The following is a 57,671-nucleotide window of genomic DNA, read 5'->3' on the forward strand; positions in this document are numbered from 1 at the left end:
ACTGCAGCATATTCTTTATCTTCAAATAATAAAACATCCGAAAGGCGCGTGAATCTACGGCCGATCAACATGACCATCACACCCGTAGCAAAGGGATCCAAAGTGCCTGCATGACCGATTTTTTTCACACCGATCAATTTTGTGAGAGTACGAATGAGACTAAACGAGGTCCTTCCTTGAGGCTTATCTATTAGAAGAATACCTTCTTTAAGTTCTGTAGCAAGTTCCATAATGATGTCGTCAATGTTTAGATCTTTCTAGCGGATGGTATTAATTTTTATCTTGTTCTCGTATTTTCCAGAGCAAGTTTTCTATATGATCCTGCGGAGAAAAAATATCCTCGAGATAAAAATTTATCTCGGGAAAATACTTAAGTACGACGCCTTTAGAAGCCTTATAAGCAATGTACCTTGCGGATGCCTTTAACGCTTCTAAAGTTTCTGTTGATGTATTTTCATGTGGCATAATTGAAACATAGACACGAGCAGAATGTAAATCTTTAGACAAACATACCCTAGTAACCGTAATCCAACGATTGGAAATTTTAGGATGCTTCACATCTTTTAAAATTACATTCGCAATTGCTTCGCGCAATAATGAATTAACCTTTTTTATGCGTCTATTTTCAGTCATAATATTCTAAAGCTTTTGTGGATGATATATCACTTCGTAACATTGTAGAATATCACCTACCTGAGCATTCTGATATCCTTCTAATAAAATACCGCATTCAAGCCCTTTTTTAACTTCTTTAACGTCTTCTTTAATACGTTTTAATGAAGATAAGTTACCTTTCCAAAGAACTTCATTATTGCGTACAACACGTACTTTTTGATTTCTAGTCATTACACCTTCGGAAACCAAGCAACCATAAATTGTACCTAATTGTGATGACTTGAAGGTTTCTTTGATTTCAGCAGAACCAAGGTTTCTCTCTTCAGCAATAGGATCAAGCAATGCTGTCATCATTTCTTTAACAGCATCTACAGCATGGTAGATAATGTTAAACAAATGTACTTTGACTCCTAAGTTTTTGATCAGAGATTCGGCGTGGCTTTCTATACCCGTATGGAAACCAATAATTACGGCTTTAGATGCTGCCGCCAAACGAATATCGGACTCAGAAATTTCTCCAACGCTACTCGAAAGAATTTCGGCACTTACTTTATCAGAAACAATTTTTAAGACAGAACTGGACAAAGCTTCAATAGATCCTTGAACATCCGCTTTGATAATAAGTTTAAGGATCTTTTTATTTTGCAGCATAGCGTCAAAATTAGGACGTTTCTTTTGCAAAGCAAATTTCTGTTGGCCAGCAATTCTAGCATTAACAATTTCCTTAGCTGTTTTTTCGTTTTTAACGACAACAAAAGGATCACCTGCCTTGGGCATACTAGATAGCCCTGTGATTAAAGCTGGGACAGAAGGACTGGCCGATGTCATTAGCTGGTTATGTTCGTTATGCATTGTTTTAACTTTGCCATAACAATCATTGAAAACTAATGCTTCACCAAGATGTAGGGTACCGTTTTGCACTAAAATCGTTGCTACTGCACCTAAACCTTTGTGTAGCTCAGATTCGATAACAATTCCACGAGCACGAGCCTCTGGATTCGCTTTTAACTCTAAAACTTCTGCTTGTAGAGCAAGCATTTCTAAAAGCTCAGATAAACCTTCGCCAGTTTTTGCAGAGGTATTAATTGTTACCGTTGTACCTCCCCATGCCTCTGGCAATAGGTTGATTTCAGAAAGTTGTCTGTAAACAGTATCTGCATTGAAATTGGGTTTATCACACTTATTGATTGCTACAACAATAGTGATATTTGCTGCACGAGCGTGTTTGACGGCTTCCAAAGTTTGTTCTTTGATTCCTTCATCCCCGGCAACTACAAGTACAACGATATCGCAAACTTCCGCACCTCGAGCTCTCATAGCAGAAAAGGCTTCGTGGCCAGGAGTATCCAAGATAGTAATATTTCCAACAGGTGTAGAACAACAGAAGGCTCCCATATGCTGTGTAATAGCCCCAGCTTCTACTGCTGCCACATTACTTTTTCTTAGCGAGTCAATTAAAGTAGTTTTTCCATGATCCACGTGGCCCATAAAAGCTACGATAGGAGGACGAATGATTAATTGACTTGGATCTGTTTCTTGTATTTCTTCTTTAACAGTATTACTTTCGATACAGAGCTTATCTTGTTCTGATGAATCGATATCGATAGTACAGCCAAACTCTAATCCAATAAATTGTACCGTTGTTTCATTATCTAATACGTCATTGACAACGTACGTCATACCATGAATAAACATTTTTTGGATCAGTTCAGAAGCTTTAAGCTTCATTTCTGCAGCAAGATCCTTAATCGTAATAGGCAGAGGCACTTTAATGTGAGTGGGGCGCTGTACTGAGTGTTCGTCATAGTGTTTCTTAGTTTTTTGAACACGTTTTTTCCTCCACTTATCGTCATCGCTACTGTCGTTTAATCCATAGCGATCTCTACCTGTAAATGCCTTAGGACTGTCATCTTTTTTCGAACGATCTCTAAAATCAGATCCAGGTCTCTTTGACGTATCCCTACGATAAAAAGGTTGAGACTGTCGATTGTTTGAAGAATGTTGTTTATCACTAGGAACTTCAGAAGATTGTTGAGGCTTTGTTTGAACTGTTCCTGTGCGTTCTTTAGGCGCAGGCTTATCTTCTTTTTTAGGAGCTTTAAAAGTCTTCGCTAACAAGTGATTAATATGTTTTCCGGTAGGCCCGAAATTCGACTTGATAGAAACAACATTTTTAGGAGGTTCCTTTTTAACTACTAATTCGGCTTCTTTCTTTGGAGGAGGGGGCTCCTGAATAGTTGTTTCAGGTTCGTCTACTATAGAAGCGGGAGTGGGCTCTACAATTTCCGGCTCAGCGGACTCCAGGGGAGAAACCACTTCTTCCACAACAGGAGGGGAGAACGCAGTAGACTCGGTATCTACGGAAACAGGAGAAGGAATGGTTGAATCTTCAGACGCAAAAGATGAACGATTTTTAGCTCGAATTCTGCGTGGAGAAGTTTCAGTAGAAACATGCTCAGCCATCGTAGGTACGCTAGAATCTAGAACACTCTTTTTCTTCACGACTTTTTCTTTAGCAACTTTTTCAGGAACCTTAGTCGTAGGCTTTTCTGAAGAGCTTTTTGTGTCTGAAGATCCTGCCTGAGCTAATTTTTGCTTTAATTTATCTAATCCAGCAGCTTTCGTTAATTGAGCGTTTTTAATCTTCAATTTTAGGTTTTTCGTCAACTTTGCCTTCTCCATATTTGCTGACTTGCTCAAGGATCTTATAAGCAAGTTCTAAACTGATTCCAGGAACAGAAGCAAGATCATTAGCACTGGCTAATAATACCTTTCTGATCGTGTCGTATCCTGCGTGTACAAGATTCTGGACAACCAACTTACTAATGCCTTCCATCTCTAGCGGCTCATCTAATAGAGGGCTATCAAATTCCGCTAACTGTAGGCGTTGAATTTCTAATAGTTTATTGTATTCGCTCATACGTTGAACTTCGAGTTCATAGTCTAAGATTTGACTAATCAAACGAGCATTGATTCCTCGCTGACCAATTACGGTTGCGTAATCAGCATCCTGAACGACTATAGCAATAACTTTGTCATCTTCTAAAACTGCAATCTTTTGAATTTCTATGGGGCAAAGCAAATTTTGCAACAATTCTGTAGTCACAGGAGAATAGTTTACAATATCTATTTTTTCGTCATTTAATTCTCGAATGATATTTTTCACTCGAGAACCTCTCATTCCAACAAAAGCGCCCACAGGATCTGTTTTTGGATCGGATGAACTTACAGCTATTTTAGTTCTGTAGCCTGCTTCACGAGCAATTTTAACAATTTCTACAGAGCCTTCTTCTAGTTCTGGAACTTCTTGCAAGAAAAGTTGCTTCACAAATTCAGGATGGCTACGGCTGAGGATAACTTCAGCACCCCCATTTTCTGACTCCTGCACCTCGTACAACAGAGCATAAATCTTATCACCAACTTTATGCTTTTCTGTTTTAGGGTAACAACGAGCTGGTAGGAGACCTTCCACCTTCCCTAAATCTATGATTAAGTTGGATCCTTTTGCAAATCGCTTAACAACTCCAGAAAGGATTTCATTGACCCTATGACGATACTCTTCATAGATCACATCTCTTTCTGCATGGCGTAATTTCTGGCCGATGATTTGTCGGGCAGCGTGAGCAGCAATTCTGCCAAAATGTTCAGAAACAAAGGGAACGTCCATGTACTGCCCAATTTCGCATTCAGGATCGTATTCTCTAGCTTTGTCTAAAGGAATCTCTTTACTGGGATTTTCACATACTTCTACGATTTCTTTCTCACAGAAAACTTCGATATCACCAGTCTTAGGATTAATATTTACAGAAACGTTAGCATCATCTCTTAGTGTTTTTTTCGCTGCAATTTTTAAGGCCGATTCAATAGCTCCTATGATAACAGGGCGTTGAATTCCTTTTTCCTTCTCCATGTAGTCAAAAATAGCTACAAGATCTTTATTCATTATACTCCTCTTATAAGTAAGGAAACAGACAGAGTGCTAAACCAAGGCAAGCTTATGTTATACAACATAAGCTCAACCTTTTAAGTAATATTATTTCCCTTTTTTCTTTTTATCTGAACTAACTAAATCTTCTAAGTCCAAATCATCTATATCAGTATCTGTTTGATCATGCTGTTTATCAGCTAAGTATTCTTTCACTGAAAGAGATACCTTTTTATGATCAGGATCCAGTTTGATAACTTTTGCAGATACTGAATCGCCTATTGAGATAATATCTTCAATTTTTGAAAAAGGCTTTTCAGAGAGCTCTGAAACGTGAATCAGACCTTCTATACCGTTTTGCAGTTCTACAAACGCTCCGAATGCTGTAATTTTAGTTACAACTCCAGAAATCACGCTTCCCGTGGGGAACATTTCTTCAATTTCATTCCAAGGATTTGAACTTAGCTGTTTGACTCCTAGAGTGATTTTTTTACTTTCTTTATCTACTGAGAGGATAACAGCTTCAACAATACTACCTTTTTTGAAGAGTTCTGAAGGGTGGGATACCTTTTTAATCCAACTCATGTCAGAGATATGAATTAAGCCTTCAATACCAGGCTCTAATTCAACAAAGGCACCATAATTTGTAAGATTTTTAATTTCTGCACGTACGTGTAAACCAATGGGATATTTCTCTTCGATATTATCCCACGGATTGTGTTCTGTTTGTTTTAGACCTAAAGAAATTTTACCTTCATCTTTTTGAATAGATAAAACGATGGCTTCGACTTCATCACCTTTGTTGACTACTTCACTAGGATCGACAACATTTTTAACCCACGACATTTCAGAGACGTGAATTAAACCTTCAATACCTTCTTCAATTTCGATAAAGGCTCCGTAGGGGAGAAGCTTAACAATTTTACCAGTAATGCGTTTTCCTGGAGGATATTTCTTCTCAATGTCTTCCCATGGATTGTGTTCTTTTTGTTTAAGACCAAGGGCAACACGACCTTTTTCTTTATCAACGCTAAGAATCACAACTTCGAGTTCTTGATTGAGTTCTACCATTTCAGATGGATGACGAATGCGTTTCCATGTCATATCTGTAATATGGAGGAGACCATCGATACCATCTAGGTCTAAGAATACACCGAAATCTGTAATGTTTTTAACGATACCTTTACGGCGTTCGCCAATAGTGATTTGTTCAATAAGTTCTGCTTTTTTAGAAATTCGTTCAGCTTCTAGGAGTTCTCTTCTTGAAACAACAACATTTCTTCTATCAATGTTGATTTTCAAGATTTTGAATTCGCAGACCTTGCCTACATAATCATCTAAGTTCTTAATTTTCTTATTATCAATTTGGGAACCGGGGAGGAAAGCTTCCATCCCAATATCAACAATGAGACCACCTTTGACTTTGCGTATAATTTGTCCTTTGACAATGGAACCTTCTTCACAGTGAGCTAAAATGTGTTCCCATTGTCTTTGGCGAGTAGCTTTTTCTCTGGATAAAACAACCTTTCCTTCTTCATCTTCCGTTTGGTCTAAGTATACCTCTACTTCAGCACCAAGAACCAAGCCTTCAGAGGATTCGATGAATTCTGACATCGGAATCACCCCTTCGGATTTCAGTCCAACGTCAACGACTACGAAGTCCTTATTGATATCAACTACAGTACCTTTTAGGATGGCGCCAGGTTGTATCTCACTGGTAGGTTCCTCATCGCTTGAAGTAATTCCGTGTGTTGAGCAGAGAAGATCTTTGAATTCAACAACGTCTTCCGAGAGGCAATCTATAGTATCAAGAATTTTTTTGGATCCCCAAGTGTATTCGGATTGTTTTGGCATTTAATGTTATTCTCCTAAAAACTACAAAGTCAAAAAAGATAGTGTAAATATAAACCTTAAAAAAGGCAAGATCTCCCTTGCAGCAGTTTTTTTATGCTAATTTGTTGCTTTAAAATTTTTTATTTGTTTTAGATTTATTTCTAAAATTATTCGGTAGGGTAAAAATAAATGACTTACGCTAAAGTAATTATTATCGGCTCTGGCCCTGCAGGTTATACTGCAGCGATTTATGCTTCAAGAGCACTTTTAAGTCCTATTTTATTCGAGGGCTTTTTTTCCGGTGTTGCCGGTGGTCAATTAATGACTACTACTGAAGTAGAAAATTTCCCTGGATTCCCTGAAGGCATACTAGGTCCAAAATTAATGGAGAATATGAAATCCCAGTCTAGTCGTTTTGGAACTCAAATTCTTCCAAAAGATGTGACTTCAGTGGATTTCACTATACGTCCTTTTGTAGTAATGTCCAACGAAGAAAAATATACCTGTGACGCGTGTATTATAGCAACGGGAGCTTCTGCAAAGCGTTTAGAAATTCCCGGAGCCGCTGACAACGAATTCTGGCAAAAAGGCGTTACAGCTTGTGCTGTGTGTGACGGCGCCTCTCCTATTTTTAAAAATAAAGACTTGTATGTTATTGGCGGTGGAGATTCTGCTTTAGAAGAAGCAATTTTTCTGACTCGGTATGGAAAGCGTGTCTTTGTGGTACATAGAAGGGATACGTTAAGAGCTTCTAAAGCGATGATAAAAAAGGCAGAGTCGAATGAAAAGATCTCTTTCCTTTGGAATAGTTCAATAGTAAAAATTTCCGGAGATACCTTTGTTCGTTCTGTTGATATTTTAAACAATGTTTCTAAAGAGGTTTCTACTCGGGATGCAGGAGGCGTATTTTTTGCTATAGGACATAGGCCGAATACGGATTTCTTAGGTGGTCAGCTAGCTTTAGATGAACATGGTTATATCATTACTGAACCAGGTACTTGCAGAACCTCTATTCCAGGAGTATTTGCTGCTGGGGATGTTCAGGATAAACATTATCGACAAGCCATCATAGCTGCGGGCAGTGGGTGTATGGCTGCTTTAGAGGCCGAACGTTTCTTAAATTAATGCTATTGCCATAGCTGTGGCGTACTCACGACTATGGCTGATTGATAACAAGACTTTGGAGATTCCTAATTTTTGATACACCCTTTCTGGTAAAAAGACTTCGGGTTGTTTTGATATTTTCAGGATCTCTATATCTTTCCAACCGACAATCTTTCCTATTCCAGTTCCTAGGGCTTTAGCTACAGCTTCTTTCCCTGCAAACCTAGCGGCTAAAGAAGGACAAGGGTCTATGAGTCTTAAACAATATACCTGTTCCTTTTTTGTGAAGATTTTATTAAGCATTCTTTGATTGTGTGTCTTTATCGCTTTCCGAATTCGGGAAATTTCAATAATATCAGTTCCTATATGTGCAATCTGCATAATGGAAATCTATATTTAAAGGCTTTCTAATTGGTTTTTTGGGGACTTAGCGAAGTAGGTCAGAGCTGTTTTTATAAGAGTGTACCCTATCGTCGAACGGATGAAGAATAGAATGGCTGGATTATCAATGTATCTACGTAGTAGTAGAGATATAATCACCATGGCAGCCATAACTAAAAAGCGTTTAGAAAAAAACGACTTTCTTATGTAAACTTTTTTTGAAATCTCTCCCAAGAGTAATTGGTTAGATAGGTCATTTTGAGAGGATACGGATTTTGATAATAAAAATCGGTATTTTAAAGATGCAACCAACCATGCTCCCATAGCTAGGAGGACAAAGATTTTGAAGGAACAATCGGGTTGGTAAACAACCGTGGAGGCTTTTAAAAGCAATTTAATTCCTCCTGATAACCAGAGCATCCCGGGGAGATAAATAAGTAGGTGATTTTTGTTACGAGTCATGTGCTTTTGCTTGTTGCAATTTAACCATTCTATACGGATTTTATATTTTTTTCTATTTTTGGATTGAATAATGCGAATCTTCTTATCAGCGATATACTGGAATCATTCAAAATTTCTATGGAACTCAGAAAACTGGCCTCTCCGAGTGTCTTGGTATGGTCTATGTTTTTCTCTGGGGATTTTGCTTACCTTTATCTTGGGTATTTATCTCGCGCTATCTTCCTATACTGAAGAAGATAAAACCAAATTTTCTAAGAGACAACTTCGTGTAGCTTTGGAGGATTTCGCTTTATATTCTCTGTTATTTATCATTCCTGGATCACGTATAGCTTATATTTTATTTTATGGAGGCAATTTTTATTTCAATAATCCTCAAGAGATTTTCAAAGTATGGCATGGGGGATTAGCCAGCCACGGAGGTATGGTAGGCTTAATTCTATGGGCCATCCTATTCTCTCGGATATATAGAAAAAAACTTCCCATATTGACCTTTTTGTTTCTTTGTGATCTTTGTGCGTCCGTATTTGGTTGTGCGGCTTTTATGATTCGTATTGGAAATTTTATGAACCAAGAAATTGTAGGAAAACCAACCAACCTTCCTTGGGGGATTATTTTCTCATCTCCTACTCAAGGCGTATTGGGGGTGCCTACACACCCAGTACAGTTGTATGAAGGAGTGAGTTATTTATTGCTTTCTATCATCTTGTTCTTCTTAAGTTATAAACGTTATTTTCGTTTAGGCTCTGGGTGGGCCACAGCCTTGGGATTAGTGGGTATATCTTTGATTCGTTTTGTTGCTGAGTTTTTTAAAAGCCCTCAAGGTAAAGTGATAGAGCCTGATAGTTGGTTAACCATGGGTCAAATACTGTCCTTGCCTTTATTTGTACTCGGTCTATCTTTAGGAGTCGTATGCTTCCTTAAAAATAAGAAAGATAAGACTTCTATTTCATCAGCAAAATAGAAAGAATTTCATACGTATTTTAGGAATCTCTTATGGGAGATAAATAGATACTATGGTATTTTAGCTTTTTAGTTTAATTTTTCAGAGTTTAACAGATGAATAAACGTTCATTGTTGTTTGTTTCTTTAGTTGGCATGGCTTTTGTCGGATGCCAAATCTTTTTTGGTTATAATGATTTTCGCTCTTGCAAAGCTCTTACAGAGAAACAAAAAACAATTTCAGAACAAGTGCTTGCAGCAACTAAGTCTATGGGTCTAGGTGTTTCTCCCTGGACAACACACCCAGATGAAGAAGTAAATAAGAATCATTACGCAGTGTGTATTGGAGATAGACTTCTCCTATTGAATCAAGGGAATTCAGCAAGTTCAGTTTATTCTTCTGGATCTCGTTGGGATTTTATAGAAGAGACAACAGCTTGTGATAATATTCACGTTGCTTTGTACGGGGAAACAGGTAAATCGACAGTACCTTCACATACAGGAAAGGTATTTCTTCCTGTAACCAGCGAAGCTCTTCCTGTTTTAGTCGTGGAGTTTCGTAATAATCAAGAACCTATAGTTTTCTTAGGTCAATATAAGCAGGATGAAGGTAAGGTTTATAATAAAGACAGTCAAGTTTACGGAACGTCTTTAGTGTTCTGGAGGTCGGGTAATGAATACCTACCTTTAGGTATTTATAATTCTAAGGAAGAAAGATTAGAATCCTTAGATCTTCCAATGACTAAAGCTGCTATTTTTAGCAATTCTCGTGAAACAAATACAGACACCCATTCTGGCCAGTATTTTGTTCTGTCTAATGAATACATGCAATTAGTGATTTCTCAAGAGAGTGGTGCTATAGAAGGCATTAACCTTCCTTTCTCTTCAGAAGATAGCAAGAGTATAGTTAATGAAATTGGTTTTGATAGAGATTTGAAATCTCAAGTGCCTAGTGAGGCTTCTTTCCCTGGGCTACCTTCTGTAGGACCAAATAACCAAATAGTCTCTGATACTATAGGAGGATATTATCCTTTGTTGCGTAGGGGGATTCTTTCTGATTCGAAGAAACGCACACCTGCTAGTTATCATGCTTTAAATATTGTTTCGGGTAGAGACCTTGTCAATCCGGTTACTTCTGGATATCGAGTTTCTGTCTTCAACAGCAATGTATTGGAATTAGAGAGCTACGACGGCTCTATTAAGAAAACTTATACATTTCCTGAGCAACAACCCTATGCTTTTGAGGTTGCTGTTGGTTTAAATCGTTCTAGTGACGATATGTGGATAACTTCAGGTGTCCCTGAAGTTGAAATTATGTCCAATACATTTAGTCCAGCTATTAAATACCGCGTGATTAAAAAGAATAAAGGACAGTTGGATAAGGTGAAACTGCCTAAGTCTAAAGATCCATTATCTTTGCGTAGTGGAGTGTATCCTCAATGGATACTCAATTCCAATGGATATTTCGGTATTATTTTATCTCCGCTCACAGATATACCTGCTGGATACGCTGCTGCTTATGTTTCTGGAAATTCTGTTCCTACACGCTTATCTTCGCTATATCCTAAAAATCAAGCGTATCCTGCTTCTAAATATCCGGGATATGAAACCTTACTTCCTTTACCCAAGGAAGAAGGCACGTATCGTTTTCTGGTCTACGCCGGACCTTTAGCAGAACCTACTTTAAAGGCTTTAGATCGAGCATATACAAATCCTAAAGGTGAAAACTCTCAGTATCTTGATTGTATAACTTTCCGAGGACTATTCGCTTTTATTACTGAGCCTTTTGCAGCTTTACTTTTTATCATTATGAAGTTTTTCAAAATGATCACAGGCTCTTGGGGAATTTCTATTATTCTGCTTACAGTATTTTTAAAATTATTATTATACCCATTAAATGCTTGGTCTATACGTTCCATGAGACGTATGCAAAAGCTGTCTCCTTATATTCAGGAAATTCAACAAAAGTATAAGAAAGAGCCTAAGCGAGCCCAAATGGAAGTGATGGCTTTATATAAGACAAATAAGGTGAATCCTATAACAGGCTGTTTGCCTTTATTGATTCAATTGCCTTTTCTTATCGCTATGTTTGATTTATTAAAATCCTCATTCCTTCTTCGTGGCGCCTCTTTCATTCCAGGATGGATTGATAATTTAACAGCTCCGGATGTTTTGTTCTCTTGGACGACACCAGTTTGGTTTATTGGCAACGAATTTCATCTTCTTCCCATCTTGTTGGGGGTTGTCATGTTCATCCAGCAAAAGCTTTCAGCTTTGCAGAAAAAAGGACCTGTTACAGATCAACAAAGACAACAGGAAGCAATGGGGACTATGATGGCTCTTTTGTTTACCTTTATGTTTTATAATTTCCCTTCAGGTCTAAATATTTATTGGTTTTCCTCTATGCTTCTTGGGTTGATCCAGCAGTGGGTGACTAATAAGATTTTGGACAGGCAGCATCTGAAAAACGAAATCACTGTTAATAAGAAAAAGCAAAGGTAACAACTGAAAAAAAAGCTTTTTTATACTAAAAAAGATATAAGAAAACTATTTAGATGAGATAGTTTTATGCGGGCGTGGGAAGACTTTCTTTTGCTACAAGAAAAAGAAATCGGTACGAGTACTGTAGACAAATGGTTAAGGTCGTTAAAAGTCCTATGCTTTGATGCGTGTAATTTGTATCTTGAAGCCAAAGATTCTTTTCAAGTGACTTGGTTTGAGGAGCATATACGCCACAAGGTAAAAACAAGTTTAGTGAATAATAACGGGAAGTTAATTCGTGTTCACGTTACTTCCCTCGATAAAACTACTCCTTTCTATAAAGAAAAGCAGATGCAGCAGGAAAAAACTGCCTATTTTACTATGCAGTATGGCAATGTCAATCCTGAAATGACTTTTGCTAATTTTCTTGTGACACCTGAAAATGACTTGCCGTTTCGTATTTTACAGGAGTTTACAAAACCTTCAGAAGATGCTACAGGCTTTCCTTTTAACCCCATTTATCTTTTTGGACCAGAGGGGTCGGGGAAAACACATTTAATGCAAGCTGCTGTAAATGTTCTTCGGGAATCTGGGGGTAAAATTCTTTACGTTGCTTCAGATTTATTTACTGAACATTTAGTTTCTGCCATACGTTCTGGAGAAATGCAGAGATTTCGTTCTTTTTACCGTAATGTCGATGCTTTATTTATAGAGGACATAGAAGTATTCTCGGGTAAAGGAGCTACTCAGGAAGAGTTTTTCCATACTTTTAATTCCTTGCAAACAGAAGGTAAGTTGATTGTTATCTCATCGGCATATGCTCCTGCAGACTTAAAAGCAATGGAAGAACGCTTAATTAGTCGTTTTGAATGGGGAGTCGCTGTTCTTATCCATCCTTTAACGAAAGAGGGATTAAGAAGTTTTCTCATGCGACAAACAGAGCAATTATCTATCCGCATAGAAGACTCAGCTTTGGACTTCTTAATTCACGCACTATCTTCAAACATGAAAGCGCTACTACATGCGTTAACTTTGCTTTCAAAGCGTGTTGCTTATAAAAAACTAACTCAGCAACTGCTCTATGAAGATGATATACAATCTCTCTTACACGATGTATTAGAAGCTGCGGAAAGTGTGCGTTTAACTCCTTCAGGAATTGTGCATGCTGTGGCTAAGTATTATGGAGTGTCTCCAGAGAGTATTTTAGGGCGTTCACAATCTCGAGAGTATGTCTTGCCTAGACAAGTCGCTATGTACTTATGTCGGCAGAAATTGTCTTTATCCTACGTAAGGATAGGGGATGTATTTTCTAGAGATCATTCAACAGTAATTTCATCAATACGTGCTATTTCTCAAAAAGTAGAAGAAGGTGGGCACGACATTAGTATTGCTACGCAAGACTTAATGAAGTATTTAACTTCAGCGTATAAGAGTCTTGAGTTTTTCCCTGAAGAAGAAATCCCTTGTTAGCCTACACTAACTTTTTCCTCAGAGCATAGTGGATAATCAAACAGGCTATAGACACTATTGTCAAAGCAATCTGTAAAATGAGTGCTACTAAAATTGTAGGTGTTGCGTAATAGCCACTTGCGAATAACAAGCTAGTCGAACACATAGAGACGACGCCTAAAGTTACCCAAAGAGCTGTATGCTGAATCGTGAGGCCTTTAGGATGCCTATCCGTATAAGGGCGAGCTACGCTGACTGTGTCTTGAGAGATTCTGGGTTTTTGATACCTTGTAGAATCGGAGCCTTTAAAATCGTTGAGAGTAAAGACATTTCTATTTGCTCGTCCGGAGAACGCCCCAAATTCATGTGCTGAGGTCATAAGTCACTTAATTATCAAAAATGTAAGAAATATTTATCAGATTATTATTTTCAGATCAATTTGAATACACTGAATGAGGGTCTCAGATGGTGCTCTCAGAGCAGTTTCCATGTTTTCGACACCAGTTTTCATTTTCTATAGAGATGGGTTTCATACTCCTTGTGTTTCAAGAAGTCTTCCTTCTAAGTTCTTTCTTTTTTTTTAGATTTTTCTTATGGAAATACAAAAATCACTTCTTGCTTATCCCTTGATTCGGAGACTTATGAATTTTGATAAGAATTTAGTAAATGTAGAAACGATGAAGCAGGCAATTTTAAATCGTCTGTATTTTGGTGTAGTTCGATCTCCGGAATCTGCTTCAGCAAGAGATATATTTACAGCAGTTGCACAGACTGTAATGGAATGGTTAGCTAAAGGCTGGCTAAAAACCCAGAATAGTTACTACGAACAAGATGTTAAGCGTGTTTATTATATTTCTATGGAATTTCTACTTGGTAGAAGTTTGAAAAGCCATCTTCTGAATTTAGGAATGTTGGATCTTGTTCGCGATGCTTTAGAGGAATTGCATTATGATTTCGATACTTTAATACAAATGGAAGCAGATGCAGGATTAGGGAATGGTGGATTAGGACGACTTGCAGCGTGTTATTTAGATTCCATGGCGACCTTGGGAATTCCTGCTTATGGATATGGTATCCGTTACGATTATGGTATCTTTGATCAGAAAATAGTGAATGGTTATCAAGTAGAAGCCCCCGATGAATGGTTGCGTTACGGTAACCCTTGGGAAATATGTAGAGGAGAATATCTCTATCCTGTTCGCTTTTACGGTAGAGTAATTCATTATACGGATGCTCGAGGCAAAGAAGTTGCTGATCTTGTAGATACTCAAGAAGTGCTAGCCATGGCTTATGATGTCCCTATTCCAGGATATGGCATAGAGACTGTAAATACCTTACGCTTGTGGCAAGCACAATCCCCACATGGATTTGAGTTTAATTACTTTAATCATGGGAATTATATTCGTGCCATAGAAGACATTGCATTAGTAGAGAACATTTCTAGAGTATTATACCCTAATGATTCTATTTCTGAGGGGCAAGAGCTGCGGTTAAAACAAGAGTACTTTTTAGTTTCTGCCACAATCCAAGATATTCTTCGTCGATATACGAAAACACATATTTCTTTGGATGATCTCCCGAACAAGGCAGCTGTACAGCTTAATGATACCCATCCTGCATTAGGAATAGCTGAAATGATGCATATCTTAGTTGATAGGGAGGAACTCCCTTGGGATACCGCTTGGGATATGACCACACGCATTTTCAATTATACAAATCATACGATATTGCCAGAAGCCTTAGAGCGTTGGTCTATCGATCTCTTTTCAAGACTATTGCCTAGACATTTAGAGATTATCTATGAAATTAATTCTCGATGGTTGGAGAAAGTTTCTCAGAGATTTCCTGGAAATGACGATAAGCGTCGAGCGTTGTCTATTATTGAGGAGGGTTGTGATAAACATGTCAATATGGCCAGTTTAGCAGTTGTAGGTTCGTCTAAAGTTAATGGTGTCTCTGCTTTTCACTCTCATCTTATAAAAACCACATTATTTAAAGATTTCGTAGAGTTTTTCCCCGATAAATTTATTAACGTAACTAATGGGATTACCCCAAGACGTTGGCTCGCCTTATGTAATCCGCGCTTGGATGCATTATTAGAGGAAACGATAGGGAGTGCTCATATTACGGACCTCTCTCAAATTCACAAGGTGCTACCCTTCGCTGATGATGCGAGTTTTCGAGAACAGTGGCATAAAATTAAGCTAAATAATAAGCAGGATTTTGCATTAAAACTTAAAAAAGAAATCGGAGAGAACATAGATCCGTCCTCTATGTTTGATTTTCATGTAAAGCGTATTCATGAATATAAACGGCAGTTAATGAACATTCTTCGGGTTATTTATCTTTATAATGATCTTAAAGAGAATGTATCTTCAAGTATTGTCCCCACAACAGTAATTTTTGCTGGAAAAGCGGCCCCAGGATACGCTTTTGCTAAGTTAATCATTAAACTTATCAATAGCGTCGCCGACTGTGTAAATAATGATCCTAAGGTAAATCAAGTCTTAAAAGTTCTCTTTCTTCCAAATTATCGGGTGACGATGTCTGAGATGATTATGCCTGCTTCTGATATCTCTGAGCAGATCTCTACAGCAGGTATGGAAGCTTCCGGAACGGGAAATATGAAATTTGCGTTAAACGGTGCCCTAACAATAGGAACCATGGATGGAGCCAATATAGAAATGTCGGAATATATTGGTAGGGACAATATGTTCATTTTCGGTTTGCTAGAAGAAGAAATCGCAAAAATCAGGCGAGAGTATTACCCACAGGCTATATGTAATAACAATCCCAAGATTGCTCATGTGTTAAAATTACTAGATCAAGGATTTTTCAACACTTCAGACAAAGACCTATTCAAGCCTATAGTACATAGATTATTACATGAAGGTGATCCATTCTTTGTTTTAGCGGATTTAGAATCGTACATTAAAGTGCATGAATCTGCGGCTACCTTATTCCAACACACAGAAGAATGGGTGAAGAAATCGATATATAACGTAGGCGGTATGGGCTTTTTCTCTAGTGATAGAGCTATTGCTGACTATGCCAGAGATATATGGAATGTTCCGACTCATCATAAATCTTAAGAAAAAGGCGCTGCTACTCAAATAGGCAGGACTTGTACTAGCAACGCTTGTTGTGGAAAAACCCGCAACTTTTAATTTAATAAAAGGACAGAAGGAGCTTCTAAAATTTTCTGTAATCGTTTCATAAACATGGCTGCAGGATATCCGTCAATCACACGGTGATCTATAGATAATGTCAATATACATGTAGAACCAACTATAATCTCTCCATTGATAACTACAGGCTCTTCTTGAACACTACCTACAGTAAGAATAGCTGCTTGAGGGGGATTGATAATGGCTGTGAATGCGGTAATTCCCGTCATGCCTAAATTGGAAACACAGAAAGACCCGCCTTTATACTCTTCCTCTTTTAAAGATTGAGATTTAGCTTTAGCAGCTAAGTTTTTAATCTCGGCAGAAATCATACCTATATTCTTACGGTCAGCACAGCGTACAATAGGCGTGATCACACCATCAGGAATAGCCACAGCAATTGAAATATCGATAGTTTCAAAACGTACAATGGTATTATCGACGCTATTGAAACCTGAATTGACTTCAGGAAACTCTTTTAAAGCTAAGGCGCAAGCACGAACAATACAGTCATTAATAGACAGCTTAATTCCTTGGACCTGTAATTCTTTAAGTAAGGCAAGTAACGGCGAAGCATACACTTTTTGTGTTACATAAAAATGTGGAATAGAGGCTTTTGCAGCTTGTAGCCTCTGTGCAATGATATCTCGAATAGGAGAAAGAGTTTCCTCGTGATAGGATCCAGGATGCACTTCAGGAGCTTCAGGGTAACCAAAACCGGCAATACCTTTGGTAGGAGCTTTATCCAGGTCTTTTTCAACAATACGTCCGCCAGGACCGCTACCTTTGATTCCAGAAATATCCAGGTTTCTTTCCTTCGCTACACGTTTAGCTAGGGGAGAAATGGGGGATTTTGAAGAATCTACTTTTAAAGATAGAGGTTTAGACAGAGGAGGTTCAGGTTTAAATTGAAAGGCTAGCTGCGTAGGGGCAACGTATGGTTGTGCTTTCGTGACTTCTTCTTTTTCTTCTAGCCGCACATTTTCTATAGAAAGTTCTGGCTCGGGAGTTTTAGGAAGGATATGATCTAAGTCAAAAGACTCATCCTTCTCAGAAGATATGACAGCTATGGGTGTGCCGATCTGTACTTTTGTTCCCTCTTTAACAAGACAATCCCGGAACCAGCCCTCTTCAGTTGCCGTGTGTTCTAGCACAGCCTTATCTGTGGATACTTCTAAGAGAACGTCACCAAACTCTATCTTATCGCCATTGTTCTTATGCCATTTTACGATTGTTCCTACTTCCATGGTTGGAGAAAGTTTCGGCATTTTTAATAGAGAAATCACAAATTTACCTCATGATTTTTTCGATAGTGTCTAAAATACGATTCGCATTGGGCAGAGTTGCTTGCTCTAATGTCTTGTTGTACGGCATAGGAGTTTCTCTTTGGCATACTCTTAAAGGAGGGCTGTCTAGGTAATCAAAAACATGTTCTGTAATTTCCGTAATGATTTCGGCAGAGATCCCTGCAAAGTAATGACCCTCTTCTACAACTATACAATTTCCTGTTTTCTTTACTGAAGAAAATATTCCAGAGATATCTAGTGGCTTGATTGTGCGTAGATCAAGAATTTCTATGGAAAGACCGTAACGCTGTTTCGCAACCTTTACAGCTTGTTTTACAATAGAAACCATTCGACCGTAGGTGATAATTGTTAAATCTTTGCCCTCTTCCACGATCTGAGACTTCCCAATAGGGATTAAGTATTCTTCGACAGGGACTTCGCATTTGAGATTATACTCCAACTCGTTTTCTAAGAAGAGAACAGGGTTGTCATTTCTAATAGCAGATTTTAATAGTCCTTTAGCGTCATAAGAATTGGATGGGGAAATAACAATCAAACCGGGGATGTTAGCATATAGGGCCTCAACACAATGAGAGTGCTGACAAGAGACTTGTGCTGCCGCTCCATTAGGACCACGAAATACAATCGGAACTGAAAACATGCCCCCAGTCATATAATGCATTTTTGCGGCGTGTGAAATAATTTGATCTGCAGCCACTAAAGAAAAATTCCAACTCATGAATTCTATAATAGGACGCAAACCAGTTAATGCCGCTCCAATTCCTATTCCGGCAAATGCTGCTTCACTAATTGGTGTATCAATAACTCGTGATGACGACCACTTATCTAAAAGGCCTTTTGTAACTTTATAAGCACCATTATATTCAGCGACTTCTTCTCCTAGTATACATACATTAGGATCCCTCGCCATTTCTTCATCAATAGCTTCTCTAATAGCTTCTCGGATTTCTAATGTAACATACTTAGGCATACACACCTTCTTCTAATGTAGCAATCGTTGGTTCTGGATCTGATTTTGCTTCAGTAAAAGCTTTTAAAACCTTATTCTTACATTCCTCACGTAATGCTTGAAAACTTTCTTCTGACATTACTCCCAACTGGATCAGCCATTTTTTAGCGAAAACGATAGGATCTTTTTTGATCAGGCATTCCATTTCTTCTTTACTTCTATACAGGTTGGGATCGGAAATGGAGTGTCCTCTAAATCGAGAACATAAGCATTCAACAATGACGGGGAGTCGCGTCTTTTGCATGTACTCATAAGCTTCTTTAAAGCCTAAAAGACAATTGAAAAGGTCAAAGCCGTTTAAAGTGAATGAACGTATACCGTAAGAAGCTCCTTGGGATTCTCCTATCGGTTGCTTTGCAATAGCATGATTGAGAGCAGTCCCCATGCCCCAGCCATTATTTTCTATAATCAGCATTAAAGGGAGGCTATGTAGAGCAGTAAAATTTAACGTTTCGTGAAATACCCCTTGAGCCACTGCTCCATCTCCCATGAATCCTAGAGAGATCTTATCTTCACCCCGATATTTGATAGCGAATGCTGCTCCTGCAGCTAAGGGAATTTGACCTCCTACGATTCCAAATCCTCCTGGGAAATTTGGACCACACATATGCATAGACCCGCCTCGACCTAAGGCGCAACCGGTTTCTTTACCTAGTAATTCTGCTGCAAGGGAGCGAAGGGGGATATTCAGTAATACGGCAAGAGCGTGACAGCGGTAGGAAGAGAAAAACCATTGATCTAATCCTGTATTAGCCAATGCTGCGGTAGCAACCGCTTCTTGACCACTATAGGAGTGGTAAAAACCACCAACCAAACCTTCCAAATATGCCTCTTCTCCTCGTGTTTCAAACTCACGAATGAGTAACATGTATTTCAAGAGTTCTACACAACGAGGGGGGCCATATATATCAATAATGTTTTTTACAGTTGCTTCATCAGATGCTTTAGAAGCGATATTGTAATGAAAAGCGTCGGGCATATCTTGATACGAGAGTTGCGTCAAGGATTAAGTTCACTCTATTATAAAGTCATGGATTTGAAAAGACAAGACCAAAAAAGTAATTAAGTTTTTTAAAAAAAGAAAAATCTTTAATATCTCCCCATTTGTGTATTTCTGACCAAGAAGTAAAGGATCGTGGACACATGGACGTTTTTAGCAGACTAAATCGTCAGAATCATTTTTATGTGGAACAGATAGATGGTGTCATGAGAGATCCAAATTCTCCCACTGACAACAACAAGAATAAAGATAATGAACTCAAGAAAAAATTATTAACTATAACTAAAAGGGTAGTTGCCTCGGCTCAAGAATTTCAACATGGGAGAGAAAGTGCTAGTAACTATTTAAAAAAAACTCAATGGATGCCCTATAAAAACGAGGAGTTAGAGGAAACAAGAGAGCTATTTTCTTTACTTACTTCCATGGATAAGAAGTTAGCTCAATTATTTTTTTATCTTCCCTCTTGTGGAATAGAGTGGGGGGATTTTGTGACTTCAGTTGAACAGATAGAACAGAACTACGGTTTAGGTGGAATATTATTTTCTTGTGGTTCTTTTGAAAAGCAATGTAGGTATATTCGTGATTTCAACAAGTCTCAGATCATGCATTTACTTTTGGGATGTACTGTTCCTCACAGCTTAGAATTTTACTTATTGGAGCGGGATTTATCTTTAATGGACTGCAAAAATCTGTATGAGCTAGGCATTGGCTTAGGAGAGCTACTTAAAGATTATGGGGTGATGATTTCCTTAATCTTTCAAGAAATAGCTAGTATGGATATGTCCAACTATTCTGAATTGCTGAGGGGACTAAAATATTCAGGTAACATACAAGGAAAACTACATCACTGTGATAGTTCTCCTACAACAATCACCCCGAGTCCTATAGCTTTGCGTTATAGCTTAGCAAACACCATACGAGGTTTAGCTATTGACGTAGACTTCTCAAGATTGAAATTTATGGGATGTTCTATGTTAACGAATGTGGAGAACACAATAAAAGCATTAAATCACGGAGTCGAGTGTTTCACTTTTTCTAATCTTAAAGAGTTTAAGAAGGGAATTAAGGTACTCACTCAATTAATTAGTACAGGTCAAGTTAGTCCGGCAATTGTCAATAAAAGCGTGATCAAAATTCTCACCTTGAAAAGACGCTTTAAATCTATACGTTTATAACTTTATTAGGGGGTTATTTGTAATTCTGTAGATTGTGCAGATAATCCCTTAACCTTTTCTTCTAACATTCCTAAACGTTCTTCTAATTTAGGTAGACTACGGATTTTAGCAACTTGACGATGGATTTCTTGATATGGACGAGCGGGAGCTCCTCCATAGATACCAGGAGAGCTTATAGATTTAGTAACTCCAGTTTGAGCCATCATAATTACATGGTCTGTTATTGAAATATGACCTGTAATTCCTGTTTGCCCTCCAATAATAACGTGGTTACCAATTTTTGTAGAACCAGCGATTCCTGCTTGCGCAACAATCATACTATGTTTCCCTACTTCCACATGGTGAGCTATTTGTACTTGATTGTCGATTTTCGTACCTTCACGTATGACGCTATTTTTGAAACGCCCTCTATCTATGGTCGTATTCGCTCCTATTTCAACATCATCTTCGATAATCACTTTTCCCAAATGCTTGAGATGTTTATGCCGGCCAAAAGCATTGGTAATGTAACCAAAACCACAGGAACCGATAACAGCTCCAGGCTGAATGATCACACGCTTACCGATCTCTACACGTTCGCGAACGACTACTTTAGGATGTACTAAACAATGTTCTCCAAGAGTAGAATATGCGCCTATAACACTACCAGTGCCTATGTAGGTAGAATCTCCAATACATGCGTGTTGGCATATAACAGCATAAGGCTCTATACAAACATCTTTACCTATGGATGCTGTGGGATGAATAACGGCTGTAGGATGAATTCCTGGGAACCCTGAGTCAACAGGGGAAATGAATAATTCTATGCATTTCTGAAAAGCTATAGATGGAAATTCCGAGACTATAAGGAAATTCTTATTTAAATGACCGTACTTTTGAGCTTGAGCCTTTGATAAAATAATAGCCCCAGCTTCAGTAATCTTGATAAAACGCGCATATTTTTCATTATCAAGAAACGTTACATGGTGAGCTTTAGCTGCACTTATCTCTTCAACACCAGAAATAGGAGTTTCTGTATTTCCTTGAACTTCAACTTTTAATAAGTCTGCTAACTGTTGAAGAGTATAGACCAGCTCTTGAGGCATACAAAACTCCTTGGTTCTTGAAGTATCTTAGTTATTTTTGAAAGATTCATCAAGAATTTTGATAATCTCATCAGTTTTATCAGCGCTAGAATCAATGGATAGAACCACTTCATCGTTCAAGATCGCGTACAAACCTGTTTGTTCTCTTACTTTTGCAGAAGCTTTTTTTACTTCTTGTATGAGTTTTTGAACTCTTTTCATGTTGGTTTGGTTCAACATTTGGTAGTATTGCGATTGTAAAGCATTGTATTCTGCGGAAAGTTCCTCGAACTTTTTTCTTAATTCTTCAGCAGCTGAAGTAGAGAGACTCTCGATATAATCTTCGTCTTGTAATTTGTTATAAAGTGACGACAGTTCTTCTTCCATTTTTTCAGAATTTTTTGAGAACTGTTGTTTCATGTTTTCTAGCTCTTCCGTTTCTTTTTTCCCAAAAGCAGATTCTTCTAAACAACGCTTCAAACTGACAACGCCCAAGACACCCTTGTTAGAGCTTTCATCAGCACAAACTTGCTGCATACCTGCTAAAGTTAGAAAAGTTAGAAAAACAGAGCCTAATGATTTTTTCATATTAACCTTTATAAGATCTAAGAGATGAATGGCTTTAGATTAGCAAAAGCTCTCTCTGAAGACAACCAAAGATTTAGAGCTTTGCTACTTTCTTTCACAGCTATATTTAGAAGACGCCTCCTAAAGCAAAGAAGAATCGTTGTGAAACATCAATTTTTTCGCTCTCAAACATTTCTGTGGGGCGGAATGGCCAACCAAATCCTAACATAACTGGAACATTGTTCATGACATCAAAGCGTAGACCAAAGCCAGCACTTCCACAAAGATCTTTCAAACGGATAGTGTATTCTTTCAGTCCAATAAATCCTGAATCTAGGAAGACAAAAGCACTCACGTTAGGTTGATTGATTAAAGGATACTGGAACTCTTCAGTAAGTAGGAGAGAAGATAATCCTCCCTGAGGTTCTGTAGGAGAGAATTTAGGACCAATGATAAATGGTTTATATCCACGAACAGTGGTTTCTCCACCCAAGAAAAAGCGTTCACTAATAGGGATACCTTCTATAGTTGTATCACCAAAAGGTTTAAGGAACTGAGCTTCTCCTTTGATTTTCCAAACGCCTTTTTTTGTTAGCTTACGATAAATCGAACTGTTTACCGAGAGCTTTGTAAAGTGGTAGGTACCACCAAGACCAGAAACTTCGAAATTTATGCTACTACGTATACCTGTGGTAGGGTTTCTAGGGTTATTTACAGAATCGTAATTTAAATTTACACCGGCAGCAGATATAAAGCCTTTATTCGCAGCAAGATCTGGTCCAGCTTGATCTTTTTTCTTCTTGTATAAGCTAGTTTGTGTACCTCGGTAATAGATACCATATTTTAATTGTTGATTTAAGATATACGTCGTACTGACATTTCCACCATAAGTCTCAACGGAATAATCCTTAGAAAGGGCTCTATTGATAGACTTATCAAGTTCGACACCTAGAATCCACGGTGTATTTAAAAAGTGAGGCTTTGTCCATTTAAGAGTATAGTCAGTGACTTTATCCCCAAAGTTTGCTTTTAAGAATAAATACTCTCCGCCACCTCTTAGACATTTAAAACCTTTAGAGAAGAAATGTCTGACACCTAAAAGATCAAAATTGCTTTCAGAAAGCTCGATTCCTCCAAATAAATTGTCTAAAGAGCTAAAGCCTAAAAATAAGCCTAAGTTTCCTGTTGTCGTTTCTTTAACTTCTATGAAGATATCACGATACTCTTCAGCATTATCTAATGGATCCAATTGAGAACGTGCTGTGTATACACTAACACTTTGGAAATAACCAGTATTTCTGAGGCGTTGCTCAGTATCTTTGAGTTTTAATCTGTTGAAAGTATCCCCTGGGAATAGGCTGCTTTCGTGTAAAATCACATCATGTTTTGTATGTGTATTTCCCGTAATTTTGATTAAACCAACCTTATAGGGAGATCCTTCACTTACCTGGTAAGTTACGTCGTAAACAGGACGTGAGGCATGGGGCGAAAATGTTACGTCAACATTAGTGTTAATGTAACCATACTTGGCATAAATATTCTTAATTTTTTGTGCGCCTTCCCATATGTTTTCAGGGCAGTAAACATCATTAGGACCTGCAGATAATTGTTTTTCTACAAGGCGTCTAGGCAGCACATCGAATCTTTCAATATGTACGTGACCTAAAGTATACAGCGGGCCTTTCTCAACATCCATGTAGAGTACGATATTTCCACATGCGTCTACTTCACGTCTTGGAGTAACTATTGCGTCAGCATAGCCTAGATTATGTAAATAATTGGTGATGGCAAACGAGTCTTGTTCAACAATATCAGGATGATATAGACCATTTCCTGTAAACCAACTCGTAGTTTTTGAGTACTGTTTGGTCAGAATCAGTTCTTTGACATCAGCTTTTTCAGATCGATTGAGACCAGAAATCTCTAATTTTTTAATTTTACCACAAGGACCTTCTTGAATCTGGACAAGGACATCAATGTAACCCTTGTGTTCATTATGATCTAATTCATAACAGAGTTGTGATTCAAAAAAACCGCGTTTAAGGTAGTAAACTCTAAGCTCATCAAAATTTTTTAAGAACTTTTCTCTATCAAATATATCGTTTTCGTAGATCTGTAGAGTTTTAAGAATCTTATGAGAGGGGATGGCTTCATTCCCTACGATAGAAATTTTTCGAATGCATGGCTTAGCGACAAGAAGCAAAGAAATCGTAGTTTTGCCATTAGAAAAATCAACTTTTGGTTCTACTCTATCATAATCTTTGGATAGATTGCGTAGATCTTCATCAAAATCTGCTTGAGAAAACAAAGAGCCACTTTTCGTCTTTAATTTCGGTAGCGGATGTTTGTTTAAAGAATTTTCACCCTCAGTTGTAATCGTAATGGATTCAACTAGTGTGTATCCTTCCTTAACCGTTTCTGTAGCCGCTAGAGCTAATGGGGCGTGGATTAGCGCCAAAACGGTAAACCGCAGAATAACTTTATTTCGCATCATGAACATTCGAAAGAATTTCCCCTAGGCAGAAAAACTTGTTTATTGAAGTAAGCACAAAAATAAGGACTAGGATGTTTTTTAACAAGATCTTACTATCTTAAACATGGAAAGTGCTTTTAGAGATACTTATGTTTTTATAACCAAAAAAACTAAAAGCGCAAAGGTTTTATTTCAAGTTTAATATGGGTTTCTTCCAGAAAAGGCTCTAGCAAGTGTCCCAGAGTCTATATAATCAAAAGACAATCCTATAGGCAAACCTAGAGCTAAACGAGAAACTGAGGCGGAAGAATGGGAAAGTTCTTGTTTTAAGAAAAGAGCCGTAGCATCTCCTTCTAGAGTGGCGTCCAGAGCTAAAATAATTTCTTTTGGTTTTAAAAATTCTATACGTTGTTTTAGTAAATGCATTCTTTCTGCATCGATATGTCTTCCCGTTATTGGCGATAGTAAGGCTCCTAAGACATAATAGTGACCTTGGAAAATTTGGGAGCGTTCTAAAGAAAAAATATCTTTAGGAGTTGCTACGATACACAATATAGACGTGTCTCGATTGTTTTGACAAAATGAGCACACGCTTTCTGGATGACTTTTTAAGCAAAAACACGTGGGACAATGGCTGCGTGCAGCAGAGAGCTCAGAAAAAGCTTTCCCCATAGATTCTAATTGATCCTTATCCCAATCCAATAATTCAAAAGCGAGTTTTTCTGCTGTTTTAAATCCTATTCCAGGAAGTTTTCTAAGCAAAGAGATGAGTTTGGATAAATAGTCAGGATACTTTAACATTTTAGAAATCTATAATTTTTTATTGCACCTCAGGGTCGCAGAAAGGGCTTAAATACTTAAAATAAAAGTTAGGGTATAAACTCTTTGAATAGTATACTAGCTTTTTTCTTTATTTGTGGTTATGCGTGAAAAAAACAAGAAAGGCATCTATATGGGCTACAGGTTCTTATTTGCCCGAAAAAATCCTATCTAATTCTGATCTTGAACAGATGGTTGATACTTCGGATGAATGGATATTAACAAGAACCGGAATCAAAGAAAGGCGTATTGCAGCAGCGAATGAATATACTTCCATCATGGGAGCTAAAGCTGCTGAAAGAGCAATACAGAAAGCAGGTCTAACTAAAGACCAAATAGAATGTATTATTTTTTCTACATCGGCCCCCGATTATATTTTCCCTTCAAGCGCGGCCTTAGCTCAAGCTTATTTGGGAATAAAAGACATTCCAGCATTTGATTGTATGGCTGCGTGTACTGGTTACTTATATGGCTTATCAGTGGCTAAAGCCTATGTTGAATCAGGGATGTATAATAATGTCTTGCTGATTGCAGCAGATAAACTCTCTTCTTTTGTAAATTATAAGGATAGAAACACCTGTGTTCTTTTTGGGGATGGAGGTGCTGCCTGCATTATTGGAGAGAGTCGTCCTGGAGCTTTAGAAATCACTAATGTGAATTTAGGAGCAGACGGAAGCGTAGCCGATCTATTGAGTCTTCCTGCTGGGGGGAGTCGTGTTCCTGCTTCCCAAGAGACTTTAGAAGCGGGTAAGCACTACATTTTTATGGAAGGTAAAGAAGTGTTTAAACATGCGGTAAGACGCATGGAGTCCGCGGCTAAAACTTGTATTGCTGGCGCTGGAATTGAAGAAAGTGACATAGACTGGTTGGTTCCTCACCAAGCAAATGAAAGAATTATTGACGCTATAGCTAAACGTTTTGAAATCGACGAAGGTAAAGTATTTAAGACGTTGTGTAAGTATGGAAACACAGCTGCTTCTTCTGTATGCATAGCTCTTGATGAGTTATTGCAATCGCATATAATTCATGCTGGGGAATACCTGCTTCTAGTTGCTTTTGGAGGAGGGTTATCCTGGGGAGCAGTTGTTTTACAACAGGTAGAAAGTTAAATGACGAAAAAAATAGGATTTTTATTTCCAGGTCAAGGTAGTCAATACGTTGGTATGGGTAAAGATTTAGTAGAGAACTATCCAGAAGCAGAAAAAGTTTTTGCTTTGGCGGATGAGACTTTAGGGTTTTCTTTATCCTCAATTATGTTTCATGGGCCTGAAGAGAAGTTGCTTGAAACTGCATATAGCCAACTCGCCATATACTTACATAGTTTAGCTGTGGTTGAAATTTTATCTTCCAGAACTTCTATAACCCCTGCAGCGGTTACAGGTTTAAGTCTGGGAGAGTATACTGCTCTCGTGGCTTCTGGACGCATTTCTCCAGTTGATGGCTTTGATATTATTAGTAAACGTGCTCAATTTATGAATCAGGCCTGTCAAGAAAATCCTGGTGCTATGGCAGCAGTTTTGGGATTGACCGCAGACGTTATTGAGCAGAATTTAGAAAGTTTGGGAGAGGGGATTTGGGTTGCCAACTACAATGCTCCTAAACAACTAGTTATTGCTGGTCTAAGAGAAAAAATAGAAGAAGCTGTTAAATTATTTACAGATTTAGGAGCCAAAAGGGCGATACTATTAAAAGTATTTGGAGCTTTTCATACCCCACTGATGCAGTCAGCTGAAGATAAGTTAGCGCCGTACTTATATAATTTGCATATGCATAGTTCTGAAATTCCTTTTGTATCTAATGTTACAGCTAGCTTTCTAAGGAATAACGATGAAATTCTTCAGTGTTTGGTCAAGCAAATGACTTCTCCCACGTTATGGTATCAGAGTTGTTCTAAAATAGATTTGGAAGTTGATGAATTTTTAGAACTTGGTCCGGGTAAAGTTCTTGCTGGATTGAATCGTTCTATAGGATTAAATAAACCCATTAAAAGTTTAGGTACAGTAGAAAGCATCAATAATTTTTTATCAGGGCTATAGATATATGAATGGTATATTGTCGGGAAAGAAAGCGATCGTTACAGGGGGATCTAGAGGTATAGGATTTGCCATTAGTAAGCTTTTTGTAGAGCAAGGTGCGGACGTTGAGATTTGGGGAATAAATGACGAGGGTGGTAAGCAGGCTGCTCAAGAGTTATCGAAAATAGGAAGACCCGCGACTTTTGCTAAAGTTGATGTGAGTAAGAGTCAATCTGTAAAAGATGCTGTTCAGAATTTTATTACAGCACATGGTAATATTGATATTTTAGTAAATAATGCGGGGATTACTCGAGATAATCTTTTAATGCGTATGTCTGAAGAAGAGTGGTCCGCTGTTATTAACACTAATTTAAATTCCCTATACTATGTATGTTCTAGTGTGATTCGTCCCATGATTAAAGCTCGTTCTGGGTCGATCATTAACATTAGTTCAGTTGTTGGTTTAATGGGGAGTCCAGGGCAGACCAATTATGCAGCTGCGAAGGCTGGTATTATAGGGTTTAGTAGAGCTTTAGCTAAAGAAGTTGCTGCAAGAAACATTAGAGTGAACTGCATAGCTCCGGGGTGTATTGATACTGATATGACCAGGGTATTAAATGATAATTTAAAAACTGAATGGTTAAAAAATGTTCCTATGGGGAGAATGGGTTTTCCTGAAGAAATTGCTAACGCAGCGTTATTTCTTGCTTCACCCTTATCTTCTTATATAACTTCTCAGGTATTGAGTGTTGATGGAGGTATGACATACTAAGTAGGTTAAAAACAATCTAGATTGAAAAATTAGATTTCTGTGATACTAGCTGTTTTTCTCTTTTTTAGGAAATTTTAGGTAATTGTGTAGATAAAACATAAGGATATAGCAATGAGTTTAGAAGATGATGTAAAATCGATTATTGTTGAGCAACTTGGGGTAGATCCGAGTGAAGTAACTGAGAATTCTTCATTTATCGAAGATCTTAATGCTGATAGTTTAGACTTAACAGAGTTAATTATGACTTTAGAGGAAAAGTTTAACTTTGAAATTTCAGAACAAGATGCAGAAAAATTACGTACTGTGGGTGACGTTCTCGCATATATTAAAACACGTCAGGGTCAGTAGTTGGGACTACTTCCTTTTGAGGTGCGTTTGTATCCTTAGTGCATAATTTCCACTAAAATAGCGCACCATTTCTTTTGTTTTTTCTTTACACGACTATTTTCTTCATGCATTCAGGAATGCATATGAGACTGTCTTTTATGAGATGGGATGTCTAAAAGTAATTTGCTTAGCGTACAGCTCTAGAAGCGATAGAGCTACCGAGGGGCATTCCTCAACAATACTCAGAAATTGTCCCTTACTTAAAGTGAGGGCACGCACTTGAGTTATTGCTTCCGCATTATATTCTCTGGGTTTATTGCTGAATAAACTTTCTTCTCCAAAGCACTCTTGCGATGAAATTGTCACAGATAAGGAGGAGTTGTTATCGGTAATTTTGACGTAACCTTCTACTATAATGTATAAGCTGAAACTCGGTTCTTCTGTAGAGAATATTTTTACTCCGGGTTTAAAGATCATGATTTCAGTTTTATCTGAAATCGCAAGGAGAATATCCATATCTAAAGAATTAAATATAGGATTTTTCTTTAGAAGGAAGGCGCGGTCAATTAAATTCATCAAGAGACTCCTGGCTAAATAGTAAAGAAAGAAACTAGACTGTCAGAGTCATCTTTATTGTGATTTGTATGCTCTTCATCTAAAGTCGAATACGGTGGTACCGGTTGAAAATCAGCGTCACAATTGGCTAATTCTTCCTTTAACTGTCTGGCTGTAAGTTTACTTAAATATGAAGGAGAATTCTCCATCATATTCAATAACTCTTTTAATGTTAAAGGAATAACTCCACATTTTAGGTAGTATTTTTCACTACGCTTTCCAGGATTATTAATGAAGGGATCAAGTAGAGCAAATAAATAATCATCGCAATTTTTTTCTAGAGATTCTAGTGCTTGTGCTTTTGCTTTTTTATTTTTTCCTGTTAGGGCTCTGATCAGTATATCAGAGTGTTCTACAGATCCTAAAATACCTAGGAATTCAAACATGAAGTTCACTTCAGATTGATAGTTTGATTCTAAGGTATTAACTAATAGGCTGAGGTTGTATTTAGGATAGGATTTTTGAATATAATTTTTATGGTAATCATAAAAAATGGCTTTTAAAGCTTTAGATTTTACGATTTTATAAGCATGTTTTTTAAAGAGTTTGTTATCAATTTTACAAAGTGCTTTGGCAGCAAGAATACGACAACGGTTGTGTATGTTATTATCGGAAAGAATCTGAAGGAAGGAGGTGGCCGTTTCTTTAGGCAATCCTATAATAATCGACTCAGCTTGTTTCCTTGAGGCACTTTTTAATAATGATGTGGTGATTAGGAATTCTTTCACTAATGAAGCGTCTAAAATCACACTAATTGTTTTTAATAGATAGTCACACGCTTCCTCGTTATGCAGATGGTGTCTTAGTACTTGTAGTAATTTCTTACAATAAGGCTTGTGTATGGTTTTCACCGATGCTTGTAAAGCCTTACATGTTTGAATAAAAATCTCGTTATCCGTGTTGTCTAAAAATTCGACCAAAGTAGAGAAATTATCAGGATTTTTCTCTAGGGTTAAAATAGAAAGTCCGATGGATACTATATGGGAATCTGCAGAGGTGAGGAGTTCTTTAAGACGTGCATCTGCAATATCACGATATTGTCCACAGATTTCTTGCCGGCGGACTGTAAGAATTGCGGCCAACAATTTCTCTCCGGGTTCATCATAAAGGTCTTCAGAAATGTCAGAGATACCTAATAGGTCATGTTCTGCAAAATAGAGATGTATCCCGGCAGCAATTGAAGGGTGTGGTGTAGTCATTGACCATCGTTTTAGAAGCTCTAGAGTAAGAAAGTCTCTTGCCCAGAGACTATTCTTTAGCATTTCCATAGTTTTTAGCTTACTCGGCAAGCTAAGCTTATTCATATGAGCTAATAAACTAGGGAGGACACTACGACTACCAAGGTTTAGCAAATGTTGGAAAGCAAAGATTTGATGTTTTTCATGTTGATGCTTTAGATGAGTAAGTAGCAACAGTTCTGTTTGCCTCTTCTCTTTTAAAGTCATAGATTTTATCCATTCGAACATGTTTTTTTTCAGATGAATCGCTTGAGACGATAAGTTTCTCAAAATGGCTTTAGCGTAGTATGACCGTAATAAACAGGCCAAGACGACTGTGACGAGGGAGATAACAAGGCAAACTGTATATTGGTAGGAAATAGCGAAACATAAGAGAGCCCAAACGAACATGCCTATGGGCTCAATAAAGCACTCTATGGCAATTCTAATCTGATTTCGAATACTGTTAGGCACCCCATAAATCAGCAACTGTAGGTTGTTATCATCTAAAGCATAAGTCAATCCTTCACGAGCTACCATACCGACGGTTGCAATTCCAAGTGAGGTTTTAAATGACCAACAGAAAAATAGGCTAGTAAAGCATAGAGGGGCAAAAAGGATAATATTGTTCACGCCCATATTCTTTACAATTCTGCTGTAGGCAAATAGAGCGAAGCACATGTTTGTTAAAGAAATCCAAGATGACCACTTTGTGATATGTGCTGTAAGTTCGTATGTGTCTCCTTCAGCGAAATGCTGTTCGAAGATTTTTAAGTAATTAAACTCTGTTGCGATGGCAAGTAGCTGCATTAAGAAATAAAAGCATAGCAAATAGAAGGTGTAGCTATCTTTTAAGCAGAGTTTAAAAGCTTTTGAAGCAGAAGGAGGATGACCAGTGTCTAAAAAATGGTCGTGATCTTCGGATAACTCCTTTAGAGATTTAGATACGTAGTGCACAATGGGGTAGCAACTTAACAGGATCACAACAAAGAGGATAAGAATTCTTTCAATCCCTATGTATTGAATTCTGTTCACAATTCCGCAACCAATAGCGTCCCCTAAAAATATGATGGCATTGAATATACTGAAATGTCTTTTAGCATCTTGAATATTAAAGAATTGGTCTACGAATCCCCAGAAATTTGTATAAGCCAATATGATAGAGCTCCATACGAGCATGCGGTAAATCAGTAGTCGTGTTGAGGGAATTTGACTACAGGTTACTGCGTAACAACAAAGATAGAGGTTGCATACAACGATGCTGGTTATGGGCAGTAAGAATAATGCCTTTGGAGCAACTCTTTTTTTGAATAAATTGTAAAGAATAAGTGAAGAGAGAAGACATAGAATTGATGATGAGCCCAAGTAAATGGAGGGTAAGCCTTCTGTCCCGACGTTTTCGAGAAAAAGCCCTTCACTTAAGGCTAGGGAGCCATAGCAGCCCATTCCCCAAATTAACCCTAAAGCTAAAAATAGAAGGGCTCTTTTCTCTTCTCCATGATGCAGATTCAATAGCAAGCGAAGGGCTTTTTGCATGGCAAACCCACCTAAGAAAATAATATATTAACTGATAAAATTAATTAATTTCAAGGTGAGTCTAAGTGATTAAACAATAATAAATTTTATGCAATTTATTTTTTTAATTCCCTGTTAATCTCGTTTCGATAGGCAAGGGTTTGTGATGACGAATTAATGAAACGCAAAGCACGCTAATTAAGCAGATCACCGTAACTATTGAGGCGCTAACAATAGCCCATGTAGAATTTGCTGTATTAACTAAAATGGCAGCAACTTGAGGTAGTACGCCGGCGAGCCCTAAGGAAGCTAAAACAATAATGATAATAGCAACCAAAGAAATGGCTAGAAGAAATGCTGATAAAGCCATAGGACCACTGCAAACGCCCACTGGGGAAGATAACCCATGTAGTTTTGTCTTGATTGCAGCCACTTCAGTTCTTAGTTCAGAAACGACTGCGGAAGTATTTGCCATGTGCGATTGCATAATACGCATCAGGTAGCTGTGATCTATTGTTCCAGAAGTTGAGCCCGGAACGTGAGGCCATCCTGATGAATATTGCTGCTGTAGACCGGATATAGTCGCCTGAATAGTAGATAACTGCGCTGAAATTTCATGCGCACTTAATGGAGGTAGTGATGTATCGGTTGTATTTAAATCGGTTCTTACAGAGGTCATAATGTCTAACTTCTCCTAAGTATTCTTTTATAATAATCAAGCTTCTATTTGAGAATTGTTTACCACGTAGATAGCCGGTCTGCTTCTTAGTAAAGAAGTAATAGATACTGTGCAGAGAATCATGATGGAAACTGATGCACATGAGATAATAGGTAGAGAGATACAGGCACCGACTGTGTACATATTCAGTAGAGAAATAAATAGAGGGAAGCCTCCGCAAACAGAAACGATACAAATAACAAGCATGGCGATAGCAATGAGAGCTAAAAGTGTTAATGCCACTGCCACAAGTTTAGAGCAAGTGGAGGTAGGCGTGGAATCCATCGTGTAAGTGACGTCATTTTCAGAATGAGGGGATTCCGTCTTGGGATTTCCGCGCGATTCGAACAATAGCTCTGTGACTGTACTTAAACACCTTTTTAGATTGTCTACTTCCTCTTTTAAAAGAGCGATATTATTAGCTGCATGATTTCCTATGGCAACTGCTTGAAAAGCAGATCTATCTAATAAGTTAATTCTCTCTTCGATTTGCCTCACGCGATTATCTACTATGTTTATTCTTTCGTTGAAGCGTAGTAAGACTCTATTTAAACCTTCTTGGTCGTGGGGTTGATTGGATGACGACAATGGCGTGGTTGTTGACATATGCTTCCTTACGTTGCTTTGAGAAAAGATAACAAAACTTAAAGCAGAATATCTTAAAGAACAGAATATATCAAGACATAAGCTTTTAATTATCTAAGTTGTATAAAGAAAAACACTTAGAAAGTTTTTTATTTAAGGACCATAAAATAACTAACCCTATAGACCATTGTAAAACCAAACTAGAAAGACTGTAAACAGATATAGGATTCCACCAATCGCCGTCTTCAGGGAAAAGCCCTTCGTAAAAATACCAACATAGTAAAGCAGTTCCTTCAATAGGAAGTAAATATTTTATTATATAATCGAAGGATGTGTTGAGGTGTATATCTCCGGGTACAGCGTTAATAATTTTCTTTTTTAAATGTGGTAACCCGTAATGTATGGCTGCATAGATAAAAATAAGGCCGTTGAGAATTAACCCTATCCCCCAGACAGTGTCTTGGTTCGCAAATACTGCCAGACTTAAAGAAGATGGCACGCCAAGAATAAAGGCGATAATTGTGGCGGATAACTCGGCTATGTGTTTTTTGACGCCGAACTCTGAGAGCGTTTGCGAGAACAAAAATAACATAGAAATCATGGATGAAAGAGCCGCCATAGCAAAAGCTAGGAAGAATATAGAGCTGAAAATAGTAGGTAGATAGGCAGAACCTGGAACTCGGGTGAATAATTCTGGAAGATAGATAAAAGCGATGCCTATACTGGATGAGCCTGCACCTTGTTGTAATTGTGTTGTGCCCAAAGTATCCAATGAAGCGCACGTAGCAAATACAATGACTCCCATAATTAAGGAAACGAGGTTATTAGATATTGCTGTAAGAGCTCCGTTGCTGACTACACCCGTTTTTTTTGAGGCAAATCCTGAATATACTAGGAGTAATCCCCAACCAGCTCCTGTATCCCAGGCATTTTGGGTTAGAGCTTCTAACCACAATTTGTAGCTTGATAATGAGGTAAAATCTAGGGTAAAGAGCTGCTTGATTCCTTGCATGGCGTTAGGAAGCGTAATAGCTCGTAGGAGTAAGACGAGAGTACAGACAAAGAACGAGGGGATAAGAATTTTATTGCATTTCTCAATGCCTTGTACAATGCCCTTACGAATGATCATATAAGCTAAAAACAGAGATAGGAAATGAAAGAATAGAGGGGAAAGGCTTTGATAGTGTGTTTCCCACAATTGAGAAAAGTCATTCCCAGCATAAATTTTTCCAGAAATAGAGTAGTAGAAATAGCTTAGACCCCACCCAACAATATTCGAGTAATAAGCAAGAATACACGTTGTTACTAACGTAATAAAGCCTCCTAACCAGGCATATTTTGGACCTGCTGTTTTAATTAGGGTGCCTATAGGAGCTTTCTTTGTTAATTTTCCTAGAGAAAGCTCTATGATAATGAGAGGAATAGACCAGATAAATAAAAAAAGAAGCCAAATTAAAATAAAGGCTCCATTGCCATTTTGTGCTGCAATTCTAGGAAAACGCCAGATATTGCCAGCACCAACGGCTATGCCCATCATGGAGAAAATAAAGCCTAGTCTAGAAGAAAAATGGGTAGAATTTTTGCTCATTACATTTACTCTAATTCAATCAACTTATCTGAAAAGTGTTTGTTTGTCATACTTACAACACAACAATCAGACCAGACATTTAGAGATGTTTCGATCATGTCCAAAACGGTATAGAAAGGAAGAATTAATCCTAATAAATGTAGGGGAATGTGCATGGAAGTAATCAGAGAGGAAGCTAGGAAAAAGCATCCCATGGGTACCCCTGCATTTCCGATAGCACATAGCGTCGCAATAAAGATCCAACCGATCATTGAGAAAATAGAGAAACTCATACCGTGTGATATGGCAACAAAGAGCACGGTAATTAAGATAAAGGCTGCACAACCATTCATGTTAATTACAGAACATAGAGGAAAAGCGAGTCTTGATAATGATGGTTTGATTTTGAGTTCTTCCTCAGCTAATTCCATTGTTAAAGGTAATGTAGACGCAGAAGACTTTGAAAAGAAAGCTGTAATTAATGCGGGAGACATGCTTTTAGCTATTTGGATAGGGGAAAGCTTATTGGCTTTCAAAAGCCATGGAAGGACAATACATCCCTGAATGAAGTTCGCTCCTACGACACAAAGGAGATACTTACTAAAAATCACTAAGTTCCCTTGGCTGTGCGTGACTTCTCTATAGAAGAGAATAGAAAAAGCCATGGTGGCTGGGATCAGTAATTTCAGTACCCCCTTAGCCACATTGAGAAGAATAGAAAAAAACGTTGAGAATAGTGTTTGAGTGAAGTGTTTTTCTTTTTCAGCGAGGAAGAGAGAGGAAATTCCTAATAAAGCAGCTAGAAATGTCGCTGAGATAACATTATTGTCCAAAAATGGTTCAAGAATGTTTCCAGGAATTGTATTGGCCAAGACCTTAAGGTATCCCGTTGAGCAAACGGCTGAAGCAGACCCTGCTGCTTCTTCTAACGGCATAACAGGGTAGATGACAAGGAATAGTCCTAAACCAATCGTCGCAGCTATGATAGTCGTAAGAAGCGTGTAATAGAGTACTTTGCTGCCTAAGGACAACATTATTTGAAAATTTTTAATTGATGTGATCGTAGAGCCAATAGCAAAAAACACTAAAGGAAGACTTAAAAATTTTAACAACTTTAAAAAAATTCCTGATACAATCTCTGCGCTTTGAAATATCAAGGGGATATTAAGAGAAGCGAGAACCAATCCTACTAACATACTCCCTAATAATAAGAGATTGTAATTCGATTTCGCGATTTTCTTTCTCATGATTGGCACTAAAAAATTTTTAATAAAAGTGAAATGAGAGTATAGTGATTCGGGAATTTCTTTTCTTTGAAATAAAATAAAATAAAACTTTTTTAAAGTGCAGCATGTCGTGTTTTAATTTGCCTTCAGTTAACCAAAGATTATCTCCTGTTGGACCTGACCATTTTCCGAACGAAACAAGTTGGAAAAATGTGTTTGAGTCCAAGATTATCAAAAACTCTCGCACTCATTTGGAATTAGAGAGATATCAGGCAAATCGCCAAACACGTGTTGCCGTCATTGCTTTATGCGTGCTGATCACTTTAGTTTTATTAGCTATGCTTCTTGGAACTTTACAAATCCAAGCTTTTGTCATGACATGGGTTTCGGTTGTTGTGGCTGTAGCGATTCCTACTATTTTACTTACAGGTGGAATGTATGTCTTGTATAGGATTAGCAAGAAAGTCGATGTGCTTTCAGGATCAGTGATCAAACCTTTTGGGAATAGGGTTTGGGCTCCCATGCCAATATGTCACTATTATAAACCTAAAGCTGAGCAAAAAGAACGCGTTCAAGAAAGAATTCAAGAAACTCATATAGATTTGTCCACTTTGGATGAAAATGGTTCTGGAGTGGCATTGGTATATTTTTATCCGGATGGTATAGATTATAGAATCCCAACCTTTGTCTTTCCTTTAATAGCGGCTCCTTTTCTTGTTCTGATCAAAATGGTCTATAATTTGATCAGATTTATAGTGATTCCTTTTTATATACTTTTCCAGATGGTCTTGCAGTGTTTTTCAAAAGCAGATGTCTCTAAAGAAGATCGTTTTATTTTCAAGGATATAGTTCGAGAAATGTCTAGATCTCTTGTGAATTTTCTGAAGGCTCCTTTTTATGGCACAGCTTCAATGATGGCAGTCTTTTATGGTTTGTTGAATCCTCTAGGAGGGCGAGTGGCCTATAGTTGTGTTGAAAGAGCTTGGAATGATGATGTGATTCGTTCTCGTGGCTGGTGGTTGGCAGTTCCTCAACGTAATTTTCAATTTGAAGGAGGAGGTACACGACAAGGATTAGGACAATTCAGTTATTACTTAATTGGATGTTTTCAACCTATTGGGATGTTTTTATTTAGACAAGGACAGATTGTGTCAGGTGCTCATACGTCGGTGCAGTACTATCCTAAAGAGAATCTACCTATTTATCCAGGAATAGCTGTCGTTCCTGCTCCTGAAGTTGAAACAGGTCATGATGAAGGGGAATCGGTCGATACTGGGAATGTAGAGTTAGAAGAATTGGTCTAGTCAGTTTTCTTGTAAACTCCCATCTAAAATATTTTTGATGAAAAACTTAAATGCGTTAAACTAGCCTCAAAGTTTTTCTGTCGGACACTTTTACGTTTACTATCTAGGTATATGAGTTTTGAACTTCTAAGCTTTTTGTCTCAGAAAACCTTCAACAGTAGTATAACTTGGAGTTGTATCCGCTAGGGATAGAAACTCAATCTTTTATGGTATCCTCTAAGTTGTATGAGGAAGAGAATATGACAGTACAGCAGTCACAAGATGGGATCATCCTTACCTTTCATTTCTTCTAAAAATTTTCATGGAGAATCCGATATAATTCCCGAATTCGGTTGTCCAGCGGCATTCATAAAATTCCTTATTTCCGAGTTAGTCGACCTTGAAGGTCGTTCAGAGATCGCTGAGGGCTATTTATCTTTATCAGAGAGCCTATTGATGCTTTCCCGAGATCATATAGTGGTCTTAAAAATCATCATTTTCTACGGGATGAAGTATGGAGTGAATAAGAAAAATTCTCGAATTCTAGTCGATGTTTTAGCATACATAGATCTCTTATTTAAAAAATTAGGTATTAGTTCTTCGGATAGACTATCCTTGTGTTCTGCTAAAGTGTGCGCGAATTTTGAGTTATTTTCTTTAACTGGCGACACCAAATTCTTTGATCAGGTCTTTAAAGATTTTCACGTCCTAGAACAGTTACTTAAGATTCATCCTCATTTGCATGATAGATTAGGTTGGGAGCATTTTCGTCGTGGAGAAAAACACGAAGAAGTTTCTTATTTAGCCACTGCGTATGTATATGAGATTGTAGGAAAATCTTACTTAACTTTGTATTGTAAAAGCAAAGAAACGGGAGCTCTTATACGAAGCTCACAATGTTTTTCTAAGGTATTAAGTCTAGTTTCAAATCGAGCAAGTGCTCACGCGGATTATGCGGAATGTTTGCAATTTTTCGGTCTAGACTTGGGAAAGTCTTCTTATATAGAACAAGCTATAGATCATTTGTCTAAGGCGATTTTTCTTAGCTTTAATCGCCATATGGATAGCGGTGCTCATGAGAACTATCGCTATAACTATGCTTTAGCAGTCGTCAGATTATTTGATCTAACTTATGAAAAAGAGCATTTCTATCAGGCGAATAGGATATTGTATCAAACGGTGCAAGCCTATCCTCATATTGCTGAGTTGTGGGTGTTATGGGGGGAATTGTTGATTCGTTCCGGTTGGCTTAACAGCAGCATGAAGCACATAGAAATGGGGTTGGATAAGCTGGCATCTGCACAGAAAAAAGGAGCCGACCCGATTATTTTATCATCTCTTCTCGCCAATGGAATAGCCGTCCTTGGGTTGTATTTAGACGAACCAAATCTGTTTAAAGAAAGCCGTACGCGCTTAGTTGCTGCAATGCGAGCTTTCCCTGGGAATAGTCATTTAATTCAAGCGTTAGGGGTGGTGCAGCTTTGTTCAGCTTTATATTTTGGTGATGATGCGAATTTTGCAGCTGCGGCATCTTGTTTTAAATCTTGTATTGAATGGGATGCAGAAAATATCCACGGGTGGCAGAAGCTTTTTGATGTATATTTTGCTTGGGGAGTAAGAAAAAAAAGTGAGAGGTTGTTGCACAAAGCTGTGGATATTATGAAGAGGTTATGTGCTTTACGCCCCGAAGTGTTTTTATTTTGGAGTGATAGAGGCTTAGCTTTAAAATGTTTAGCTGAAGCAACAACAGATCTTGTTTATAAAGAAATTTATTTAGAAGAATCGTTATTATACTATCGTAAAGCTTGGGATCTTACCCATCGAATAGAAATTTTAGAATTGTGGGGACATTCTTGTTATTTATTAGCATATCTTCAAGAGTCTCTTGAATATTATGATCAGGCTTATACTTTATTATTTGCTATAGATGAAGATAAACGGTCGTTAAGGGCCAAGATCATTATCGCGTCTACTCTTTTAGGAAAAGGGAAACTATTAGAAGATGAGTCTTTGGTTGAACAGGCTTTAGTTATTTTAAATTCGTTAATAGATGAATGTCCTGATCAAGAAGACTTACTACTCTTATTGGGAGAGGCGTGGCTATTTTTATTTTGGAAACGACGTTGTTTGGAATCTGAGGAATTAGTTAGGCTATATTTAGAACGGGCAATTGCCTTAGGGTGTAGCGAGGCTTATTACACTCTAGGTAAGTTTTATGCTGTTAAAAAAGAGATAGGTCAGGCTTGGGCCATGGTGATGCGCTCTGTAGATTTTGGTTTTAAAATTACAGAATCGCGGTGGTTAAATGATCCGTGTTTAGCGAATTTGCGCGCGGGGCACGAGTTTCATGAAGTTGTGGCTAATCAAAGAGGTAAACTATGGTGGGCGAACAAAACAGAGGCGAAGAGAAACTAGACGCAGCTCTTGGTTCAGGAAACTTAATGGATTCAAAAACTAGCCATTTGGATGATGAGCTAAGTTTTAAGTTAGAGAAAGCGTTTACCTGTTTATCTACTGATATACATTCCCACGATCTTTCCAAGATTGTTAGTGAATATAATCCTATAGACTTAGCTTATGCTGTTTCTTGTTTACCACCAGATTCACGTGCTATTCTTTATAAAAATCTATCATGTATAGCTTCTCGGGTGGCTTTTATTATTAATACGGACTCAGCTTCTCGTTGGGCTATTTTTCGTAAATTGACTGATATAGAAGTCTGTGCCTTGATTGATCAGATGCCTCCAGATGAGGCTGTATGGGTGTTAGATGATATTCCTGATCGACGGTACCGTAGAATTTTAGAATTGATAGATTCTAAAAAGGCGTTGAAGATTCGTGATTTACAAAAACATGGTCGGAATACAGCAGGGCGGCTCATGACGAATGAGTTTTTTGCTTTTTTGATGGAAACGACAGTAAAAGATGTTTCCGCCTGTATTAGAAATAATCCGGGCATAGATTTAACCCGGCTGGTATTTGTTTTGGATTTTAAAGGAGAGCTTCAAGGTGTAGTTACCGATAGAAGTCTAATAATTAATCCCCCGGAAATCTCTTTAAAGCAGATTATGAGCCAGGTAGAGCATAAAGTTTTACCTGATGCGACTCGAGAAGAGGTTGTTGATTTAGTAGAACGTTATAAAATTGCTGCTTTACCGGTTGTTGACGAAGAGAACTTTTTAATAGGCGCGATTACATATGAAGATGTTGTAGAGGCTATTGAAGATATCGCTGATGAGACTATAGCGCGTATGGCGGGAACAACGGAAGATGTCGGGTATCACAGTTGTCATGTTGTTCAGAGATTTTTACTGAGAGCTCCTTGGTTATTGGTTACTCTTTGTGCTGGACTCGTCAGTGCTTCAGTGATGGCCTATTTTCAAAAGATAGCCCCATCCTTGCTAGCGTTAGTCATTTTCTTTATTCCTTTAATTAATGGAATGTCTGGGAACGTCGGTGTGCAATGCAGTACGATTTTAGTGCGTAGTATGGCTACAGGGACGCTTTCATTCGGAAGACGCAGAGAAACCATATTTAAAGAGATGAGTATTGGTTTATTAACTGGCGTAGCTTTAGGAATTCTTTGTGGGATAGTTGTGTATCTTATGGGATTCATAGGGATGAATCTTTTTTCTGGAGGGGGATTACAGCTTGGGGTTACTGTAGCAGCAGGTGTTTTAGGAGCATCATTAACAGCGACTACTTTAGGTGTTCTTTCCCCGTTTTTCTTTGTGAAATTAGGCGTAGACCCAGCTTTGGCTTCAGGACCTATTGTCACGGCATTAAACGATATTATGTCTATGGTGATATTCTTCTTAATAACAGGTTTCTTGAACTTTTGTTTTTTCAGGTAATAGTTCTTCTAGATTTATTGATCAACTTCATAAGGTTCTTATTTCTTCAGTACTTCTCTTACACTCTAAAAAAGATTCCTCAGATCTACTTGTAGATACTCAAGGATACCAGCGGTGTGTTGCTAGAGATGCCGCAATTATGGTCATCGTTTTCTCCATTATTGTTGTCCTTGGTATTCTAGGTGTTGTCCTTGTTGGCTCTAATGTTCTTACCTCGTCAATAGCTCTTATCTGTTTTTCTAGTACGATTACAGCAGTGTGTTTAATAGGTTTGGTTCTTGTGTTTATTTTAAACGCAGAGCGGAGAATCTTTCCCAAGATTCTTCTTCCTAATGAAATAGAATTTTCTGAAGATGAACAAACTTTTTTACACACATTATTGAACTTAACTGTTCCGGAGGAAGTACAAGAAACAGAGATCCCAACATTATCAGTAGGCACACCTGAACGGGTATTTATTACTGGAACATTTTATCGCGACAATCCTTCTTACAGAGACAAGATTACTGAGCGCGTAGAAAATCTACAGGTTTCTTTTATACATTTTGCCAAGACCTTTACTAACGCTATTATGCATTGTGGGAGGGAATCAGGAAACTTAATACAGGGTATCGTTAGGGAAATTAATGATTTGTTTATTCCCTCATTCCGTTCTCGGGATCAAGAGACTTCATTGTGTTATTGTTTGCAAATGTGGAGCGAACTTTTAATGCGGCATTCTTTTATAGATTTTATTGTCCTTATTCTTGAGAAACCAGAGATAAATAATTTCCTTCTTAAGAAGTTTATCGATGTTGCCGAATCTTGGAATGCCAATCACGGTAATACGACTTATCTTTCTGCAGCTTTACAAACGTTTAATCTTTGGCTTTACGGTTTATATGTGGGGGAGCCCTGCATAGAAATGCTTGAAGGTTATAATCCTCAACTTCTTACTACGGAGGACCGAGCTTATTTAGAGGAGGGGAATTTCATTCAACTCATTTTCTCTAGAGCTGAACCAGAATTACGTATTAGATTTGCAGATTGTTTAGACACATCGGTACATGCTCTAGCTGCTAGAAAATGTCATACCATACAAAACGGTATGAACTCTGATGAGTATGTACAAAATGATCCTTCATTACGTGCACTGATAGATAACCTGAATTTGAGGATGACTTTTTGTTTGAATTTACCTTTATGTTCTTCTTGGAAATTTAGGTTTGCTTTAGCCAGGAATTTAAAAGGTATCTACGATTTAAATCAGTTTATTATGGAAAATTATTACAGTTTAATAGCGAATCCCTTTTTGCTTATAGGACTGCTCCATAGTCATTCTAAATATCAAAGTTTTATCCAAGGATTACTCACTAAGGCAATGCCTATAGGTTCTTGGAAATCTCTGCTAGAGCCTATGATTGCAGGTTTATTTGCTGTAGGGATAGCGAATGAACGAGAACTCCATGTTATGGCGAATCACTTAGGCTTGAGTTTTAGAGATTTGATCTCGGTGATTTCTTCAAATCGTTTTTTAGAAGTTTTATTCCCACATTTATTCGCTGAGCTGTCTTAATTTATTCTCAAGCTTGTGGAAAAGACGGATTTTCTGTGATTGAGAAACACAAAAAGCAGTCCTTAAAAGAGTATTTAAGGTACTGCTTTTGTGTATCCTCTTAGATTTACTTAATGAATTTTTTATGAGCGTAGTAGATGCCAAAAGGTATCATACAATTTATTGAGAAGGCTAATAATAAAAAGGCGGAGTATCCTATTTTATAAGCTCCAGATAATTGTGTGACTTCTTGAGGAGGTAAGAAGCTAATCCATAAAGCAAATACGCAAGAAAGTATTCCTAAGAATGAAAGTAGGCAGATACCAAAGAATTTCCCAGGAACTGAATAGAGCCGTTGAGCTTTTGGCTCTTTAATACGTAAAAGAGGACCTGAAATAAATAGACAAATGTACATAGCTAAATACATTTGTATACTTAAAGCACTAAGGATCCAGTACGCTAAATCTGCTGAGTCTAGACACAAGAATATCAAAGTGAACACAGTGACTACAATAGCTTGAAATAGCATAAGGTTTGTAGGGACATTCTTTGCATTGACTTTTTTAAACATTCTAGGAAGACAGTCATTTTGTGTGGAGACGAATAAGCCCTTAGTTCCTGCGAACATCCACGCGTTAAGTTCTCCCAAAGATCCTGCGATAGTCATAACGACAACAATGCTTGTCATCCAAGAAAGCTTGTATTTATCAAAGAATAAAGAAAATGCTTTCACAAGACCTGAAACCAAACTAATTTCTTCTTTTGGAATAACAATGGCTATAGAAAGAGATCCTAAAACTAAGATAGCTAATGTGCAAATTGCTCCAATAAATACGGCTTTCGGATAATTCTTTCTAGGGTTGACCATATCAGAAGCCAGGTTAGCATTAGCTTCTAATCCGCATAGGGCTAAAAGCATCCCTGCTAGCAGTACAAAAGAAGACATGCCGTGAATATCAGGAATAAGATCGCTCCATGAAAGGGAAATGGCTATAGGATTACCGGATAGGATCCAGAAAATAGCCAAAGTGACTAAAATGGCACCCGGAACCAAAGTTCCTATGATCACACAGATAGAACTGAACAACGCGGATGTACTAATTCCGAAGAAATTAAAGAAGGTTAAACCCCAAAATCCAGCGAGGATAACAGTAGCTAGATAGATTTTATTGTGAGCTAGATCTGGATTAATTTTATACACCAGGGTGCTAGCAATAAATGCCAGCATTGCCGGGTACCAAGTCATATTATGGAACCACTGCATCCATATGGAGAAGAATCCCCACCATTTTCCCAAGGCATCACGAGTCCAAATATAAATTCCTTGAGGTTTAAATGATGCTAATTCTGCAGAAATAAGTGCATAAGGGATCATAAAACAGCATACGGCTAATGCATAGAAGAAAAGAGTGGATAAGCCGTGTTTTGCTGTTAGAGGGAGGTTCCTTAAACTGATCACCACTGCTAGAGATAACATTCCAACAGTAAAAGTGCCTAGAGGTTTTGAGGGTTTTGAATGGGTGTGCATAAGAGCCTTCTTTAGATTACGCTATTGTAATACTCGGGTCTAAGTAAATATCTTGAATTAAATTTAGTAATTGTATGCCTTCGGTCATCGGTCTTTGGAAAGCCTTTCTTCCCAAAATGAGCCCCATACCTCCAGCTCGTTTGTTAATCACAGCGGTTTTTGCTGCCTCTGCAAAGTCATCCTTCCCTGAGGGACCTCCAGAATTAATGAGTCCTACCTTACCACAGTAGCTATTAAGTACCTGATAACGACACAGGTCGATGGGATGATCTGAGGAGAGTTCGGAATATACTTTATCATCCGTCTTACTAAATTTAATAGCTTTAAAACCACCTTGGCATGTGGGCAGTTTTTGTTTTACGATATCAGCACCTAAAGTTGCCCCTAAATGATCGGCCTGACCGGTCAAATCAGCAGCTGTATGATAGTCGACGTTATTCGTGATAAAGTGGGGATTTCGTAAATAACACCACAATACTGTGGCCAATCCGAGTTCTCTAGCTCGTGCAAAAGCTCGAGAAACCGCGACGATCTCTTCTGAAGATGTCTCGGAACCAAAATATACGGTGGCTCCAACGGCAACAGCACCCATATTATACGCATTTTCTACCTGACTAAAGAAAATCTGGTGGTAGGTTGTCGGGTAGGATAATAGCTCATTGTGATTGAGCTTCAACATAAAAGGAATTTTATGCGCGTATTTTCTGGAAAGTAAGCTTAACACTCCATAGGAAGAGGCCACAGCAGAGCATCCACCTTCAATCGCTAAGCGAACAATGTTTTCGGGATCAAAATAGATGGGGTTGGGAGAAAAAGATGCTCCCGCCGTATGTTCTACTCCCTGGTCGACAGGAAGAATTGAGAGGTAGCCTGTATTTCCCAACCTTCCATGGGAAAACATCGACTGTAAGGATCTTAACACAAGGTTGTTTCTGTCAGAATAAGAAAAAACTTTATCGACAAAATCCGGTGAGGGAAGTGTGAGATTTTCTTTGAGGATATGTTTGCATTTGTGTTTTAACAAATCTTCTGCATCATCGCCTAGCAAATCATATATCTTCGACATACAAATACAGTCTCCTTAAGTGGTAACAAAGGTTAGTTTGGGGTTAATGAGTAAGATTTGTCAAGAATCTTTATAAAAGCAATCATTAAAAAGAGAAAAAATTATACTTTTTAAAATCTTTAAACATTTAAAATGGAGTAGCGCTTTCTTTATTTCAGAGTACAATTAAATGTCACACCCCTCAACTAATTCTCATCTTCGGCCTCACCCTACGACGAATGAACCTATCCATATAGAAACCTCTGGTGCTGCTTCTGAAGTCGTTTCTATTGTTTCTGTCGGGAAGGATACCGCATGTAAGATAAGACAGTCTCAAGTTATTAGTTTGATTTCTGCTATGATGGCAGCTATCTTGTTATTAACTATTCTTATTCTTCAGCTCATTCCGGGGGCTCCTGTTGCTTTTACTGTAGTATTAGGGTTAGTTCTTGTAGGGACAACAGTAGTATCGTTGACATCTTTAGCTATTTATTTCCTCAAAATTAAAAAAGTCTTTTTTGAGCTTTCTGAAGCTTCTAAAGAGTTAAGGAACACCTTCTTTAACTTCTCCTTAGACTTTTTACAAAATGTAGAGCCGCAAAGGATCACACAACTTCCAAGATATGGATTAAGATCGCTACAAACAGCTTCTGGATCAGTTTCTAATCGATTATCCACAACCTCTAGCTCGACTTCAATTCTGGAAACATCATCAGCTTCTACCACCACGCCCTCGTTGTCTCTTCCAGGATCTTTATCTGTCTCGACAGACGCGGAGGATTCTGTTTCCACAGAGGTTGTGAGTGAAGATCTGTCTGAAGAAGGAACTTCTGCGTCAACAGGAGGTGCAGAACCGGCAGTTTCCCCTGAAAGAGTTTCGCTCTCAGCTCAGGAGGAACAACCATCTACTTCTGGTGCTATCGCTCCTAATCTGGAAAGAATGAACGTGGATGCTCTATTTCAATCCAATCTCATGCGCTTCCTGGATATTTCCCAAGGAGGTAGGCGACATCCTTCTATAGGAGAACATCCTAAGTATAAAAAAGAGCATAGTAAAGCTACGAAATCCTTTTCTGTTTTTTGTAGAGGAATAAGGCAAATCTGGGAGAAGTTAAAGCGGGGAGAAATGCCCGTGAGTGTTGGAGACTTGCTAACCATGTCGACAATACCGTTGTTCGGTGCGGATAATCACTCTATTTTGTCCATTACTTGTAATGCTAAAGCAGTATTTTCCAATGATCTTTGGGGAGCCTTCTGGCTACATGATACTCTCATAAATCCACAGAATGCAGACAACCTCTTTGCTCTTATTCGGTTACTAAAGACAATAAACCAAGAATCAGCTTATACAGCATCCTTGGTAAGTTTGAACGTACTGCTGTCTGGATGGTGTCTCTGCAACCCAAATCTCGCGACGAATATCGTGGGATCAGTAGAAAAATTACCTTTATCTCAACAAGATAAGATTTTAGTTCTAGAAATGTTGAATTCAGGAAATATTATCGGGGCTTTAGTATTTGTACATGGGAGAAATCATCCAAACATCCAATCCATCATGCGGATTTATGATGTAACTGCACATGGCAGGGCTATACCGAATTCACAGGCTGCTGTGGATATATCATATGAAAGTATCGCCCCTTATAATTTGCGTGCAATCACAGTTATGGGAGATCTGGCAGAAAGAGACCAATCCACACAAGATAGCTCACTGATGAGAGAGTCTCAAAAAATTTTCGAGAAATTAGGTGATCACTTACCCTCAGGTATTTCCGGATTAGCTTATAGTTTAGGTACTGGCCCTGATCCTCAACTAAGTTCAGCATTCTCAGAGACGATGGATTTCTTGCATCAGCATCCGCCTACATCAACATCTAAAATTTTCTGTATTTTACAAGCTATTCGTAGTGCGCCAAAAGTACAAACTCGTCTGAAAGATTATCTTCCTTATGCTGGAAAGACTGCTATAGCTTCTGCAATTTCCACGTTAATTTTAGGAGGATATTCCTTAGGATTATTTACCTATAAACAAATAGATGGTTTACGCTCAGCCTTAGGAATTTCCGAACGCGAGTTGCTGCGCCTCATGGAATCTAGAAAAATAGCGGGGGCTATTCTTCCTCAGCTTTTATCATAAAATCTATTTCTGTGAGTTTATTAATAGGATGTTTGTGGAATAGGGGGTTTGTTAAATTAATTTCTATTTACTTTTTGTCCTTTAAACATAAAGGCTGATCTATTATAGATTTACCAGCATATCTTGTTTTTAGGTTTTCTTTGTGTTTAATCAAAACTCTCCCATCATTTCTGTGGAACAATTAAACAAGGAAATAGCGAACCACCGTATTCTCCACCGTATCTCTTTCTCTGTGTATCCTGGTGAAATTGTTGGCATCATTGGTCATAGTGGCTCTGGGAAAAGCACTTTATTACGTTGTCTTGATTTTCTTATAGAGCCAACTTCCGGCTCAATCTCTATAGCCGGTTTTCATACGTCTAGCCCGATAGAAAAAATTTCTCGCACAGCCTTTGCTAAGCGTGTTGCCTATGTCTCGCAAAGTTGTGGCTTATTTTTAGCAAAAACAGTGTTTGAAAATATTGCGTATCCCCTGAAGATTCGTTGTCCAGAGATGACGAAAGCTCTCATCGAAGAGAAGGTTGATGATGTTTTGCATTTTTTTAATCTTTACGAAAGAAAACATGCATACCCAAGTAGATTAAGTGGGGGACAGAAACAAAAAGTAGCAATTGCTATAGCAATTGTCTCCGATCCTAGGGTTTTGCTTTGTGACGAAATCACTTCTGCTTTGGATCCGAGATCCACAGAAGATGTTGTGGATAAATTGTCGCAGTTGAATGAAGAAAGGGGCATCACACAGGTATTCGTATCTCATGAAATCGAAATCGTGAAAAAACTTTGTTGCCAGACTTTAGTTATGCATCAGGGAAGCATAGAAGAATCAGGGCCTACGGAGCAACTTTTCTTAAATCCCCAGAGCGCGATTACAGAAGAGCTTTTTCATATGCAGTCCATCGCAAAGGGAATTTATGAACATGGAGAGAATGAAGAAATTTTAAGATTAGGCTTTCCGAAAGGGTTGGCAGTTCAAGGAATGATCAGTCAACTCATCCAGAGTGGAGGGATCTCCATAAATATCCTTTCTGGTGATATCCATCTCTTTCGTAAAACTCCCTTAGGTTTCCTTATTGTTGCTTTATCCGGAGGAAAAGAACAAAGAGATTGGGCAAAAAGTTCTCTTAGAGAGAAAGGGGTTATAGTCAAGCAATTCCAAAAGTCAAGATAGCGGTAGTATAGATATGCAGATGGACATGATGTATATGTTAGTTAAAGAAACAGGCAATACTTTGTATATGGTAGCCGCTTCTTTCTTTTTCTCTTCAATATTTGGTGGGCTTTTAGGGTTGGGATTGTTCATCACGGCTCCCTATGGATTAAAGCCGATGAAGGGTTTTCATTCAGTTGTTTCTCTTGTTTTAAGTTTTCTTACAGCTATCCCTTTTGCTATTTTAATCGTTATTTTATTTCCAATAACACGTTGGATAGTAGGGACGTCTTTAGGGGCTACAGCATCCATAGTTCCTTTGACTTTTGGCGCTTTACCTTTAGTGGCTTCTTTTGTTTCCGAAGCATTGCGTACTGGGGCGTTAACTTGTGTTGAGCCAGCTATCGCTCTAGGAATACCTAAAATAAAAATACTAAAGGATATACTTTTTCCAGAAATTCTACCCCAGCTAATTTTTTCCTTAAAAAACTTAGTTGTCCACTTGATTGCTTGCTCTACTTTTGCAGGATTTGTTGGAGGAGGCGGATTGGGACAGATTTTATTGCAGTATGGTTATTATCGTTTTGATCTTTCAGTTACTCTATCTGTCTTGATGATCACCTTATTTTTCATTGAAGGTATTCGAATTTTAGGAGACACTCTCGGCCGGCGTATATTACAACATCGAGGGATTTTATGAAAAAAATCACAATACTCTCGTTACTTGCTTTAGCCATCTCTTTAACAGGTTGTTGCAAGAATTCAGAAGGAGTCTTGCGGATTGCGGCGAGTCCCACGCCACATGCAGAGCTTCTTTATAGTTTAGAAAAGGAGGCTCAATCCCTTGGATTGCAATTGAAAATACTTCCCATAGATGATTACCGTGTACCTAACCGTTTGCTTTTAGATAAGCAAATAGAGGCAAATTATTTCCAACATGAAGATTTCTTAAAAGATGAGTGTGCTCGGTACCAATGCGAAGGAAAACTTGCGATTTTGGCTAAGGTACATTTAGAACCTATGGGTTTATATTCTAATAAAACCCAGTCTCTCGAAGAGCTTAAAGTCAAGGAACAGCTACGTATAGCGGTTCCTATAGATAGAACAAACGAACAACGTGCGCTAGACTTATTGCGAGACTGCAATTTGATTAGTTACAAAGAAGCTTCTCATCTAGATATCACCGCAAAAGATGTCTTTGGTTGTGGAGGGAAAAAGGTAACGATTATAGAGATGGCAGCACCTTTATTAGTATCTTCTTTACCAGACGTTGATGCTGCAGTTATTCCAGGGAACTTCGCCATTGCAGGGGGAATCTGTCCGTATAAAAACAGTCTATACCTAGAAGATGTCCGTACTTCCCAATACACCAATGTCGTTGTCATACGTGCTGAAGATATGGAAGACTCGAGAATGCATAAACTAAAACAGCTATTGCAAAGCAGTTCTGTGCAGGATTTCTTTAATACGAAATATAAGGGGATCTTTTTATCGCAGTAACACATCTGGATGGCTTAGGGAAGAGTTGAGCCACCCCGTTCTCCGTAGGTTTAAGGCATATTGGGAAACGATTTTCTTGAATTTTTTGAAAAACTTTGACTGTTTTTCTTTTGATTATTCGAAGCAGATGTATGTCGAGTATGGCGGTTTTAGGGCCCAGAGGTCCTTTCAGTTCTCCTTTTACATGTTCTCTATACCCAACCCACCTAAAAATGCACTTGCTAGGTTCCATTCCTATAGTTGGCATATACATTGGAGCGAAGCGGATAGCCGCCGTTGCTCAATATCATAGAATGTGTAGAGCGAATACAGGAGTGTCTCAGGTGATTATTCAGGATTTCGGTGAGGGGAAGGACAAAGTACAGGATGTATTATCTTATACACTAGGGCATTATTTTCGCGGCATTGTTGAGTGCTTAGGTCTAGGAGTTGTTTTGACAATTCTTGAGTTTGTCATTGCTGCGTTTAAAATCATCTTTTCATTCGTTGTTGCGTTGATGGCAACGTTGTCCCTAGTCATCGTGCATTTGGGAGTGATTAACATGCTTGTCTCCAGACAATGTCGTCAATATAACGAGCATTTTCCACAAAAATCACACAGATTTGAGCTGTTAATAGACATGGTAAGTCCCCTCGTGCGGAGATTTTAATCCATAAGGTTAGAAAAGAATCTTGAAGAGCTAGCACGCATCAAATATTGCTTTCTTTTTTGAGACATCGCATCTAATTCTTGTTTCATTTTTATTAAGAACACGACATGAGTAAAGTCATGTTGTTATTTATAAAAGACGGCCAAAAGAACTCGTAAAGCCGTATTGACTTTTTTCATGTTGGTGGATATAAGACATTCTTTTAATGCAACGTATGATTAATCATTTATGTTGTATTTCTTTTAGGTGTTTTATGTTTCCTTCCCTTAAGAATCGAGAGTCACTCAGAGCAAAAAACTCTAAAAAAACAGCCTCTACAATTAAGCATGCAAAGCATTACTTGAACGGGTATTTGAAGAAAATAGAGCACATTGTGGCTGCTAACCCTAAAGAAGTAATAGAAGCATGGAATGAAATGTTGGGAACCAAGTATAATGGAATGTTCCAAGCTTTAGGATTTAAGGATCATATTCTATTAGTAAAGATTTATAATTCTTCTTTATACGCTTCGCTAAAGCAAATGCACCAAAGTAGTTTACTAGCTCGTTTGCATCAAGTAGTTCCTCACGCTAAGATCAAGGAAATACAGTTTTTGTTAGGATAATGTATGGACGCAAAAGAAAAAAATTATGACGCCTCAGCTATCACTGTTTTAGAAGGGCTTCAAGCCGTTCGTGAGCGTCCTGGAATGTATATAGGCGATACTGGGATCACAGGGCTTCATCACTTAGTGTATGAGGTAGTGGATAACAGTATCGACGAAGCCATGGCGGGGTATTGTTCCGAAATCCATGTAAGAATTTTAGAGGACGGTGGGATTACTATCTCTGACAATGGTCGAGGTATCCCAATTCAGACGCATGAAAAGGAATCTAAAAAACAAGGTAGAGATGTTTCCGCATTAGAGGTTGTTCTCACGGTACTGCATGCTGGAGGAAAATTTGATAAGGATAGCTATAAAGTATCCGGAGGCTTACACGGTGTTGGAGTTTCTTGCGTTAACGCTTTGGCAGAAAAGTTAGTAGCTACAGTATACAAAGATAAGCAAGCGTATCAGATGGAGTTCTCCAGAGGGGTTCCTGTAACGAGTTTGCAATGTTTAGGAGCTACCAATAAGCAGGGGACAGAAATTACTTTCTACCCCGATAATAAGATCTTTTCTTCATGTGTTTTTGATCGCTCTATCTTAATTAAAAGATTACGAGAACTGGCATTTTTGAATCGTGGTGTAACGATCATTTTTGAAGATGATCGCGACGTCAGTTTTGATAAAGTTGTCTTTTTCTATGAAGGGGGCATCCAATCCTTCGTTAGTTATTTAAATCAGAATAAAGAAAGTCTTTTTCCAGAACCCATTTATATTTCAGGTAGTCGCACGGGAGATGATGGTGAGATTGAATTCGAAGCGGCCCTGCAATGGAATTCTGGATACTCTGAATTAATTTATTCATACGCAAATAATATTCCTACACGTCAAGGAGGAACGCACCTTACAGGATTTTCTACAGCATTAACTCGTGTTCTCAATGCCTATATTAAAGCACATAATTTAGCCAAGAATGATAAGCTCTCGTTAACGGGAGAAGACATTCGGGAAGGACTCACGGCTGTAGTTTCTGTAAAAGTTCCTAATCCTCAGTTTGAAGGGCAAACTAAGCAGAAACTAGGCAATAGTGATGTAGGCTCCGTATCACAACAGATCACTGGAGAAGCGCTAACAATATTCTTTGATGAGAACCCGCAAATTGCGAAGATGATCGTTGACAAGGTTTTCATTGCAGCTCAGGCTAGAGAAGCAGCAAAGAAAGCCAGGGAACTGACGTTAAGGAAAAGCGCTTTAGACAGCGCACGACTTCCTGGAAAGCTTATTGACTGTTTGGAAAAGGATCCTGCAAAATGTGAAATGTACATTGTGGAGGGGGATTCCGCTGGAGGATCTGCTAAGCAAGGTAGAGACCGTCGTTTCCAGGCTATTTTACCTATCCGAGGTAAGATCTTGAATGTTGAGAAAGCTCGTTTACAAAAGATCTTCCAAAACCAAGAAATAGGAACAATTATAGCGGCTTTAGGTTGCGGGATCGGATCGGATAATTTTAATTTAAGTAAGCTACGTTATCGACGTATAATTATCATGACAGATGCAGATGTTGATGGCTCCCATATTCGTACTCTGTTATTAACCTTCTTCTATCGCCATATGACAGCATTAATTGAAAATGAATGTGTCTATATAGCTCAGCCTCCTTTATACAAAGTAAGCAAGAAAAAAGATTTCCGTTATATTCTTTCAGAAAAGGAAATGGATGATTATCTATTAACCTTAGGAATTTGCGACAGTAAACTGGTGTTTAAAAACGGAGATCGTGAAATAAGTGGAGAAGCTTTGGACAGCTTTGTCAAGCTGATCTTAAACATAGAAAACTTCATTGTTGCTTTAGAGAAAAAAGCTGTTCCTTTTTCTGAATTTTTAGAAATGCGCAAGGAAACTGTAGGCTATCCTTTGTACTATCGTCCTCCGCAAAGTGGGAAGCAGGGGGGACGCTATTTCTATTCTTCTGAGGAAAAAGAAGAAGAGATGGTGTCTGGAGAAGATTCGGATTCGACTAAGGTTATTGAATTATATAAAACGTCGATCTTTGCAGAAATTCAAGAGGAATTGCGAAATTATGGTTTAGATATTCGCCATTATCTCAATCCCAAAGATTCTGAAATGGTGATAACCAATGAAGATGCAAAAACGCTGCCTTATACTTGTTATACTTTAAAAGAGGTGATCGAGCATCTCAAAGCTCTGGGAAGAAAAGGTATAGAAATTCAGCGTTATAAAGGTCTTGGAGAAATGAATGCTGATCAGCTTTGGGATATAACTATGAATCCTGAACAGAGAACTTTAGTTCGTGTGTCATTGAAAGATGCTGTTGAGGCAGATCATATCTTCACCATGCTAATGGGAGAAGAGGTGCCTCCAAGAAGAGAATTTATTGAAAATCACGCTCTATCAGTTAAGATGAATAATTTGGATATTTAGGAGACGGTCATCACTATGTTGAACAAAGAAGAAATCATTGTCCCTAAAAATCTAGAAGAAGAGATGAAGGAAAGTTACCTTCGTTACTCTATGTCGGTAATTATTTCTCGCGCACTTCCTGATGTCCGGGATGGTTTGAAACCTTCGCAAAGACGTATTCTTTATGCAATGAAGCAGTTAAACCTCACTCCTGGAGCGAAGCATCGTAAATGTGCTAAAATTTGCGGTGATACTTCCGGAGATTACCATCCTCATGGAGAGAGTGTAATTTATCCTACGTTAGTGCGTATGGCTCAAAACTGGGCGATGCGTTATCCACTAGTCGATGGTCAAGGAAACTTCGGCTCTATTGACGGGGATCCTGCCGCTGCTATGCGTTATACGGAAGCCCGCTTAACCCATAGCGCGATCTTCCTCATGGAAGATTTAGATAAAGATACCGTAGACATGGTATCCAACTATGACGAAACGAAGCACGAGCCTGTTGTTTTTCCTTCGAAGTTTCCTAATCTTCTTTGCAATGGTTCCTCTGGTATTGCTGTCGGTATGGCAACAAATATCCCTCCTCATAACCTCGGGGAGTTAATAGAAGCCACGCTCTTGGTGTTGAGTAAGCCTGATGTCTCTATAGAAGAAATCTTAGAAGTCATGCCAGGACCAGATTTCCCCACAGGGGGATTGATTTGTGGTAGTGAGGGTATCCGCTCTACCTACTATACAGGAAGAGGAAAGATAAAAGTTCGTGCACGTCTTCATGTAGAAGAGAACGCGGACAAACATCGTGAGAATATCATTCTTACAGAGATGCCCTACAATGTAAACAAGTCAAGATTAATCGAACAAATTGCTGATCTTGTTAACGATAAGACTTTATCGGGTATTTCTGATGTTCGAGATGAATCAGATAAAGATGGTATCCGTGTTGTTCTCGAGCTTAAGAAGGGAGAGTCATCGGAAGTTGTTATCAACCGTCTCTATAAATTTACTGATATTCAGGTGACTTTCGGAGCCAATATGCTCGCCTTGGATAAAAATCTTCCAAGGACAATGAATATTCATAGAATGATTTCTGTATGGGTGCGCCACCGTACAGAGGTAATCCGTAGAAGAACTCGTTATGAGTTAAATAAAGCTGAAGCACGTGCTCATATCCTCGAAGGTTTCTTAAAAGCTCTTTCTTGTTTAGACGATGTTGTACACACAATCCGTAATAGTGAGAGTAAAGAACACGCTAAGCATCAATTGATTGAAAAGTTTGGATTTACTGAACATCAATCTATAGCAATTCTGGAGTTGCGTTTATACCAACTTACCGGATTGGAAGCTGAGAAAATTCAAAAAGAATACGATGAGTTAGTCAATAAAATTGCTTACTACAAACGTGTTCTTGCTGATGAAGGCTTAGTAAAAGATATCATTAGAAATGAACTTCAAGAGCTGCAAAAGCTTCATAAAACTCCTCGTAGAACGACGATAGAATTTGATGCGGATGACATTCGTGATATTGAAGATATTATCACCAACGAACCTGTGATTATTACAATATCAGGAGATGATTACGTAAAAAGAATGCCTATAAAGGTCTTTAGAGAACAGAAACGCGGTGGTCACGGTGTTTCCGGATTTGACATGAAGAAAGGTTCGGACTTTTTAAAGGCAGTATATTCAGCATCAACAAAAGACTACCTGTTGATTTTCACCAATTTTGGACAATGTTATTGGTTGAAAGTGTGGCAATTGCCAGAGGGGGAAAGACGAGCTAAGGGTAAACCGATCATCAATTTTCTTGAAGGTATTCGTCCTGGGGAACAGTTAGCAGCTGTTCTGAATATTAAGAATTTTGAAAATGCAGGATTCTTATTCTTAGCAACCAAACACGGTGTAGTCAAAAAAGTAGCTCTTGATGCGTTCAGCAATCCCAGAAAGAAAGGCATTCGCGCTCTAGAAATCGATGACGGTGATGAGCTTATTGCTGCTGTGCACATTACTAGTGAAGAAGAAAAGGTCATGCTATTCACAAGATTGGGGATGGCGGTACGCTTTCCTCATGATAAGGTGCGGCCTATGGGAAGAACAGCACGTGGCGTACGTGGGGTCTCATTGAAAAATGAAAAAGATCGTGTTGTTGCTTGTCAAATTGTTAGAGATGATCAATCTGTTCTTGTTGTCTGCGATAATGGCTTCGGGAAACGCTCTCAAGTAGAAGATTTCCGAGAAACTAATCGAGGAGGGGTAGGAGTACGTTCTATTCTTATCAACGAGAGAAATGGAGATGTTCTTGGAGCAATTTCTGTGACAGATCACGACAGTATCTTACTCATGTCAGCACAAGGACAGGCTATTCGTATTAACATGCAGGATGTACGTGTGATGGGAAGGTCCACTCAAGGGGTGCGCTTAGTTCACGTTAAAGAAGGTGATACCCTTGTTGCCATGGAAAAACTCTCGTTAAATGAAGATGAGACGCTAACAAATATTGAAGAAGAGAGTGCCTCACCACAAGTATAAAGGAATAAAGCCATGTTTATAGTGATTGAGGGATGTGAAGGGTCAGGAAAAAGCTCTTTAACACAACTTCTAAAAGATAAGCTTATGGCTGAAGGGAAAGCAGTTGTAGCGACGAGAGAACCAGGGGGCTCTTCCCTAGGTGAACGCGTGCGTGATTGGATTTTAGACCCCTCTACAACAGAGCTGTCTCCCTATACAGAGCTGTTTCTATTTCTTGCAGCACGTGCGCAACACATAACTGAAAAAATACTACCAGCTTTAGAATTGGGGAAAATTGTGGTATGTGACAGGTTCCATGATTCTACAATTGTCTATCAAGGGATCGTTGGAGGGCTGGGTAAGGAATATGTGACCAATCTCTGTCATTCTGTGGTAGGACAAAAAAAAATTCTTCCCAATCTTACCTGCCTTTTAGATATTCCTGCTGATGAAGGACTAAAAAGGAAACAACAACAAAAGTCTTTTGATAAGTTTGAAAATCAGTCTTTGGCGTACCATACAAAAATCCGCGAAGGTTTTTTATCTCTTGCCGAATCACGTCTTGACAGCTATCTTGTTTTAGATGCTCGACAACCTATAGAGGAATCACTTAACAAAGTTATGACCGCTTATACAGAATTAGCCTTATGCAAGTCGAAGGAAAGATAACGAATAAACCTTGGGAAGCTTTACTTGATAACATTAATCAAGGTAAGGTAAGCCATGCTATTTTATTGCACGGAAGCTCGTTATCGATTCTTTCTCAATATGCTTACACCTTAGCCTCTCATATTCTGCTAAGAGATACCCCTGAAGCACAGTATAAGATTTCCCAAAAAATACATCCTGATATTCAAGAGTTTCTGCCTTCTGGAAAGGGACGATTGCATTCTATAGAGATTCCTAGGGACATTAAAAAACAGATCGCCATACTTCCCTATGAAGGCCACTATAAGATTTATATTATTCATGAAGTAGATCGTATGACTTTACCTGCGATCTCCGTATTTTTAAAAGTCCTCGAAGAGGCTCCATCTCACAATGTAATTCTACTGACGTCTGCAAAACTTCAACGTATACCAGCAACGATTCTTTCACGGAGTTTATCCATACATATTCAAGGACAAGACAAGACTCTCCCTAATGAAGAA

General features: G+C 38.3%; 47 protein-coding genes (2 of these 47 only partly in view). 24 read left to right on the forward strand and 23 right to left on the reverse strand.

Annotation, left to right across the window (positions count from 1 at the left end):
* The 5 genes from truB to rpsA all read right to left on the reverse strand — a co-directional run.
* Positions 1–230 carry the 5' portion of a tRNA pseudouridine(55) synthase TruB gene (truB, locus tag CHAB577_RS02400; protein WP_006344093.1) on the reverse strand. 478 nt of this gene lie to the left of the window's left edge, so the window shows 230 of its 708 coding nt (coding positions 1–230); its start codon is at positions 228–230; the stop codon falls past the left edge of the window.
* 40 nt (positions 231–270) lie between these two features.
* Positions 271–633 carry a 30S ribosome-binding factor RbfA gene (rbfA, locus tag CHAB577_RS02405; protein WP_006344094.1) on the reverse strand — a complete coding sequence of 121 codons (363 nt, stop codon included), beginning with the start codon at positions 631–633 and terminating at the stop codon, positions 271–273.
* Between the two features lie 6 nt (positions 634–639).
* A complete protein-coding gene (gene infB, locus CHAB577_RS02410; RefSeq protein WP_072667847.1) occupies positions 640–3,297 on the reverse strand; it encodes a translation initiation factor IF-2 in 2,658 nt (885 codons plus the stop codon).
* Positions 3,254–4,558 carry a transcription termination factor NusA gene (gene nusA, locus CHAB577_RS02415; protein ID WP_011097083.1) on the reverse strand — a complete coding sequence of 435 codons (1,305 nt, stop codon included), beginning with the start codon at positions 4,556–4,558 and terminating at the stop codon, positions 3,254–3,256. Before nusA ends, infB begins: the two co-directional genes overlap by 44 nt.
* Positions 4,559–4,648: 90 nt before the next feature.
* Positions 4,649–6,394 (reverse strand): 30S ribosomal protein S1, encoded by a 1,746-nt coding sequence (rpsA, locus tag CHAB577_RS02420; RefSeq protein WP_011097084.1) that lies wholly within the window; start codon positions 6,392–6,394, stop codon positions 4,649–4,651.
* A gap of 168 nt (positions 6,395–6,562) precedes the next feature.
* Here rpsA and trxB point away from each other — a divergent pair, with 168 nt between their 5' ends.
* Complete coding sequence (trxB, locus tag CHAB577_RS02425; protein WP_011097085.1) at positions 6,563–7,498, forward strand: thioredoxin-disulfide reductase; 936 nt, start codon at positions 6,563–6,565, stop codon at positions 7,496–7,498.
* Here trxB and acpS read toward each other — a convergent pair.
* Positions 7,490–7,858 carry a holo-ACP synthase gene (gene acpS, locus CHAB577_RS02430; protein ID WP_011097086.1) on the reverse strand — a complete coding sequence of 123 codons (369 nt, stop codon included), beginning with the start codon at positions 7,856–7,858 and terminating at the stop codon, positions 7,490–7,492. The two genes, trxB and acpS, sit on opposite strands and share 9 nt — an antisense overlap.
* 15 nt (positions 7,859–7,873) lie before the next feature.
* On the reverse strand, positions 7,874–8,320 hold the full coding sequence (locus CHAB577_RS02435) for a hypothetical protein (protein ID WP_011097087.1): 447 nt from the start codon (positions 8,318–8,320) through the stop codon (positions 7,874–7,876).
* Between the two features lie 70 nt (positions 8,321–8,390).
* Between CHAB577_RS02435 and CHAB577_RS02440 the strand changes: the two genes are divergently transcribed.
* The 3 genes from CHAB577_RS02440 to dnaA all read left to right on the forward strand — a co-directional run bounded on the left by CHAB577_RS02440 (position 8,391) and on the right by dnaA (position 13,210).
* On the forward strand, positions 8,391–9,281 hold the full coding sequence (locus CHAB577_RS02440) for a prolipoprotein diacylglyceryl transferase (protein WP_011097088.1): 891 nt from the start codon (positions 8,391–8,393) through the stop codon (positions 9,279–9,281).
* 95 nt (positions 9,282–9,376) lie between these two features.
* Complete coding sequence (gene yidC / locus CHAB577_RS02445; RefSeq protein ID WP_011097089.1) at positions 9,377–11,761, forward strand: membrane protein insertase YidC; 2,385 nt, start codon at positions 9,377–9,379, stop codon at positions 11,759–11,761.
* 66 nt (positions 11,762–11,827) lie between these two features.
* Positions 11,828–13,210: a chromosomal replication initiator protein DnaA gene (gene dnaA, locus CHAB577_RS02450; protein WP_011097090.1), complete on the forward strand. Its 1,383-nt coding sequence runs from the start codon at positions 11,828–11,830 to the stop codon at positions 13,208–13,210.
* Between the two features lies 1 nt (position 13,211).
* Here dnaA and CHAB577_RS02455 read toward each other — a convergent pair whose 3' ends face one another.
* Complete coding sequence (locus CHAB577_RS02455) at positions 13,212–13,568, reverse strand: hypothetical protein (RefSeq protein WP_011097091.1); 357 nt, start codon at positions 13,566–13,568, stop codon at positions 13,212–13,214.
* A 262-nt stretch (positions 13,569–13,830) separates the two neighbouring features.
* On the opposite strand from CHAB577_RS02455, the gene CHAB577_RS02460 reads away from it, so the two are divergent.
* Positions 13,831–16,281, forward strand: a complete 2,451-nt coding sequence (locus CHAB577_RS02460; protein ID WP_041461359.1) for a glycogen/starch/alpha-glucan phosphorylase — start codon at positions 13,831–13,833, stop codon at positions 16,279–16,281.
* A gap of 71 nt (positions 16,282–16,352) precedes the next feature.
* Here the strand turns inward: CHAB577_RS02460 and CHAB577_RS02465 are convergent, their stop codons facing one another.
* The 3 genes from CHAB577_RS02465 to CHAB577_RS02475 are packed head-to-tail and all read right to left on the reverse strand — an operon-like array spanning position 16,353 to position 19,651.
* Positions 16,353–17,642 (reverse strand): pyruvate dehydrogenase complex dihydrolipoamide acetyltransferase, encoded by a 1,290-nt coding sequence (locus CHAB577_RS02465; protein WP_011097093.1) that lies wholly within the window; start codon positions 17,640–17,642, stop codon positions 16,353–16,355.
* A 4-nt stretch (positions 17,643–17,646) separates the two neighbouring features.
* Entirely contained in the window at positions 17,647–18,633 is a 987-nt protein-coding gene (locus CHAB577_RS02470) for an alpha-ketoacid dehydrogenase subunit beta (RefSeq protein ID WP_011097094.1), read from the reverse strand.
* Positions 18,626–19,651 carry a thiamine pyrophosphate-dependent enzyme gene (locus tag CHAB577_RS02475; protein WP_011097095.1) on the reverse strand — a complete coding sequence of 342 codons (1,026 nt, stop codon included), beginning with the start codon at positions 19,649–19,651 and terminating at the stop codon, positions 18,626–18,628. Before CHAB577_RS02475 ends, CHAB577_RS02470 begins: the two co-directional genes overlap by 8 nt.
* Before the next feature lie 164 nt (positions 19,652–19,815).
* On the opposite strand from CHAB577_RS02475, the gene CHAB577_RS02480 reads away from it, so the two are divergent.
* The gene (locus tag CHAB577_RS02480) at positions 19,816–20,847 is read left to right on the forward strand and encodes a hypothetical protein (RefSeq protein ID WP_086393192.1); all 1,032 of its coding nucleotides are present in this window, start codon (positions 19,816–19,818) and stop codon (positions 20,845–20,847) included.
* Between the two features lie 5 nt (positions 20,848–20,852).
* Here CHAB577_RS02480 and lpxD read toward each other — a convergent pair whose 3' ends face one another.
* The 4 genes from lpxD to recR form a co-directional block, all read right to left on the reverse strand.
* A complete protein-coding gene (gene lpxD / locus CHAB577_RS02485) occupies positions 20,853–21,932 on the reverse strand; it encodes a UDP-3-O-(3-hydroxymyristoyl)glucosamine N-acyltransferase (protein ID WP_011097096.1) in 1,080 nt (359 codons plus the stop codon).
* Positions 21,933–21,959: 27 nt separating this feature from the next.
* Entirely contained in the window at positions 21,960–22,499 is a 540-nt protein-coding gene (locus tag CHAB577_RS02490; protein WP_006344111.1) for an OmpH family outer membrane protein, read from the reverse strand.
* 106 nt (positions 22,500–22,605) lie between these two features.
* On the reverse strand, positions 22,606–24,978 hold the full coding sequence (gene bamA, locus CHAB577_RS02495; RefSeq protein WP_011097097.1) for an outer membrane protein assembly factor BamA: 2,373 nt from the start codon (positions 24,976–24,978) through the stop codon (positions 22,606–22,608).
* Between the two features lie 171 nt (positions 24,979–25,149).
* Positions 25,150–25,752 carry a recombination mediator RecR gene (gene recR, locus CHAB577_RS02500; protein ID WP_011097098.1) on the reverse strand — a complete coding sequence of 201 codons (603 nt, stop codon included), beginning with the start codon at positions 25,750–25,752 and terminating at the stop codon, positions 25,150–25,152.
* 125 nt (positions 25,753–25,877) lie between these two features.
* Between recR and fabH the strand changes: the two genes are divergently transcribed.
* The 4 genes from fabH (at position 25,878) to acpP (ending at position 28,905) form a co-directional block, all read left to right on the forward strand.
* A complete protein-coding gene (gene fabH, locus CHAB577_RS02505) occupies positions 25,878–26,879 on the forward strand; it encodes a ketoacyl-ACP synthase III (RefSeq protein WP_370737480.1) in 1,002 nt (333 codons plus the stop codon).
* The gene (fabD, locus tag CHAB577_RS02510; protein WP_011097100.1) at positions 26,880–27,806 is read left to right on the forward strand and encodes an ACP S-malonyltransferase; all 927 of its coding nucleotides are present in this window, start codon (positions 26,880–26,882) and stop codon (positions 27,804–27,806) included.
* A 4-nt stretch (positions 27,807–27,810) separates the two neighbouring features.
* Entirely contained in the window at positions 27,811–28,557 is a 747-nt protein-coding gene (fabG, locus tag CHAB577_RS02515; protein ID WP_006344116.1) for a 3-oxoacyl-ACP reductase FabG, read from the forward strand.
* 111 nt (positions 28,558–28,668) lie between these two features.
* Positions 28,669–28,905 carry an acyl carrier protein gene (gene acpP / locus CHAB577_RS02520; protein WP_006344117.1) on the forward strand — a complete coding sequence of 79 codons (237 nt, stop codon included), beginning with the start codon at positions 28,669–28,671 and terminating at the stop codon, positions 28,903–28,905.
* Between the two features lie 135 nt (positions 28,906–29,040).
* Here the strand turns inward: acpP and CHAB577_RS02525 are convergent, their stop codons facing one another.
* The 6 genes from CHAB577_RS02525 to CHAB577_RS02550 form a co-directional block, all read right to left on the reverse strand.
* Positions 29,041–29,460: a cyclic nucleotide-binding domain-containing protein gene (locus tag CHAB577_RS02525; RefSeq protein ID WP_035395300.1), complete on the reverse strand. Its 420-nt coding sequence runs from the start codon at positions 29,458–29,460 to the stop codon at positions 29,041–29,043.
* A gap of 14 nt (positions 29,461–29,474) precedes the next feature.
* Complete coding sequence (locus CHAB577_RS02530) at positions 29,475–32,252, reverse strand: membrane protein (RefSeq protein WP_011097101.1); 2,778 nt, start codon at positions 32,250–32,252, stop codon at positions 29,475–29,477.
* Between the two features lie 103 nt (positions 32,253–32,355).
* On the reverse strand, positions 32,356–32,910 hold the full coding sequence (locus CHAB577_RS02535; protein ID WP_011097102.1) for a hypothetical protein: 555 nt from the start codon (positions 32,908–32,910) through the stop codon (positions 32,356–32,358).
* 36 nt (positions 32,911–32,946) lie between these two features.
* Positions 32,947–33,555, reverse strand: a complete 609-nt coding sequence (gene incB, locus CHAB577_RS02540) for an inclusion membrane protein IncB (protein WP_011097103.1) — start codon at positions 33,553–33,555, stop codon at positions 32,947–32,949.
* A gap of 85 nt (positions 33,556–33,640) precedes the next feature.
* Entirely contained in the window at positions 33,641–35,122 is a 1,482-nt protein-coding gene (locus tag CHAB577_RS02545; protein WP_006344122.1) for a sodium-dependent transporter, read from the reverse strand.
* Positions 35,123–35,127: 5 nt separating this feature from the next.
* A complete protein-coding gene (locus CHAB577_RS02550) occupies positions 35,128–36,348 on the reverse strand; it encodes a dicarboxylate/amino acid:cation symporter (protein WP_011097104.1) in 1,221 nt (406 codons plus the stop codon).
* Between the two features lie 104 nt (positions 36,349–36,452).
* Between CHAB577_RS02550 and CHAB577_RS02555 the strand changes: the two genes are divergently transcribed.
* The 4 genes from CHAB577_RS02555 (at position 36,453) to CHAB577_RS02570 (ending at position 43,019) form a co-directional block, all read left to right on the forward strand.
* Positions 36,453–37,631, forward strand: a complete 1,179-nt coding sequence (locus CHAB577_RS02555) for a hypothetical protein (RefSeq protein ID WP_011097105.1) — start codon at positions 36,453–36,455, stop codon at positions 37,629–37,631.
* A gap of 261 nt (positions 37,632–37,892) precedes the next feature.
* Positions 37,893–40,025, forward strand: coding sequence for a tetratricopeptide repeat protein (locus CHAB577_RS02560; protein ID WP_011097106.1), 2,133 nt, complete (start codon positions 37,893–37,895; stop codon positions 40,023–40,025).
* A gap of 26 nt (positions 40,026–40,051) precedes the next feature.
* Positions 40,052–41,464 (forward strand): magnesium transporter, encoded by a 1,413-nt coding sequence (mgtE, locus tag CHAB577_RS02565; protein ID WP_011097107.1) that lies wholly within the window; start codon positions 40,052–40,054, stop codon positions 41,462–41,464.
* 139 nt (positions 41,465–41,603) lie between these two features.
* Positions 41,604–43,019, forward strand: a complete 1,416-nt coding sequence (locus CHAB577_RS02570; RefSeq protein ID WP_011097108.1) for a CT214 family putative inclusion membrane protein — start codon at positions 41,604–41,606, stop codon at positions 43,017–43,019.
* 106 nt (positions 43,020–43,125) lie between these two features.
* Here CHAB577_RS02570 and CHAB577_RS02575 read toward each other — a convergent pair whose 3' ends face one another.
* Both CHAB577_RS02575 and CHAB577_RS02580 read right to left on the reverse strand, forming a co-directional pair.
* Positions 43,126–44,526: an amino acid permease gene (locus CHAB577_RS02575; protein ID WP_045071855.1), complete on the reverse strand. Its 1,401-nt coding sequence runs from the start codon at positions 44,524–44,526 to the stop codon at positions 43,126–43,128.
* A 16-nt stretch (positions 44,527–44,542) separates the two neighbouring features.
* On the reverse strand, positions 44,543–45,592 hold the full coding sequence (locus CHAB577_RS02580) for a class I fructose-bisphosphate aldolase (protein ID WP_011097110.1): 1,050 nt from the start codon (positions 45,590–45,592) through the stop codon (positions 44,543–44,545).
* Between the two features lie 169 nt (positions 45,593–45,761).
* Here CHAB577_RS02580 and CHAB577_RS02585 point away from each other — a divergent pair, with 169 nt between their 5' ends.
* From CHAB577_RS02585 to CHAB577_RS02630, 10 genes are all read left to right on the forward strand, one after another.
* Positions 45,762–47,708: a CT214 family putative inclusion membrane protein gene (locus tag CHAB577_RS02585; protein WP_011097111.1), complete on the forward strand. Its 1,947-nt coding sequence runs from the start codon at positions 45,762–45,764 to the stop codon at positions 47,706–47,708.
* Between the two features lie 142 nt (positions 47,709–47,850).
* Positions 47,851–48,876, forward strand: coding sequence for a methionine ABC transporter ATP-binding protein (locus CHAB577_RS02590; protein WP_011097112.1), 1,026 nt, complete (start codon positions 47,851–47,853; stop codon positions 48,874–48,876).
* 13 nt (positions 48,877–48,889) lie between these two features.
* Complete coding sequence (locus CHAB577_RS02595; protein WP_006344131.1) at positions 48,890–49,555, forward strand: ABC transporter permease subunit; 666 nt, start codon at positions 48,890–48,892, stop codon at positions 49,553–49,555.
* The gene (locus CHAB577_RS02600) at positions 49,552–50,355 is read left to right on the forward strand and encodes a MetQ/NlpA family ABC transporter substrate-binding protein (protein WP_011097113.1); all 804 of its coding nucleotides are present in this window, start codon (positions 49,552–49,554) and stop codon (positions 50,353–50,355) included. Before CHAB577_RS02595 ends, CHAB577_RS02600 begins: the two co-directional genes overlap by 4 nt.
* A 131-nt stretch (positions 50,356–50,486) precedes the next feature.
* Positions 50,487–51,005 carry a hypothetical protein gene (locus CHAB577_RS02605; RefSeq protein ID WP_231908356.1) on the forward strand — a complete coding sequence of 173 codons (519 nt, stop codon included), beginning with the start codon at positions 50,487–50,489 and terminating at the stop codon, positions 51,003–51,005.
* Between the two features lie 253 nt (positions 51,006–51,258).
* Positions 51,259–51,609, forward strand: a complete 351-nt coding sequence (locus CHAB577_RS02610; RefSeq protein ID WP_011097115.1) for a DciA family protein — start codon at positions 51,259–51,261, stop codon at positions 51,607–51,609.
* A gap of 3 nt (positions 51,610–51,612) precedes the next feature.
* Positions 51,613–54,033 carry a DNA topoisomerase (ATP-hydrolyzing) subunit B gene (gene gyrB, locus CHAB577_RS02615; RefSeq protein ID WP_011097116.1) on the forward strand — a complete coding sequence of 807 codons (2,421 nt, stop codon included), beginning with the start codon at positions 51,613–51,615 and terminating at the stop codon, positions 54,031–54,033.
* A 15-nt stretch (positions 54,034–54,048) separates the two neighbouring features.
* Positions 54,049–56,541, forward strand: coding sequence for a DNA topoisomerase (ATP-hydrolyzing) subunit A (gene gyrA, locus CHAB577_RS02620; protein ID WP_011097117.1), 2,493 nt, complete (start codon positions 54,049–54,051; stop codon positions 56,539–56,541).
* A gap of 12 nt (positions 56,542–56,553) precedes the next feature.
* A complete protein-coding gene (gene tmk / locus CHAB577_RS02625; RefSeq protein ID WP_011097118.1) occupies positions 56,554–57,189 on the forward strand; it encodes a dTMP kinase in 636 nt (211 codons plus the stop codon).
* On the forward strand, positions 57,168–57,671 hold the 5' portion of the coding sequence (locus CHAB577_RS02630; protein ID WP_041461329.1) for a DNA polymerase III subunit delta'. 384 nt of this gene lie beyond the right edge of the window; 504 of the gene's 888 nt are visible here — the first part of the coding sequence; the start codon lies at positions 57,168–57,170; the stop codon falls past the right edge of the window. Before tmk ends, CHAB577_RS02630 begins: the two co-directional genes overlap by 22 nt.

The sequence above is a fragment of the Chlamydia abortus genome (genome assembly GCF_002895085.1).
GTDB classification, from domain to species: domain Bacteria; phylum Chlamydiota; class Chlamydiia; order Chlamydiales; family Chlamydiaceae; genus Chlamydia; species Chlamydia abortus.

Excerpts from the sequence above, each read along its gene's own strand:
- bamA (WP_011097097.1), bottom strand. The coding sequence starts at position 24,978 with ATGTTCATGATGCGAAATAAAGTTATTCTGCGGTTTACCGTTTTGGCG.
- CHAB577_RS02560 (WP_011097106.1), top strand. The coding sequence starts at position 37,893 with ATGGGATCATCCTTACCTTTCATTTCTTCTAAAAATTTTCATGGAGAA.
- gyrB (WP_011097116.1), top strand. The coding sequence starts at position 51,613 with ATGGACGCAAAAGAAAAAAATTATGACGCCTCAGCTATCACTGTTTTA.
- gyrA (WP_011097117.1), top strand. The coding sequence starts at position 54,049 with ATGTTGAACAAAGAAGAAATCATTGTCCCTAAAAATCTAGAAGAAGAG.
- CHAB577_RS02550 (WP_011097104.1), bottom strand. The coding sequence starts at position 36,348 with ATGAGAAAGAAAATCGCGAAATCGAATTACAATCTCTTATTATTAGGG.
- fabD (WP_011097100.1), top strand. The coding sequence starts at position 26,880 with ATGACGAAAAAAATAGGATTTTTATTTCCAGGTCAAGGTAGTCAATAC.
- infB (WP_072667847.1), bottom strand. The coding sequence starts at position 3,297 with ATGGAGAAGGCAAAGTTGACGAAAAACCTAAAATTGAAGATTAAAAAC.
- CHAB577_RS02535 (WP_011097102.1), bottom strand. The coding sequence starts at position 32,910 with ATGACCTCTGTAAGAACCGATTTAAATACAACCGATACATCACTACCT.
- CHAB577_RS02600 (WP_011097113.1), top strand. The coding sequence starts at position 49,552 with ATGAAAAAAATCACAATACTCTCGTTACTTGCTTTAGCCATCTCTTTA.
- CHAB577_RS02480 (WP_086393192.1), top strand. The coding sequence starts at position 19,816 with ATGGACGTTTTTAGCAGACTAAATCGTCAGAATCATTTTTATGTGGAA.
- CHAB577_RS02595 (WP_006344131.1), top strand. The coding sequence starts at position 48,890 with ATGCAGATGGACATGATGTATATGTTAGTTAAAGAAACAGGCAATACT.
- CHAB577_RS02475 (WP_011097095.1), bottom strand. The coding sequence starts at position 19,651 with ATGCCCGACGCTTTTCATTACAATATCGCTTCTAAAGCATCTGATGAA.
- tmk (WP_011097118.1), top strand. The coding sequence starts at position 56,554 with ATGTTTATAGTGATTGAGGGATGTGAAGGGTCAGGAAAAAGCTCTTTA.
- recR (WP_011097098.1), bottom strand. The coding sequence starts at position 25,752 with ATGTTAAAGTATCCTGACTATTTATCCAAACTCATCTCTTTGCTTAGA.
- CHAB577_RS02605 (WP_231908356.1), top strand. The coding sequence starts at position 50,487 with ATGTCGAGTATGGCGGTTTTAGGGCCCAGAGGTCCTTTCAGTTCTCCT.
- rbfA (WP_006344094.1), bottom strand. The coding sequence starts at position 633 with ATGACTGAAAATAGACGCATAAAAAAGGTTAATTCATTATTGCGCGAA.
- incB (WP_011097103.1), bottom strand. The coding sequence starts at position 33,555 with ATGTCAACAACCACGCCATTGTCGTCATCCAATCAACCCCACGACCAA.
- CHAB577_RS02610 (WP_011097115.1), top strand. The coding sequence starts at position 51,259 with ATGTTTCCTTCCCTTAAGAATCGAGAGTCACTCAGAGCAAAAAACTCT.
- CHAB577_RS02525 (WP_035395300.1), bottom strand. The coding sequence starts at position 29,460 with ATGAATTTAATTGACCGCGCCTTCCTTCTAAAGAAAAATCCTATATTT.
- CHAB577_RS02585 (WP_011097111.1), top strand. The coding sequence starts at position 45,762 with ATGTCACACCCCTCAACTAATTCTCATCTTCGGCCTCACCCTACGACG.
- CHAB577_RS02530 (WP_011097101.1), bottom strand. The coding sequence starts at position 32,252 with ATGCAAAAAGCCCTTCGCTTGCTATTGAATCTGCATCATGGAGAAGAG.
- CHAB577_RS02555 (WP_011097105.1), top strand. The coding sequence starts at position 36,453 with ATGTCGTGTTTTAATTTGCCTTCAGTTAACCAAAGATTATCTCCTGTT.
- CHAB577_RS02435 (WP_011097087.1), bottom strand. The coding sequence starts at position 8,320 with ATGACTCGTAACAAAAATCACCTACTTATTTATCTCCCCGGGATGCTC.
- trxB (WP_011097085.1), top strand. The coding sequence starts at position 6,563 with ATGACTTACGCTAAAGTAATTATTATCGGCTCTGGCCCTGCAGGTTAT.
- lpxD (WP_011097096.1), bottom strand. The coding sequence starts at position 21,932 with ATGCCTCAAGAGCTGGTCTATACTCTTCAACAGTTAGCAGACTTATTA.
- CHAB577_RS02460 (WP_041461359.1), top strand. The coding sequence starts at position 13,831 with ATGAATTTTGATAAGAATTTAGTAAATGTAGAAACGATGAAGCAGGCA.
- rpsA (WP_011097084.1), bottom strand. The coding sequence starts at position 6,394 with ATGCCAAAACAATCCGAATACACTTGGGGATCCAAAAAAATTCTTGAT.
- nusA (WP_011097083.1), bottom strand. The coding sequence starts at position 4,558 with ATGAATAAAGATCTTGTAGCTATTTTTGACTACATGGAGAAGGAAAAA.
- CHAB577_RS02580 (WP_011097110.1), bottom strand. The coding sequence starts at position 45,592 with ATGTCGAAGATATATGATTTGCTAGGCGATGATGCAGAAGATTTGTTA.
- yidC (WP_011097089.1), top strand. The coding sequence starts at position 9,377 with ATGAATAAACGTTCATTGTTGTTTGTTTCTTTAGTTGGCATGGCTTTT.
- CHAB577_RS02455 (WP_011097091.1), bottom strand. The coding sequence starts at position 13,568 with ATGACCTCAGCACATGAATTTGGGGCGTTCTCCGGACGAGCAAATAGA.
- mgtE (WP_011097107.1), top strand. The coding sequence starts at position 40,052 with ATGGATTCAAAAACTAGCCATTTGGATGATGAGCTAAGTTTTAAGTTA.
- CHAB577_RS02470 (WP_011097094.1), bottom strand. The coding sequence starts at position 18,633 with ATGCCTAAGTATGTTACATTAGAAATCCGAGAAGCTATTAGAGAAGCT.
- CHAB577_RS02575 (WP_045071855.1), bottom strand. The coding sequence starts at position 44,526 with ATGCACACCCATTCAAAACCCTCAAAACCTCTAGGCACTTTTACTGTT.
- CHAB577_RS02545 (WP_006344122.1), bottom strand. The coding sequence starts at position 35,122 with ATGAGCAAAAATTCTACCCATTTTTCTTCTAGACTAGGCTTTATTTTC.
- fabG (WP_006344116.1), top strand. The coding sequence starts at position 27,811 with ATGAATGGTATATTGTCGGGAAAGAAAGCGATCGTTACAGGGGGATCT.
- dnaA (WP_011097090.1), top strand. The coding sequence starts at position 11,828 with ATGCGGGCGTGGGAAGACTTTCTTTTGCTACAAGAAAAAGAAATCGGT.
- CHAB577_RS02570 (WP_011097108.1), top strand. The coding sequence starts at position 41,604 with ATGGTCATCGTTTTCTCCATTATTGTTGTCCTTGGTATTCTAGGTGTT.
- acpS (WP_011097086.1), bottom strand. The coding sequence starts at position 7,858 with ATGCAGATTGCACATATAGGAACTGATATTATTGAAATTTCCCGAATT.
- acpP (WP_006344117.1), top strand. The coding sequence starts at position 28,669 with ATGAGTTTAGAAGATGATGTAAAATCGATTATTGTTGAGCAACTTGGG.
- CHAB577_RS02490 (WP_006344111.1), bottom strand. The coding sequence starts at position 22,499 with ATGAAAAAATCATTAGGCTCTGTTTTTCTAACTTTTCTAACTTTAGCA.
- CHAB577_RS02440 (WP_011097088.1), top strand. The coding sequence starts at position 8,391 with ATGCGAATCTTCTTATCAGCGATATACTGGAATCATTCAAAATTTCTA.